The following is a 56,978-nucleotide window of genomic DNA, read 5'->3' on the forward strand; positions in this document are numbered from 1 at the left end:
AGCTGAGGCAAACTACTATCGGCAACTTGAAACACCGGTCGCCGAACCCGCATTAACTTAAACCAACCAGCCTCCACGATTCCCGGGGCGGTTCAGTGAAAACAAAAAGTTGGAGGTTTTTAAGGGGCTTTCTCTTCCCAACGGGCCCCCAAGCGGACGTAGGTACTCCTGGGTGACATCGTCTTGATGGCAGGAAGTTTTTCGCATTGACCGTCCTGCTGATTGGCGTTACCCCCCCCCCTTTTCTGCTATCGTAATCCGGTAGTCTGAACCATTGATCCAAGACGCGCTGTAACGGGGGCTAACATGGGCTATAGGAACAAGACCTACGTCATCTTCGACGGAGACAACGACATGTGGGCCTATGCCTACATGCTCGGATGGAAAAGCAATGACAAAATCGACTTTGATTTCCATGATGCGCACGGCACAAATGAAATCAATGATACCGATTCTGAATCAACAGTTAAACGAAAGCTAAAGGCAAGACTGGCCAACACAAAGCAAGCAATTGTTTTGATCGGGGAAAAGACTAAAAATCTATATCGATACGTTAGATGGGAAATCGAAGTCTGCAAAGAGCTGGGTATCCCCATCGTTGCAGTTAATCTTAATAATTCTCGAGCAATGGACTCCGCCCTATGTCCGCCAATTCTGAAAGGCATGCCGGCCGTACACGTGGCATTTAAAATGAAAATAATAAAACATGGCTTAGATAAATTTTGCGACAACTTCGGTTCATATAAAAACGGTAGCGACTACTTTTACAAAGACGAAGTTTATACTAATCTCGGGATATAACCTTGGAAGACGAAGATTTTCCCGCTTTATTTAGATCGGCTGACAGGGAGTCAAGGGATGCTCAAAGGCGCTTCTTCGGTGCTTTGGCCTTCAATATCCTATGTCTAATCCTAGCTTCCGTGGCATCTACTTTTGACGCCCATTCCGGTTGGTGGTCGATCGGCCAGGCCGTTATTCTAATAGGCAGTTTAGTCTCGGCAATCTATTTAGCGACCGCGCGCCCTGAGCGAAGTTGGTATAACGGGCGTGCAGTAGCGGAATCTGTACGAACTATCACGTGGCGCTTTTTGACTAGAGCAGAGCCATTTGATCAAAACGAAGGGTTTGAACAAACGTTTATAGTCAGACTGAGGAACATTTTTGAGCAAAATAGAAGTTTTGCCAAAAATTTGACGCATTTTTCGAGCGATGCCCAAATTACCTCCACGATGCTTCGTATCCGGGGGGAAAGTCTTGCGGAAAGAATTAAAGTTTACAGAGAGGGACGTGTAACTGAACAGCAGGTCTGGTATGCGAAGAAAGCAAAATCCAACAAAACCAAAGCAAAACGATACTTCATCGGTCTTTGCTGCCTAAATGCAGCGGCGCTTTTTAGCTCATTGCTAAAGATAAAATTCCCTGATCTCGAGTATTGGCCGACTGATATCTTGGTGACTTGCGCAGCTGCGGGGATTTCTTGGATACAGGCAAAGCGCTTTCAAGAACTTGCCGCATCGTACGCATTAACAGCCTATGAAATAGGTTTCATTAAAGAGCAACTTTCCCGCATAACTGCGGAGAGGGCATTTTCAATTTTTGTTGGTGACTCAGAGAACGCGTTTTCGCGGGAACATACTCAATGGGTCGCTCGGAAAGACGACTGATTGCCCCCTAAATTATTTGATAATACATAATGGCGACCAAACGGACACCTGCGAAAAAAAGGACGCTGGCCACCCCAGCTAACTCATTGCTCGAAAATGAAGATTTGCCAGTTCTTTCAGCGCAAAAACCCCTTGTTTTCATCAGCCATGACAGTCGTGATGCAGACCTTGCGGAGGCGTTCGCGAATCTCCTTGTTGACGTCAGTGGCGGCACCCTAAAATCGTTCAGATCTTCCGATAAAAAGGGCAGCACGGGAATTGAATTCGGAACTGAATGGTATAACGCGATCATGTCCCGCTTGAACGAAGCAACCGACGTCGTCGCATTACTAACTCAACGCAGCCTAGATCGTCCATGGATTCTCTACGAGGCTGGAGTCGCTAAGGGTCGCTTGGGCACGAACGTCTTTGGCGTAGCGCTGGGAGTACCGCTGGAGAGGGTAAGTACGGGTCCCTTCGGTCAATTTCAGAATTGCGGTGACGACGAGGATTCGCTTACAACCCTATTGATGCAACTCTTAGGGCGGAATCCCGATGCCTCGCCGAGAGAGCAAGCCGTACGCCTTCAAGTCGGTGCGTTCCTGAAGAAAACGGCGGAGAAGAGATCGCCTGGTGCCGGACCAGACGTACAGCCCGCGACGGACGAAACGAACGTCGCAAAGTTGTTTGAAGAAGTAAAAGCAATGTTTCGGGAATTACCAGCCCGTGTAGATGAACGTGTTCAATCATTCAATAGGAAAGGACTTCCGCGGCGATTGCGACGATTCAGTCCATCGACGCTCGAAGATCTAATTTATCACCCTGCCTTTGATAAAACGAAATATGGACCTGCATCGGCGTGGTTTATTACAATTTCACTCTTTCGCGAAGAGTTGCCTTGGCTTTACGAGGCCGGAATTGAATTTTATAGAAGCTTAAGAAACGGAAGTAGACGAAGCATTGAAGACTCTCGAGATGAGATTCTATCAATAATTGAATTTTCGATGCACACTCCGATTTTTGAAGTACTAGGTTCACGGGAAAGCGAAGAAATGCATTATATCGCACACAAACTTCCCGATATAATTCATCGGCTTAGTGAGAAAGCAATGATCTTTGCGTCAAATCGTCGGCCCAAAGGAGTATTGAGGCAAGGTGTTTATAAAAGCACATCGAAATAATGTTGCCAATATTTACTTTCCAAAAAACGGAGCCAATCTTCGGTCGTGGATTGCTTCAAAGTCGGCGTCCGTAACGCCTTCGTGATGCGACGATATAAGCTTTGACGCCGACTGCGAGGCCAAACATTCCCTTCGTATAAGAGCGAATGATCGCGTATTCACTTCCAAAATCGTCTTGTGATGCATCGGTCACCGGACGCGCTCGTCGGTCACCGGATTGTCTATGGCCCCGCGGCCACTGTCAGCAGCGCCTGGACGTTCACGCATGACGGGATAACCAGCCATGTGCCGTTAGAACCGAATATTTCGTTCAGCGACAACGAGGGCGCGGTCGCCGCCGCGAAGGCTGGCCTGGGTATAACTTCGATAGGGTACTGGGCCTGCCGGCGGGAACTCGAGGAAGGATCGCTCGTGCCGATCCTTACCGGCTGGTCGATGGTCGGCACTCAGGTGCATGCCTATTTCCCCCTCGGTCGCGCGACCCGGACGGCGGCCCGCGCCTTTATCAATTTCTTGCTGGACGAGTTTGGCAAAAGCATCGACGTGACACGCGCTGGATGATGCCGCGGCATCTCAGGGATGCGTGTCACTCCTGTCGACATGCGAACGCTCGCCGCAAGGCACTGCGGCCTTGAAACGTCTAAACGTCAATGCTTCCCGATGGTGACGGGATAATAACTATTTCCCAAGACCGAGCAGGAATTCGCGATCGGGTTCCGGCATTGAATCGAGCCATTCCGATTCGGCTCCAGGTTCGGGCAAAACCTGGCCGTACTCGACCATATGGGACGGCGGTAGCTCAGAGAGATACACCCAGATCGAGCGCCTTTCAGCGCCCGTCGCGTTTGCGACAAGCGTCACGATAGCGTCGAGTAGCCCCCTCTTCTGATGCGCGCTTCTGCCGGCGCGGATCTGTCCCTGGACGAATAACTGATCCGACGCGAGCGGTGCTCCGCCGAGAAAGTGATCGCCAGGCGGAATGGCCTGAAAAATCACCTGCGCGAAGAAACCTTGCGCGCCGGTCGCCTCGCTATGTGAGCGCGTGATGGCTCGCGCGATCTCCTGCTTCTGCGAACCGGTAAGCCGCCCGGCCGCCGCCGTCACGGTATAAGTTGGCATGCTGCCCTCCTGTCGCCAATGCACCCTACGTTGCGGATTTGCAAATATCGAGGTGCGTTCATCCCGCCATTCGTAGGAGCATCGCGTGCGCCTTCGATCGATCGAGTTCCCTCTCCGTGCCGACACTACAACAACCGCTGCTGCATTGCCAATCACGTTGACGATCGATCTCCTTCGCAATAACGATCGGCAGGCTTACCGGGCGGTCGCGACGTTTTTCGACGTGTAGCGTGACGCAGCCGTGGCATTGGCGAACCGGGGAGCGAGCGCGCGACGGTCGGCTTCCCACTTCGTCCAGTCGTCGCCATCCTGCAGCGTCGGGATGGTCACGAGTTCGCCCTGATCGAGGCCGACGAGCGCGGCGTCCACCAGATCGTCCGCTGTCATCGTGCTCGCGGCTTCCTTTTGCTTCGCATAGCCGGCTACGTCCCAGAACTCGGTGGCCGTTGCTGCCGGCAGCACGGTTTGCACGCGCACGCCCTTGCCTGCGAGGTCGCGCTGAAGCGCATGGCCGAAGCTCAGCACGTACGATTTCGAGGCGCTGTAGACACCGTTCAGCAACTCGACTGCAATACCGACCACCGAGCTGATGTTGATGATCGTGCCCGAGCCCCTGGCGACGAACGCAGGCGCAACCGCGTACGTGAGACGCGTCAGTGCCGTGATGTTCAGGTTGATCATCGACTCCATGGAGTCGATGTCACCGTCGAGAACCGATGCAACCGAGCCAACGCCCGCGTTATTCACCAGCATCGTGATGCGCGGGTCTTCGCGCAGCAGGGTTTCGATTGTTGCGAGCGCGGCCTTGTCGCTGAGATCGGCAGCGACTGTTTCGATCGAGCGGCCCGTCTCCTGCGTGAGGCGCTCTGCGAGCGCGGTCAGCCGGGTCTGGTTGCGTGCCACCAGAATGAGGTCGAAGCCGCGTTTGGCGAGACGGTCGGCGTAGATGGCGCCAATACCAGCCGATGCGCCGGTGATCAGGGCGAAACCTTTCGAAGAGGAAGTCATTTTCAGTCCTTGCAGTGGGGGGGGTGAACCAACCGGGCGTCGGTTCATGGAGCGAATTCTGAGCGCAGACGCCCTCGACCTCAATGTCATATATGCAATGATTTATGACATGACGTGGCCAGCGCAGGTGTCCTTTTTGTGCTAGCTTCAACGAATCAAGCCACAGCTCGTGAGGCCTCCATGCATACCGTCGGACTCGTCGTCTATCCCAACTTCCAGTCGCTCGCGCTCGCAGTGGCGAGCGTGTTCGAATACGCCAATCTGCTGCGCGGCGAAGCAGCTTATGAATTCAGCATCGTGTCCGAGCACGGTGGACCTATCGCTTCGTCCCAGGGGTTTTCGGTTCATAGCGAACCACTTGCCAAAGCGGGCTACGACACCCTGATCGTGGCGGGCGACAACGAATGCCGCCTCCCTTCGGCTGCGCTGGTGGATTACCTTCGGCAAGCGCCGCGCCGATCACGGCGAATTGCGTCGATTTGTACGGGGGCGTTTGTTCTGGCTGCCGCAGGTCTGCTGGAAGGAAAGCGGGCAACGACACACTGGTTTCACGCGCGCGACTTCCAGAAGCAGTATCCGGACGTACAGCTCGAAGAAGATCGCATCTTCGTCGTGGATGGCCAGGTCTGGACGTCGGCCGGCATGAGCGCCGGCGTGGATCTCGCGCTTGCAATCGTCGAAAACGACTTTGGCCTGGACACTTCGCGTAGGGTCGCGCGCAAGCTCGTGCTTTATCAGCGTCGCGGTGGCGGCCAGTCGCAGTTTTCGGCGCTGCTGGAGATGGGCGCGCGCTCGGACCGCGTTCAGATGGCGCTCACGTTCGCGAACGAAAATCTGGCGAGCGATTTGTCGGTCGAGCGGCTGGCCGAAGCGGCACGGCTCAGTCCGCGCCAGTTCAGCCGTGTGTTCCGTGAGGAAACGGGTCAATCGCCCGCGAAGGCAGTCGAACGGCTTCGCGTTGAAGCCGCTCGTTTGATGATGGAGACGACTCGCCACCCAATCGAGATCGTCGCGCGAGAGACAGGCTTTGGTGACCGGGAGCGGATGCGTCAAGCGTTCCTGCGTGCATTCGGTCAGCCACCGCAAACCATTCAGAGGGCGTCGGGTGTCATGCCCCTTGCACTTTAAGCGCAGTTCGCCTTACTGCTCGCCCGGCGTCCATTCCGGGCTATAACCGCCCAACGCCGGGTGATACATCTCATCCCCGGAATGCTGGGTGAATTCGACGTTGAGGCGGTCTTCACGCAGGCCGAGAATCTCGACGCAGTGCTCGCACAGCGCTTTGGCCACGTCCATACGCAGCTCGGGCGCCCTGCCTTTTCTGATGTCCAGCATCATGACCGCGACCGGGATGGGCGCTTCGCCGGCTTCGGGAATCCGCCAGACACCGCCCTCTCCCAATTCTCGAATCGCGACGCTGATACGCCTGATGTCGACCGACATCATCCGCGCGTAGGTCTCGCTCATCTTCAGCGCGAGGCGCCGCTTGTCTTCCACTGAATAGTGGTCGTTGACGTCCAGTTGCAGGTAGGGCATGGTCGTTGCACTCCTTAAAAGCCCCAATTCTTCACCCGGCGCCGGGCTTTTCCAATGTCAGATGCGCAAGGTTTCCAGACACGCGGAGGATCGCGTTACCCGCTGAGAATCAACTTTGCCGACGGTGCAATCGCCGAGATTTGAAACCGGCCCCGCCGTTGCTGACGTAGAGCCGGGCCCTGTGTTGCCAGAGGCTGGCTGCTTTGGGTCAGCGGCGGTTCACGGCACGCCCGTCAGCCAGCCTTCCCGTTCCTATGCATCGCTTTGCGGGCTTTGGCGCGGTAAGCGCCATGCGCGTCACCAACGAGATCTTCATCTTGCTCTCCTGTTTCGCGATGATTCGGCGTGTAGCCTCTGACCTGTTTCAGGGAAGCTGCTCATACGGCCAGGCCTGATCGCCCGCGGCTTACTGGATGGGCGGCACCACGCCCAGTTTTTCGGCCAGCATGCGCTCATACACGCCGAAGTGCAGGTCGACTTCCTCCTGGCTTACTGTCGTCACGATGATGTTCACCTGATCCGGCGGCAGGCCGAGCACGACCGCAATCGCCGCTTCCAGTTGCGGCGCACAAACGCGGTCTTCGGTCAGTGTCGTGCCGACGGCGATATCGTAGGTCTGTTCGTGCTGGAAGACGATCTCGACCAGCCGCGCGCGGGCGCTCATGTTGTTGTCGATCGCGAGTTGCACGACCTGCGCCACGCTACGCATCAATTCCGTCGGAAAGCCTCTAGCCGAGCGTAGCCGCACGCGGTGTCTGCCAAGCGTGAGCCAGTCCGAATCGAATTCCATGGTGTCCTCCGGTTCCGTTGCAATGCACCGCGATAATAGGTTCTGGCAGGCGATTTTCAAGACCGGAATTTCGCCACCGCCTCTTGAAATTTTCACCGTAGGTTCTATCTTTATTTTCGCTCAGGCAGATGCACCGGTCACATCCGGTGCGCTGCGTGTTTCGATTTGTTTGCCAGCGGCCTGGCAGGCGAACTGGAGCGCGTAGGCCCGTTCGCCTCCTCGCTGCATCCACGGAGGATACGATGAGTGATCTCTTTTCCGGAACCGATCTGTTCAGTGAGTTTGACCGTCTGCAGCGGCAAATGGACAGCCTGTTCGGCGGCTTTCCGTCCAGCATCCGCTCGGGCCGCTTCGGGGCCTTTCCGCAAGTGAACATCGGTATGACCGACGACTCCATCGAAATCGTCGCGTTCGCGCCCGGTCTCAAGCTGGCCGAACTCGACGTGTCGATCGACAAGGGCCTGCTGACCATCAGCGGTGAGCGCAAGGCCGCCCAGACAAGCAGCGATGACATCGCCCGGGACGACACCCGCACCTATGCACAGGAGCGGTTCAGCGGCAGTTTCCGGCGCGTGATCGAGCTGCCGCAGAATGCGGACCCCGACAAGGTGCAGGCGCGCTACACCGGCGGTTGCCTGTCGATCAGCGTGGGCAAGCGTGAAGCGTCGAAGCCGCGAGCCATTGCCGTCCAGTGATGCCAGCCATTCAAGGAGCAAACCATGAACGATAGGACACAGGTCGCTGAGCGCGACCAGAAAGCGGTAGCACGGCGCGAGGGTGAGCAGCCGGCACGGCGGACGACGCTCGCACCCGCCGTCGACGTTTTCGAGGACAGCCAGGGCATCACGCTGTGGGCGGACCTGCCAGGCGTCACCAAGGACAAACTCGACGTGAAGGTCCACGACGGCAATCTTTATATCGAGGCCGAAGCAGTTGTGCCGACGCCCCCCGGTCTGCGGCTGCGGCACGCCGAAATCCGGGAACCGCATTTCGCGCGCGCGTTCTCGCTGAGCCCGGACTTCGACACATCGAAAATCGACGCAAACCTGCAGGACGGCGTGCTGAAGCTGACCATTCCGCGCCGCGACGAAGCACGCCCGCGGCGGATCGAGGTGCAGACGAACTGAGCCCGGCAGAGCCGCAACGACGACAGGGCAACAACCGGTGGCGGCCGCGCGGTCGCCATCGCCCGTTCGCGGAGGCGTGGATGCAGAGCGTTATCAGGGAGGAAGGGTGATGCGGATAAACGCTCAGCACGTGGGCCTTGCCGGTGGGGCAGTTCGCAAGCGGCCCGGCCCTCGCTGCCAGGGGATATTCCGGCGTGGTCACGAGCGGGCGCGATGGCCGCCTGCTTGCCGACCGGCATCTGCCGCGTCACAGCCGCGCGATAGACGCAGCGCGACGCCCCGCAGCATGCCATCAGTCTGACGGCAGACGCTGAGTCGAGGGGCGTCGGCAGAAACGTGGCAGCGTGAACGCAATGATGCACATCCGGTTCTCCTGCCAGACCATCGAGGAGCATACGATGAACACCGACCTGAAAAAGTGGAACCCTTTCAAATTTCTCCGTGGTTCAGGACGCAAGGCCGAAGCGGACAATGAGCAACGCCCGACCGACAGCGACCCGTCACGTGGTCCGTGGCCCGACATTTCGCGACTTTTTCCCCGTGATCCGTGGCGTGCGATGGAAGATTTCTTTCATGATCCGTTCGCCGCGCGCGGCGCGTTTGAACGATGGTTTGGCGACTTCAGTTCATCGCGCTTCCAGCCGCGCATCGACGTTGTCGACGAGGGAAAGATACTTCGTGTGACCGTCGAACTACCCGGCATGGAACGGGAGGACTTGACCGTGAGCGCCGAGGACGGAGCGTTGGTGTTGCGTGGCGAAAAGAAGCAGGACGTGCACAGCGAGGAGGACGGTTGCTATCGGCTCGAGCGCGCGTATGGAGCCTTCACGCGCACGATCCCGATGCCGGAAAATGCCGATCCCGACCACGCTCTCGCAAAGTTCGACAAGGGCGTCCTGACGTTGACGGTGCCGAAACAGGAGCAGCAGCGATCCGCGAGCCGCACGATCGATATTGGCTAACGTCGGCTGGCGACCTGGCGACCTGGCGAATTGTTGATTGCGAATTGAATCGACGGGAGTAGCCCGGGGTGGTGCGCTCATGTCACCGAGCGTTGCCGGGGGCGGCTTATGGTGATGCCATTGGCCGAAGCGATGCCCGGCAGCGGTAACAGTCGGCAGGTGAGCCATTTCGGCGTCGAACCGATCGGCTCGGCCTCGTCACTCGCGTGCTCATGTCCTTGCGGACAGCCGGGACAAAGCCTCGTACAATTCTCTATACTCCAGACCGCCCGCCTCCCCCGGCTCTTGCTCGACTAGCGCCACGCTGCAGGAGCAAGTTTTCCGCGCGCCGACACGGCTATTCACCCGTCGCGGCGGGGCAGCAATTCAATCTCACTGCTTTTTTACGCGCCCAAGGCCATGGCGAGCAATCGCAAATTCGCGCAGACCGAAGAACTGTCCAGACGCCCTGCGAGACCAGCAGACTATGCCGCCGAAAACGGCGCGCTGTTGCGGCTCGCCCGCGCGCAGTCGAAACCGCGCGCGCGACTTTTGCAGGAGATCGCAGACGCCGCGTTGATGCTTTGCGATGCCGGCAGCTCGGGTATTAGTCTTATGGAAGGATTGGGTTCGCAAAGGCAGTTTCGCTGGCTCGCGGTCGCCGGGCTTTGTGCCGGGCTGGAGGGCCGGACAACGGCCTGGGCGGACTGCCCCTGCCGGCTGGTGCTCGAATCCGGCGCTTCGCAACTATTCGTGCGGCCCCAGGGCCAATTCCCGAGCTTGCGGTTTCCCGGGGTGGACATCGCGGAAGGACTCGTCGTCCCGATCCCAACCGACACGGGTTTCGTTGGCGCGATATGGGTGATGTCGCATGCCTCCACGCGTCAATTCGATCTGGAAGACGTTCGTCTTCTGACCGACCTGGCCGTCTCCGCCGGCGCGGCGCTGACCACGGTGGATGCACGGGAAACCAGCGAAGAGAGCGAACGCAGACATAGCGAGTTCATCGCCATGCTGGGGCATGAACTGCGCAATCCGATGGCCCCGATCGACAGCGCAATCGGCGCCGCCCGGCAACTGTGCCCGGACAACGAACGGGCAGTCGACGTCCTGACGATTGCCCAGCGGCAGATGCGGCATTTGCGAACGCTGGTGGACGACCTCCTCGACGCGGCGAGGTTGAGGCACGGCAAGCTCGCCATCCGGCACACCGATACGTCGCTCAACGAGATCGCGTTCGATGCCGTGACGGCGGTGAAACATCATATTCAATCGCGGCGGCATGCACTCCGATTGACCGGCCTCGAGACACCGGTACTGGTCCGGGCCGACCATGTCAGGCTCAGCCAGGTGCTGGGCAATCTGTTGTCCAATGCCGCAAAGTACACCCCCATCGGCGGAACGATCGACCTGGCAGTGCAAATTGCCGCCGAAAACGGGGACCCGCAGCAGCACGGTGTGGTCGTTATCGATGTCAGCGACAACGGCATTGGTATCGACAGTGCGGTTCAGCCGCATGTGTTCGAACTTTTCGCCCAGTCCGCACGCGGCAACGCGCGCGCCGAGGGTGGATTGGGTATCGGCCTCGCCGTCGCAAAGCGGATGGTCGAGCTTCACGGTGGCACCATCTCACTTCAAAGCGAGGGCAACGGGACAGGCACCACAGTTACCTTGCGTCTGCCGATCTTGCGTTCTTCCGACGCCCCATCGGCAACGCTCAAGGCACCCCAGACCATCAGTCTGGCGCCGGTGCGTGTGCTGCTTGTCGACGACAACGCGGACGCGTTGCAGTCGCTAGGCATGCTGCTGGAACTCGAAGGGCATCAGGTGACCCTCTGCGGTAGCGGACGTGAAGCAATCCAGTTGATGCAGGAGACGCTGCCCGAGGTCGCTATCGTCGACGTGGGCATGCCCGATATGGACGGCTTCGATGTTGCGCGTGCCGTCAGAGCCGACAGCAGGCTGAATGACATCATGCTGCTGGCGCTCACGGGCTACGCCGCGGAGTCCGATAAGTCGCGGGCATTGGCTGCCGGGTTCGACTTCCACCTGACCAAGCCGCTCTCGTTGGAAAAGTTGCAGCAGCTTCTATCGAACCGTGCCGAAGGCAAGCCTCTGGGCCTTGTCTGATCCGCCGCGCAAGGTTTTCGTCAGGTCCAGCCCGTCTCTCCGAAACCGCCCCCCCGGCAACAGGTCGCCACTCGACTCGCCGTGCGGGTACGACACTTGCGTCGCGTCATTTATCTTCACGATTTTCATTGTCCGGTCACGTCACCCGGCCCGTCGATCCGTTCGCGCCTTTCCAACCAGAGCGTCTGATAGCGTCATGGCCACTCCTCCCGACAGCGTCACGCCTCCCGGCATTCGCGAACCCTGCATGAAACGCCGGTTTGCACGAGTCCTGGGACGGTGCAGGTCAGTGCAGCATCTGATCCGACGTAGGCTCGTGCATCGGCAGACGTTGGCGTTCGTTGCGTGGGTTTCTGTCGGCACGGGGGCCGTATTTCTTTTGCTCTCGCTGCGGACCGTTGCTTTGGGCGCATTTCTACTGGGCGCGTCTTGCGCCTTTGCGGCGCGGCGACCGCCGCCCTGACGTTGGCGGTCTCGCTCCTGAGCACCTATGCGCTTGTCTGACGCGATTGACGCAACCGGCTCACAGCGAGGGGGCGAATAACGCGGGCCGGCTCCGGGCCGGCAGCGGGTGCCGGCAATACCAGGCAGCGCGTGGCCGATTGGCCGTCAGACAAACACGTTGATAATCCCGCCGATCAAACCCACCACAGGTGCGACCGCGGCAACGGCCGCAGCAACGTGGATCACGTCGCCGGCAATCCGGTCCACCGTCTGCACGAAATTCGAATTCGACGACAGCGCCCGCTGGTTCGACGACGTCCATTGATTGGATGCTGCGACTGCGGAGCTTGCAAGGGAACCGATATTCACGCACACCTCCAGTGAGATCAAACAAGGGAGAACATGTTGGCGGCCCGCATGACGACCTTCTGCGCTTACCGACCCGTAACACCCATTACTTTAACCAAGCGTTGCTTGCCACCCTTGCCGGCCCATTCAGGCGGGACATCACTGCGGCACAGCACTCGAATCGCAGCCCGTGCGGCCCCGATTCATCAGACGCTGGAATCATATGAAACATTTTCCTTTCCGGCAAGTAAGCGATCGCGATAGATCTGGTAAGAAAATGGAAGGTCTTTGGATAGAAATACGGCTGCATGCACGAGCTTTTCTCGTGGCCACGAGAATCATTACGGATTCCAGATAATTCAGGTTTGGCCAAACGACCTCACGTGTGTGCGCAGGCAGCGCAGCACCACCAATCGAAAAACGGCATCTGACGGGGGGTAATCAGGCTGCGTGAATAAGGGGTCCATTTTTGTGCTTTCCAGCGCGCGCCACATAGCGACTCGGGCAACAGATCCGGCTGCCTGGCGAGTTGACGGATCGCCGGCCGTTGCTCGAGCTTCGCCGCTTTTTTGCAGCGAAGCTCGACAGCTCGACAGCTCGGTTACGGCGAAACCGTGAATGCCGGATTCGGACTGACCGACAGACTATTCACCTTGCAGTTGCCGGACAGCGGCTGGTTGCTCGCGCTCAGCGTATTGGTCGCGTTGTTCCATGCGCCATTGATCGTGGAAGGACCGCAGTTCGCGCCGAGCACGCTGAAGCCGACGTTCGCCACGCTGCCGGTCGTCGTGCTGCTGGCCACGAGCTTCCACGGCAGTCCGATGATCTGCGGCACGCCGCACAGGCCACCGCCCGTGATCGCAACCGAGTTGATCTGTGCATACGTGCCATCGGTGCTCACCACGCCGCTGAGCGTGATGCCGCAGCTGACGTTAGGCGCGATCGGCGTGCTGACGTTGATCGTGCCCGGCGCACTGAAGGAGGCGCCCGCCGGTCCGATCGTCGCTGCTGCGGCGATCGGGGCGACGGCGGCGAATGCGATAGCGATGGCGCTGCTGCATGCGAAAGTTTTGATCAGCTTCATGATTGACCTTCCCAGAAAAAAGGCTAAGGAAATTGCTGGAGTTGGGCAGCCGGCGGAAGTGTGCGTGGCTCTGCCGCCTGGCCGTGTGAAGCACCTGTCTACTGCGATCCGCTCGGCTAACACGCATCGTCATGCCTGCCGCCGTCGGCGTCGTTCGTCATCCTGATCGCCTTGGTGTGGTGTCTTCAGGAAAGCCGAACCTCATGCGATTACTGTTTCGATTGCTACGTGGGTTGCTATTGCACGGAGGCGCAGATAATGACGGCCGGTAAGGCGTCACGCGCTTGTGTCAAAAATCCCATTGCTTTGTCTCCGTCGGTATTTTCAATTCGGCGCGCACGATAATCGTCCAGCATAGGTATGCTGGTTTGATACGGACGTAATAGGTCGCGACATTAAAATGCCTCGCCTGGCACCATCCGGCTCAATTGGCCGGCGATCTATTCAGTCGGAATATGCGCGCCGCATTTAAAATCAGGCTGATTTTCTCAATCGGCGTGGTGTCTCGCGGGATGCCTGTGCCATCGCACTCCTCGTTGGGTTGGGATGCTGCAGTGCACCGCAGTCATTGGCCGGATGTTTCAAATAATTATGTGGGCAAACAGTAGTCTGGACGGCGCGCCGTGTATATAGAACTTTTGATCCAAACCGATGGTTTCGGCCGATCCTCGTATTTATGTCGCTTTGCGGAGGTTTTTAAACGGTCGAATGAATCGCCGATCCGGGTTCGGCGGCGTTTAATAGTTTCAGGCCGATGCATTTAGCGTATTCTCGCCGTCAGGCCAACCGATTGAGAAAAACGCCGTGGTCCGATTCAATACGTCGGCAATCGGCCGTTAATGGGGAAACGCGCACTATGTCATTCCGGAACGCGAGAAAACCTGCCGCCATGCGGCTATGGCTTTTCGCCGGCTGCGGGGTATTGGGCTTCAGCACGATTGCGCTGACTGCGATCTCGATGGGGCAATGGCCGACGCGAGCGGGGCCGGCCGCGCAGGTCGCGGTTCAAGCCGGACCGCAAGCCGGAACCGCGCCCGCCGTTCAGTTCACGAATCGCCACGACCCGACGGCCGCTTCACCTGCAGCGCCGACCTCCTCCCCCCACGTCGGCGTCGACGTGCTATCGCGCCTCGAAACGGCGGGACGCGACAGGTCGCCGATCCAGCCGGAAATCAATCTCACCAACACACTCGACGAAGCATTGCAGCGCGCGCTGTCGTTCCCCGATTTCGGCGCGCTCGCGGGACGCACCGATCCGGAGGGTCTCTTCGAAGCCGCCGCGTGGGCCGACGCGTGCGAGCGCGGCGCCCTCGCCGCTCAGGACATGACGTTGCGATGCCAGGAACCCGATCGGCACGGCGCGCACTACGCGGACGATCTGTTGAAGCAGGCCGCCGACGCGGGCCAACCAGGCGCTGTTCTGACCTTGGCGGCCCGACACCCTGAACAGTGGATGGAGATTCCGTTACGCAGCGGTGGCATGCTCGGCGACCGCGTGTTCGCGCTCGCCGCGCTCGGCCGCTCCGCCGCGCTCGTGCTGCTCAGTCAACTGTGCGCCGTACCGGACGCCTGCGTCGATGAACAGTTGACGCGCAACGTGCTGGCGTTGCTGCAATTGAGCATCTACAAAACGGGCACCTCGGCAGCGGCGGACTATCTGACAGGCGCCGAACCCGAGCGACGTGAAGCGATCGAGCGAACCGCCCGGCTCCGCACCGCGCTAAATTGGCCGCCTTGAAGAATCGACCTGACTAGCGACCTCACTATCGACCTGACTACCGACGGCCTGAGTGCCGGCATCGGCACACCCGCTCGTCAGGGCCCAGCCGGAAACGGGCGCCGAACTGCCGCGAACGGGCGCCCCCCGGCGTCGCGAAGCGCACCTACTGCTGAACGCCCCATCGACGCACCGTGACGCGTTCCAGCGTATCGAACACCAGATGCTCGACCAGCAGGCCGATCACGATCACGGCCGCCAGACCCGCGAACACCCGGTCCGTGTAGAGCTCGTTGCGGTTCTGGAAGATGTACCAGCCGAGCCCACCGCTGCCGGAACTCGCACCGAATACCAGTTCCGCCGCGATCAAGGTGCGCCACGCGAACGCCCAACCCACCCGCAAACCCGCCAGAATCGCCGGCAACGCGGCGGGCACGAGAATCAGCAGTACATGACGCAGGCTGGTCAGGCCGTAGTTACGGCCGGTCATTCTGAGCGTCTGCGGTACGGACTGGAAACCGGAATACGTATTGAGCGCCAGCGGCCACAGCACCGAATGCACCAGCACGAACAGCAAACTGCCGGTACCGAGCCCGAACCACAGCAAGGCGAGCGGCAACAAGGCGATGGAGGGCAACGGGTTGAACATCGCCGTCAGCATGGACAACAGATCGCGCCCCACGCGCGTCGATACGGCCAGCGACGTCAGCACGAACGCCAATGCCGCGCCGAGCAGATAACCGCGCAACAGCACCGACATCGACACGGCGGTTTTCTGCAGCAACTCGCCGGACCAGACGCCTTGCACGAACGCGCTGAGCGTCGCGCCGAACGTCGGCAACAGCAGATCGTTGTCGACCAGTCGCGCGGCGATTTCCCACCCCGCGATCAGCACCAGCGCAATGAGGGTTTTGCGCAGCCAGCTTTGCGCGAAAACACGCTTGCCCAACGGCAGCGGCGCTTCGAGTGCGAGTTCGCCGAGTGGTTCGAGGGGACGCTCATATTCTTCGCGCACCGGCGGCGGCAAGATGGCGGGTGAACTCATTGCCCCTCCTCCGGTTGCGCGAACAACAATCGATGAATCCGCGCCACGCAATGCTGAAAATCGCTGCGCCCGAAGCTGTCCTGCGAAAACTGATGGCTGTTGAGCTCCGCGCGCACCCGGCCAGGATGCGGCGACAGCAGCAGGATCCGGTTGCCGACCACCAGCGCTTCTTCGATTGAATGCGTGACGAACAGCAGGGTGAAATTCACCTCTTCCCACAGCCGCAACAGTTCCTCCTGCATCTTGCGGCGCGTGAGGGCATCGAGCGCGGCGAACGGTTCGTCCATCAACAGCACGCGCGGTTGCATCGCGAGCGCGCGCGCAATCGCCACGCGCTGCTTCATGCCGCCCGACAAGGTGTGCGGGTAGGCGTCGGCGAACGACGCGAGGCCCACTTTCTCCAGATAATGCAGCGCGCGTTCGCTGGCTTCCGCGCGCGACAGTTTCTTCGCGACACGCAGCGGAAACGCGACGTTCTGCAGCACCGTTTTCCACGGCGGCAACTGATCGAACTCCTGGAACACGACGATGCGATCCGCGCCGGGACCGCGCACGATTTGGCCGTCGAGCGAAATGCTGCCCGAGCTGGGTTCGATGAAACCCGCCACCGCCTTCAGCAACGTCGACTTGCCGCAACCGGACGGCCCGAGCAGCACGAAGCGATCGCCGCCGTAGACGTCGAAACTGACGTCGTGCGTCGCGCGCACGATGCGCTCGCGCGTGCGGTATTCGAGGTTGACGTTCTCGACCACAAGCAGCTTCGAGCTCGTCGACACGCCAGGCGATTCGCTGTCGGATGCAGCGGTGTGCCCGGCGTGCCCGGGAAACAGAAGCGTGGGGTTCGCCACCATCAGATCACTCCCGTCAAGCGTTGCGTGCGGGGCGCCGCAGCGCGCCCCGACCTGGTCGCGGTAGGCGCCATCGTCAACTCCCCGCCGCGGTGGCCGGATCGTCGAAGAAATAATCCTTCCACGACGCCGGTTGATTCCTGATCGCCCCCACCCGGTACATGAATTGCGCGAGCCCGAAGGTATTTTGCGGCGCGATCCTGAACTGCACCTGCGGATTCTTGATGATCTCCAGCAGCAGTTTGCGGTCGATCTTTGACTGATTCACACGAATGTAGATATCCGCCGCAGCGTCGGGATTCGCCGTGACGAAGCGGGCGGCGTCGGCCAGTGCATCGACGAAGGCGCGATACGTTTTCGGATTGCCGGCGCGGAATTTCTCGGTCGCGTACAGCACGGTGGCCGAACTCGGGCCACCCAGCACGTCGTACGAATTCAGCACGATGTGCGCTTTCGGATTACCGGCCAATTCCTGTTCCTGAAACGGCGGATTGCCGAAGTGCGCATTGATTTCGGTGCCGCCGGCAATGATCGCCGCCGCCGCGTCCGGATGCGGCAGCGCCTGGGTGAATTTGTCGAGGCGGTTGTAATCCTTGTCGCCCCAACGTTTGGCCGCCGCATATTGCAGCACGCGCGATTGCACCGAGACGTTCACCGCGGGCAACGCGATCCGGTCCTTCTCCGTGAAATCGGCAATCGTCTTCACGTTCGGATCGTTGCTGACGAGGTAGTACGGCAGATTGCCGAGCGACGCCACGCCCTTCACGTTCTGCTTGCCGCGCGTGCGGTCCCAGATGGTCAGCAACGGGCCGACCCCGGCACCGGCAATATCCACCGCACCGGAGAGCAGCGCGTCGTTGACGGCGGCGCCGCCCGACAGCTTCAGCCAGTCCACCTTGATATCGAGCCCCTGCTTGTGCCCTTCCTTCTCGATGAACTGCTGGTCGCGCGCGACGTTCAGCAGCAGGTAGACGATCCCGAACTGCTCGGCGATACGGATCTGCCCTTCGGCGTGCGCGGGCGCGTTCGCGCCGACAGCGGCGAACCCGATCGAGAGCGTCAACAGGGTCGCGGTAAAACGACGGACAAAAAACGGCCGTGCGGCGGTCGGGTGGAACCTGGCAAGCATTGGAACTCCGGTGAGCGAAAGGAAAACATACGCGCGACGTCCGTTCAGAACGGCACGTCGCCTTCGATCGTCGTGCGATACAGCTTGCGGCGCAGATGATCGGGCGTGCCGCCCGCGAGATGCATCAGCGAGCGGTTGTCCCAGAACACCATGTCGTGCTCGGACCACTCGTGCCGATACACATGTTCAGGCCGCACGCTATGAGCGAAAATTTCCGCGAGCAAGGCGCGGCTCTCGTCTTCCGGCAAGCCGATCACGCGGGTCGTGAAATGCTCGCTGACGAACAACGCCTTGCGCCCGGTTTCCGGATGCGTACGCACGATCGGCTGCACTACCGGCTTCACCTGCGCGATCTGCTCGGCCGACAGATTCGGCCGCCACGGGCTGCGTTGTTGCAGTTCGGCGTATTTCGCCAGATACTTGTGCTCCGCCGTGCGCCCTTGCACGGCGCTGCGCAAATGCGCCGGCAAGGTATCCCAGGCGACGTGCATGTTGGCGAACAGCGTGTCGCCGCCTTCGGCCGGCAATTCCTGCGCGTGCAGCATCGAGCCGAGACTCGGCTTTTCCTTGTACGACAGGTCGGAATGCCAGAAATGGCCGGCATCGCCGAGACCGATCGGCTGACCGTTCTCGACCACGTTCGACACCACCAGAATCTCCGGATACCCCGGCAACTGAAATTGATGCAGCACGTGAATCTGCAACGGCCCGAAGCGGCGGCTGAACGCGATCTGCTGCGCCGGCGTGATGCGTTGATCGCGAAACACCAGCACGTGGTGATCGAGATGCGCGCGGTGAATCCGCGCGAATTCGTGCTGGCTCAACGGCTCGTTGAGATCGAGTCCGAGTACTTCGGCGCCCACGGCGCCCTCGAATGCGCGAATCTCGATGCGCCCGGCGCGGCCGGGCGCGTTGTTGACGGCATCGGCGGCATCGGTGTTATCGGTGTGGCTGGCGGCGTGTTCAGAGGTAATCGTCACGGCAAACTCGTTGTCAAAGCGGATCGGCAAACGCCTTCGAAGGCGTAGTCGAACGAATTTACCGGTCCCGCCGCGCGCCGACAACGAAGCAAATCGGATACGGTTATCTGCTTAAGTGCTAAACCTGATGCTGTAACGCGATGTGGGCCACGCGCGCTCATGATGAAGGGTGTCGGAAGTCCGGCTGCGGTTCACCGACGCATCGGCGCATCGGCGCATCGACGAACGGCAACCCGGCAAAGCTCATAACGTGATGAGCGTTGCCACACCGCCGCCGTCACACGGCAAGACCTTCGCCTCGGCTCGCGCTACGCGACGGCCAGCGGTTCACGCCGTGTCGGCGCCGCAGCCGCGGCGGGTTGCGACAGATTCTTCGGATCGAAAACGCGCTCGTGCAGCCGCGTGAACGAGCGGAAATTCCACAGGCTACGCGCCACGAACACGCGCTGCACCCAGCGATACGCACGATCGTTGTCATCGTATTGCGGCGCGAAGCGGTCGCGCGAATGCAAGGTGAAGCTGTTATTGATCAACACCAGTTTGCCCGGCGTGATCTGCACGCCGAACGAGACCTGACGAATCGCCTGATACAGATTGTCGAGCGCGAGTTTGGCGCGCGCGTTCGCGGCCAGCACCATGTCGGGATAAAACGCCACCGTCACGCGCGGCGACTCCACCGGCCCCGAGAGCACCGCGCTCAGATCGGTGTTGTCGCGGGGCGTGGGCGTCGCGCCTCGCCAGCGGTACGGCACGCGAATGATGTAATGCCGCCCGTACAGATAGTCGATGTCTTCATCCGACAGCAGGCCCAGCGCGCGGCGTGCATCCGCGAGTCGCGTGTGCGGACCGCCCTGCGGCTCGCTGCGAATGCCGAGCAGCAACAGCGCGAACGGCGACGTATCGCCCTCGGGCATATGCGCCTGCGCCGCGTTCTCGATATGAAAATCCAGTTCGACTTCGGAGCCCAGACCGGTGTAGTCACGAGCGGTCTCTTTGTGCGGCGTGAGATTGTTCACCAGTTCGCGTCCTTCATGGGCGATCGAATACGGCTCCCCAGCCAACGCGCCCAGCGCGACCAGCACGTTTTCGCTCAGCACACCGCCTTTGAAACTGCGGCCGGTTTCGGCGAAATGCGGACTGCCGCTCACGTCGGCGTCGATCGGTAGATTATCGATTTCGAGCGAACCGCTGGCGCTCGCCGCCGGCAATTTGGTTCTTTCGATCGCAGCGAGTACCCGTTCGGGCAAGCCGGCATACGCCAGCCGCCGCAAGGCGCCGATATAGTCCGCGCCACCGGCGGGGTCGTATGGCAGTGTGGCGAGCGCACTGCGGATCTGACTCGATTCAGCCGGCGTCAGGACGATTCGTTCATCTGCGGAGTAAGTCATGAAAATCTCTCGGAAGGTTGTCGACGGAGAAGTGACGTTGTTTTGCGTGCATCGCACAGCAAACCGGACCCGATGCAGGGCATAGACTAGGTGGCCGACCGGACAAATCAAAACGATAAAAATGCAAATCAAAACAAAATAATTGAATATACGTGTCCGCGTTTTCACGCTATTCGCTGTAGCGTGAAAAGCGCGTAATCGAACGTCAATGCGTATTGATTGAGATAAATAAATCGACCGGAGAGTCGATAAAAAAACGTGCTTATCAAATCACTTCTTATCGTTTGTACTCGCCAACGTTCGTCGCTAGTCTGCGTCATCGATATCGATAACGGGAGCATGTATGACGCCTGTCGCCGGCAAGCGCCTTGGAAACGATTTACTCGCCGACCCGCCGCTGATCGCGGCCTTTACAGCTCCGCGTATTTTCCCAACGGTGGCCGCCGCGAGTATCGGCTTTTCGATCGTTCAACTGGATGTGACGGTCGTTAATGTTGCGATTCCCGCGCTGGGTCATTCGTTCGGCTCGACGGTGCATGGGCTGCAATGGGTCGTGGATGCGTACACGTTGTCGTTTGCGTCGTTGCTGCTGAGCTCGGGGTCGCTGGCGGACCGGCTGGGCAGCAAGCGCCTGTTCGGCTATGGGCTGGGACTGTTCCTGCTCGCGTCGCTCGGCTGTGCGCTAGCGCCCGACCTCGTGACGCTGATCGTGGCGCGCGTGCTTCAGGGCGCGGCCGCCGCGCTGATCCTGCCGACCTCGCTGTCGTTGATCACGCACGCCTGTGCCGGGCACGCGGCGAGCCGCGTCAAGGCGGTGAGCTGGTGGAGCGCGACGGGCGGCCTGATCAGCGCGGCCGGTCCGACGCTCGGCGGGCTGCTGATCGATCACTTCGGCTGGCGCTCGATCTTCCTGATCAATCTGCCGATCTGCCTCCTGACGCTGTGGCTCACCTATCGCTTCGTGCGCGAGTCGGCGCGCAGCGCCAACCGGCAGTTCGATCCGGCCGGGCAACTCGTCGCGATTCTGACGTTGGGCGTGCTGACGGCGTCGATTATCGGCAGCGGCGCGTACGGTTGGCGTAATCCGTGGATCGTGAGTGGACTCGTTTTGTCGGCGTTGCTAGGCACCGCATTCGTCGCGATCGAACGCCGCCATGCGGCGCCGATGCTACCGCTCGGGTTCTTTCGACGCCCCGGTTTTTCCGGCGCGGTTGCGGTCGGCGCATTGTCGAATCTGGCCTTCTATGGGCTGATCTTTTCGTTGAGCCTGTATTTCCAGCGCAGCCGCGGCTACTCCGCGACCCAGGCCGGCATGGCGCTTTTCCCGCTGACCATCATCATGCTGGCCAATATCGCCAGTGCGCGGCTGTCGGTGCGCTTCGGGTTCCGCAATACGATCGTGACAGGACTGGTTGCGTCCGCATCGGGTTACCTCTCGTTAGGCTTGCTGCTCGGCCAGGCCAGTTATATCGCGCTGGTGCCGGGTCTGGCGCTAATGGCGATTGGCGGCGGCATCGCGATTCCCGCTCTGACCGCGTTCCTGCTCGGGCATGTCGAGGCTGCGCAGTCCGGCATTGCGTCGGCGATTCTGAATACCGGGCGGCAGGTCGGCGCCGCCATTGGCGTCGCGTTGCTCGGCGCGCTCGTCAGCGGCAATGCGCAGGCGATTGGCGACGGCGCATCGCAGGCCTTTCTCTGGTCCAGCGCGCTGCTGGTGGTGTGCATCCTCCTGACGCTTCGGCAGAAATGAACGCACCGATCCAACTTTCTCAAGTGACGCCCGCACAATCCGGCGACGACGCGGTTCCGACAGCCCATGCGTTGCTGCTGGTCGGCACGCTGCGAACCGGCACCAGCCTCGCCTTCGTCGACGCCGCATTGGCGCGAGGTCTCGACGTGACGCTGATCGCCGCGCCCGACGACGTGCCCGTCGGGCTGTTCCCGCCGCAGGTCCGGATCGTGCCGTTAGCGCCGGAATACGAGCCGGTGCGGGCATGGATCGATGCCAACTACCCGCAGGCCCGGCCGCGCATCGTCACGACCAATGAACGGTACGCACGTCTGGCGAGCCGCTTGAGCGAGTCGCTGGGGCTGCCCGGTCCGGATGCCGGCAAGGTCGCGCACTACATCGCCAAGTCGAATCAGAAGCGGCTCTTTGAATCGGCGGGGATTCGCACGCCGTTGTCGCAAACATGGCGGTTGAGCGAACTGCAACAGCGCGTGCGCGACGGCACGTTGCCGTTTCCGCTGGTGGCGAAGCCGGTCGAAGGCTTGTCCAGTTTCGGCGTCGCGCTGTGCGCCGATGCAAGGGCGCTGCACGATCACGTCGATTCGTTTGCGCGCGAGCCGGGCGACGACCCGGCGATTCTGGTCGAGCAGTTCGTGACGGGCCCGGAATATTGCGTGGAGTTTTTCGACGGCGTGTACGTCGGCGCCATGTTGAAGCGCAAGGCGAAAGGCACGCGCTTTATCGAACGCGGCTATTCGTCGGATCTCGAACTCGACGATGCGGCGCTCGCCGCCCTGATCGAGGCGAGCCGGCGCGCCGTGGCGGCTTCCGGGCTGACATGGGGGCCCGTCCATCTCGATTGCATCGTGCATGAGGGTGAGCCCTACATCGTCGAGTTGAACGCGCGGATCGCGGGCAGCTTCATCTGCACGATCGTCAAGGACGCGTATGGCTTCGACATTATCGGCGCCCTGCTCGACAAGCTGGACCGTCGTGACGTCCAGCTGCCCGAACTATTCCGCCCACGGCACCACGCCCACGTCGAATTCCTGCTCGACGGCGATCCGCCGCAATGGGACTTTTCCCGCCAAGGCCGCCTGCACGACGAGAACCTGACCGTGACCTATGGGCCGCAGGTGATTCCCATCCGCGAGCGCCGCGGCTTTGTCTACACCCACCACCACACTCCAGCGAGGCAACCATGACGTACGGTTTCATCGATACCGTGTTGATCGTCGACGGCGCATCGACCGCCGCTTACCTTGCACCGGCATTGCGTGCCTACGGCATTCGCTGCGTGCATGTGATCAGCAGCCCCGATCTGCCCGAGCTCTATCGCAACCAGTTCGTGCCGACGGACTACATCCGCGAAATCCACCACGATGGCGACGTCGAGCGCACGGTCGAGCAACTGCGCGACCTGAAAATCGGCGCCGTGCTGCACGGACTCGATGCCGCGCTCGAACTGGCCGATACGCTCGCCGAGCGGCTGGGCGTCGACCACCGCAACCCGCTCGCCTCCTCGGCGGCTCGCCGCGACAAGGTCCTGATGAATGAACAGGTGACGCGTGCGGGACTGCGCGCGCCCGCCCAATTCAGCTCGCGCTCCGCCGATGACGTGGTCGCCTGGGTCCGGGCGCTCGGCCAATTGCCGGTGGTGATCAAACCGTCGCGCAGCGCCGGCGTGACCGGCGTGAAAATCTGCCGCAGCCTCGGTCAGGTCGAAGCCGCCGCGCGCGACGTACTGGCGACGCAATCGATCTACGGTCAGCCCAATGAAGACGTGATCGCGCAAACCTATTCCGAAGGCCAGGAGTACATCGTCGACTCGGTGTCGTTCGGCGGCCGTCACAAGGTGGTCAGCTTGTGGGAAGTGCATCGCGACCGCTCGCATGCGCCGCGGCTCGACAAGATGCTGGTGGTGGATCACACCGAGGCGCGCTTCGGTGCGCTGCTCGACTACGCGACCCAGGTGCTCGACGCGCTGGAAGTGCGCTACGGACCGACGCATCTGGAGATCATCGACACCGCCGAGGGCCCCACGCTCGTCGAATTGAACGCGCGGCTGCATGGCAGCCTCGATCCGCGCCTGACCACGGCGGTGAGCGGTGAAAATCATGTGTCCGCCACGGTGGCGACCTTGCTGAATCCCGAGCGTTTCGCCGATTCGCTGAACCAGCCGGTAGTGTTCAACGGTTTTTGCGGTCACGTCCTGCTCCTTTCCTCGCGCGTGGGACGCCTGAACAAGCCGTTCGCGTGGCCAGCCATCGAAGCCTTGCCGTCGTTCGTCGGTCTGAAACAGTGGGTCAAACCGGGCGATGCGCTCAGCGTCACCACCGATCTGAAAACGGCGCTCGGCACCGTCGGCCTCTACAACACGACGTTCGAAGCCTTGCTCGCGGATTGCCATCGTATCCGGGAAATCGAAGAGCGTTTCTTTCAGGAACCGGAAGCGGTGATCCAGCCATGAAAAACCACCCTCAGGGACGTGAGTCCGGCGCTAACCACAGCGATGAAACGAAGCCACGGGCAGCGCGCCGCGCCTTCGTGCTCGGCAGCCTCGGCGGACTCGGCGCGGGGGCGCTCGCCTTGAGTCCGCTGCAACGCGCCATGGCAGCAGGCGCCGACCTGTCCGGCATCACCCTGACGATCGGCTCGACCAGCAAGGTCGGCTTGCATCGCGAACTGGTCGCCTCGGGCGAGGACCGTGGCGCGCCCTACCAGATCAAATGGGCCGACTTCGATTCGACGCTGGTTCTGCTGGAAGCGCTGCGCAGCGGTCGCGTGGATATTGCCCAGGGCGGCGAGACGGGCGTGCTGTTCGCACTCGGCAACGGCTCGCGCATCAGCGTGCTGGCCGCCTGGCAGGAAACCCGTTCGGGCGGCAGCGCGATTCTCGTCAGGAAGGATTCGCCGGTGCGCACGGTAGCCGATCTGCGCAACCGCAAGATTGCCCTGCCGTTCTACTCGAAACAGCACTACCAGTTGGCCCGCGCGCTCGAACAGGCCGGCATTCCGTTCGACCGCAACAACGTGCTGTCGCTGAACACCACCGACGGCCTCTCCGCGCTGGTGAACCGTCAGGTGGATGCGTTCGTGGTGTGGGACCCGAATACGGCCATCGCGCAGACGCAATACGATGCGCGCATTCTGGTGCCGCTGAAAAACGTGATCGAAGTGCCCGGGCTCGTGTACGCACCGACCTCGGCGCTCGACGATCCATTGCGCCGGTTGGCGCTGGAAGACGCGACGCGCCGGATCATCCGAGCGAAACACCGCGTGTTGCAGGACCCGGCCAGATGGGCGAGCGACATTGCCGAACTCTCGCATATTCCGCTCGCGGCCGCGCAACTGCAGGTCAGCCGTACTTATGCACGCTACGAACCGGCGGGCTCGCCGCAAAACATCGAAAGCTGGCAAAAGGAGATTGCATACTTTTACCAGACGGGTCAGATTCGCCAGCAATACCAGATCGCCGATCACATCGCGCCGGGTTTCGGCGCGATCGTCGCGGATGAAAACGCGCGGCTCGGCAAGCAGGCGTGACGATGCGCGACACGACTCTGCCCGGCCGCGCGAATGGCCCCGCGCCCAACCTCCAGCGCATCGTTCCCGTTGCACCGCGCCGTGGCATCGCGATGCCGCACGGGCTGCAAAAACTGGCCGGCCTGCTGTTTCTGATCGTGCTGTGGGTGATAGCGACCTCACGCGGCTGGATCGCGTTCGAACTGCTGCCCGCGCCGTGGGACATCTGGCACGCACTCGTCGAACTGATCGTGAAGGGCGAACTGGGGACTGCGATGGCGTTGTCGTTGCGGCGGGTCGCGATCGGCTTTGCGATCGGTTTCAGCACCGGTGTGCTACTCGCCGTGCCGTCCGGCTTGCTACGCGCAGGCGAGGCGTTGATCGACGCGCCCGTGCAGATGATCCGCACCATGCCATGGGCGGGGCTCGTGCCGCTGCTGCTGATCTGGTTCGGTATCGACGAAGAGCCGAAGATCGCGCTGGTCGCGCTCGCGGTGGTGTTTCCGGTCTACTTCAATCTGTTCGCCGGGATTCGCAACGTGGATCAGGGCCTGGTCGAGGCCGCGCAGACGCTCGGCTTCAGCCGCGCCGAGCTGATTCTTCATGTGGTGCTGCCCGGTGCGCTGCCCACGGCGCTGGTAGGTCTGCGCTATGCGCTCGGTTCGGCGTGGCTCGCGCTGGTGTTCGCCGAGCAGGTGAACAGCCAGGGCGGGCTGGGCTACCTGGTCACGTTTGCCCGCGAAGTCTATCGCACCGACATTATCGTCGTGTGCCTCATCATCTATGCGCTTCTTGGCCTCGCTGCGGATCTGGGCGTGCGCGCATTCGAAAAGGGATTACTGTCATGGCGTCCGGCATTTCGCGCTCGTTGAGCCACCCCGTCGTCGCGGCGGAAACACTCGCCGTACGGGTCCGCGACCTCACCAAACGATTCGGCGAGCGCCGCGTGATCGACGGTTTGTCGCTGGAGATTCGCCGCGGCGAATTCGTCGCGTTGGCGGGACCGAGCGGGTGCGGCAAGAGCACGCTGTTGCGCGTGCTGGCCGGGCTCGATCGCGAGATCGACGGCGACGTGCGGGTGTCGGCGAAACGCGGCGTCGCGTTTCAGGCGCCGCGGCTGCTGCCGTGGCGGCGCGTATGGAAGAACATCGTGCTGGGTTTGCCCGGCGATCGCAGCCGCGCGCGAGCCGACGCCGCTCTCGCCGAGGTCGGTCTCGCGCATCGCGGCGACGCGTGGCCGAAGGATCTGTCCGGCGGCGAAGCACAGCGCGCGGCGCTGGCGCGCGTGCTCGCCCGCAACCCCGATCTGCTGCTGCTCGACGAACCGTTCGCGGCACTCGACGCGCTCACGCGGCTCACCGTGCAAACACTGGTCTCGCAGCTATGGGAGCGCCACCGTCAGGCGATTCTGCTCATCACGCACGATATCGGCGAGGCGCTGCTGCTGGCCGATCGTGTGCTGGTGATGAAGGAAGGCCGGATCGCGTTCGAGCTGATCGTGGATTCGCCGAGGCCGCGCGATATCGACAGCGAGTATTTCGCGCAAGCGAAGCATGTGTTGCTGGCGCAACTGGGTATCGCGCAGCTTGGCAATACGGATGCCGATGCGGGTGTCGATGCGGATGCCGCTGAAGAGCCGCCCGTTCGCGCGGCGGCCTGACCAGATGCGCGCGCTCCTCGCCCTCATTGGTTCGCTGTCCCGTCAGGGCCCGAGCGTACTGGCCGGCGGCGTGGCGGTCGGTTTGCTGGTGCCGTCGCTGGCCCAGGCGGCTCGTCCGCTGATGCCCTTGACGGTGTTCATCTTCGTGCTCGGTACGCTGCTGCGCGTCGACCCCGCCACGGTCGTCAAGGTGGCACGACGGCCCGCGGTTTCTGTGGTGCTGCCGCTACTGGCGATGATCGTGGTGCCGCTGCTGGTTGGTTACGCGGGTTTTGCGCTGGCGCTGCCGGCCGCCTGGACGCTTGCGCTGGTGCTGGCCTACAGCGCCCCGCCTTCGAGCGGCACCTCGGCGGTGGCGCGCATGCTCGGGCTGGACGCACCCGTCGCGCTGGTGGCGACGCTCGCGGCAATGGTGCTCGCCCCGCTCACCGCGCCGTTGCTCGCCGGCTGGTTCAGCCACGTCACGCACGGCGCGCCGGCCGGGATCGGCGCAATCGGCGCGGGCGGCCTCGCCCTGCGGCTTGCGTTGCTGATCGGCAGCGCGGAAGGCGTCGCGATTGTCGTGCGTAAAGTGGCGGGTCAACGCCTCGCGCGACATGCGAACGCGATCGATGTCACCGTCGTGATCGCGCTGCTGATCTTTGCACTCGGCACGATGGCCGGCATGCAGCGGCTTTTACTCGACGAACCTCGCGCCGCGTTGCTGGCCATTTCGCTCGCCTTCGCGGCGAATCTCGCGGTGCAGACGCTGGCCTTTCTGAGCTGGCCCGGCAGCGTGCGCGAACGTTTCAACACCGCGCTGCTGATGGGCAATCGCAACGTCGGGCTGCTGTGGGCCGCGCTCGGTCTCGCCGCCACGCCGTCGATGATCCTGTTCTTTTCCTGCGCGCAGTTGCCGATTTACACGCTGCCGCGCCTCATCGAATACCTGCTGCCGCGCGTGGAGGCGCTGTGCGGTAACTGGCGTGGGCGACGTGCCAGCGAGCGGACCTAACATTCGGCACGGGAATAGTCAGCGCGGGAAATCTTCTTCGATTGCGCTCACGCGAGCCTGGGCACTGGCCACCGGAATCGCGATCGAGCGGGGCAGCCGCTACGCCATTCAGCGCGTCAATTAAAAAGCAGAATTCGTTGTTTGGCGTAACGAACGCTGCATGCTCTACTGCTTGCAACCCAACCCCGTTGCGGCGCCGCGGCGGTTTTCAGCCGGCCAAGGAAACACACTGTGCCCCAGTCCCTCCTCAAGGATCCACGCCACGTCGCGGCACCCGACGCCGACGGCGACGACGCGCGCGACGCCTCTGCGTTCGTTCCCGTGCATGCGCCCACCGAGTTCAACGACAGCCCGGTGTCCCGCGCTTTCGAACAGCCCTTGTTGCTAGGCCTGTTCCTGCCGATTCAGGCGGGCGGCTGGAGTGCGTCCACGCTGCCCCGCACGACCGACTGGGGTTTCGACTACAACCTCGAACTGGTGCAGCGGGCGGAAGCATTCGGCTTCGATCTGGTGTTCGCGCTGTCGCAATGGCTACCCAAAGGCGGCTACGGCGGCGTGTTCAACGGCGACGCGCTGGACTCTTTCATGTCGCTGGCGGCCATGACCGCGCGCACCGAACGCATCATTCTCGTCGCCACGAGTCATGTGCTGTACGGACCGTGGCATCCGTTGCATTTCGCCAAATTCACCGCGACGCTCGATCACATTTCGAAGGGCCGTTGGGGCATCAATGTGGTGACCGGGCATCGTGCGATCGAACACGAGATGTTCGGCTGGCATCGGATCGAACATGACCGCCGCTATGAACTGGCCGGCGAGTTTCTCGACGCCGTGCAGCAGTTGTGGGCGCAAACGGAGAATTTCTCGTTCGCGCCGGCACTGTCGAGCTGGAAACTGGACAAGGCTTTCGTCTCGCCCAAGCCGCGCTACGGCCGGCCGCTGCTCGTCAATGCAACAGGTTCCGACGCCGGTATCGCCTTCGCCGCGCGCCATTCGGACGTGGTCTTCATTACGAGTCCGGCGGGCCCGGAAATCGAAGCCGCGCTCGCGGCGCTGCCCGCGCATACCGCGCGTGTGAAAGCCGCCGCGGCGGCGCACGGACGGAAGATCCGCACCCTGCTCAACCCGATGGTGATCTGTCGCGAGACCGAGACCGAAGCGCGCGCGTATCACGACGCTATCGTCGCGCACGGCGACGAAGGCAGCTTCCATCGTTTCGACAGCGACGCGCATGCGTGGCGCGGCGGCGCCGGGCAACGCAGTGCGGCGGCCGCGCGCGCGGTGGGCGGCAACGTGGCCATGACCGGTTCGCCACGGCAGATCGCCGACTACATCGTGCGTTTGCATCGGGCCGGCGTCGATGGCGTTCAACTGAGTTTCTTCGACTTCAAACCCGACCTCGAATTTTTCGGCGAACGGGTCTTGCCGCTATTGCGCGAGGCCGGCTTGCGGTATTGAGCGGCCATCCATTTTTTGGCCGGCTGGCGCGCCGCGGCGCAACGGAGCCGGACTCCAACGACCTTGAACGGCGGTAACCATGGGTTTCGATCGACGCGATTTTCTGCACACGTCGCTGGCGTTTCTGTCCGCCGGCGCAACAGCGGCATGGCCGGCTTTCGCGCAAGCGGCCACCGCTTCTCCCGCTCAGGCCGTGACGCCGGTGAACGGCGGCACGCTGACCTACGCGGTGCCACAGGACCCGCCTTCGCTGGTGTCGCTGCTCGATACCAACACGGTAATCCGCAACATCAGCGCCAAGATCACCGAGGGGCTGCTACGCTACGACGCGCAGTTTCGCCCGCAACCGTTGCTCGCCATCGAATGGAGCATCAGCGCGGATAACCTGCGCTATACGTTCAAGCTACGGCCCAACGTCAAATGGCACGACGGCGAGAGCTTCACCTCCGCCGACGTGCGCTATTCGATCCTCACGCAAAAGCGGCTCGGTCCGCGTGGGCGGATCACGCTCGCCAACGTCGAACGGGTCGACACGCCCGATCCGCTGACGGCCGTGATCGTGCTGGCCAAGCCGACACCGTATCTGATCAAGGCGCTGTCGTCGGCGGAATTGCCGATCGTGCCGCAGCACCGTTACGGCGACGGCGATCCGCTCGCGAGTCCGAACCTGAGCGCGCCGATCGGCACCGGTCCGTTCATCTTCGACAAATGGGTGCGCGGCAGCTACCTGGTGCTGCGCAAGAATCCGAACTACTGGCGTCCCGGCGCGCCGCATCTCGACCGCGTGGTCTATCGGGTCGTGCCGGATCAGGCCGCGATTTCGGTCGCACTCGAAACCGGCGAAGTGGATGCGGCGAGTGGCGTGAGTCTCGCCGATCTGGGCCGGCTCGCGACGCTACCGCAACTGAAAATCGACGACACCTACGATGCGTATCTGAACAACGCGGCCTTCCTCGAATTCAACGTCGAGAACCCGATACTGGGCAAGCCGGAAGTGCGTCACGCGATCGCCCGCGCGATCGATCGCAACTTTCTCAAAGACAACGTGTTCTACAAGCGCTCAAGCGTGGTGGACTCGCCGGTGCCGTCGGTGTTGTCGAGCTACTACGACGACAGCACGTTTCACTACCCTTACGACCTCGCCGAAGCGAACCGGCAACTCGACGCCGCAGGCTATCCGAAACAGGCCGACGGCCAGCGCTTCGCGCTCAGGCTGAACTACATCACCGGGGGCGACTTCCGGCGCGCGGCTGACTATCTGCGCGGCGCGCTGTCGCGGGTCGGCATCAAGGCAACGATTCTGGACGGCGACCTGCCGACCTATTTGCGGCGCGCCTATACGGCCCGCGAATTCGATCTGAACCTGAACGGCCTGGGCCGTCTGTACGACCCGACGGTGGGCGTGCAGCGGATCTACTGGTCGGACGGCGTCAAGCATCCGCTGATCTGGATCAACGCGTCGCACTACCAGAACCCGCAAGTCGACGACCTGTTTCGCGAGGCCGCCGTGGAGACGGACGAAACCCGCCGCTCGGGCGCGTTCCGCCAGATCCAGCAGATTGTGGGTCGCGACCTGCCGGTGCTGCCGCTCGTGACCGTGCCTGCGGTGCAGGTGTTTCATGCGCGGGTGCACAACCTGAACAACAGCATCGATCTGGCGGCGGGCGACTTCTCCGAAACGTGGATCGAACCGAAAACCTGACACGCCAGGCGCGTTGCCGCTCGTGCCGCGAACGGGTCTCTAAGCCGCTTGCGCCGTGAAGCGCTTGCCCGGAATCGCGTCGAGCAGCGTGCGCGTGTACTCGTGCAGCGGCGCGCGCCAGATCTCGCGATGATGACCGCTCTCGACGATTCGGCCCGCCTGCATCACATGCACGCGGTCCGCAATATACCGGACCACCGCAAGATCGTGCGAGATGAACAGATACGCGAGCCCGAGGTCTTGCTTCAACTCGACCAGCAGATTCAATATTTGCGCCTGAATCGACACATCGAGCGCCGACACGGGCTCGTCGCAGATGAGCAGATCCGGCTGCACCACCAGCGCCCGCGCAATCCCGATGCGTTGCCGCTGGCCACCCGAAAACTCGTGCGGATAACGGCCGAGCGCAGAGCCGGGCAGCCCGACGCGATCGAGTATCGCGGCAATGCGCGTGCGGCGTTGCGTGGCGTCGCTCACGCCGTCGACCACCAGCACGGTATTCAGAATCTCCGCCACGGTGCGGCGCGGATTGAGCGACGCGTACGGGTCCTGGAACACCATCTGGACATGCCGGCGCAGCGGCCGCAAATCGCGCTCGCGCAGCGGCACGAGATCGGTGCCACGCAAGCGGATCTCGCCGCCGGCGGTCGGCACCAGCCGCAGGATCGCTTTCGACAAGCTGGACTTGCCGCAGCCGGATTCGCCGACCAGACCCACCGTCTCGCCGCGTGCAATCTGCAGGGACACGCCATCCACCGCGCGCAGCGTGGTTTTGCCATGGCGATGCGCGTAGTCGATCCGCACGTCGTGCAGCGCGAGCAGCGGTGTGTCGTGCAGCGCGGCAGCCGTTGCGCGCGCATCGGTTTGCGCGACGTACTGGCCGGTGCGGGCCGAACGCGGCACGACCGCGAAGCTCGGGCGGCCATCATCGCCGATACCATGCCGGATTTCCGGCAGTTTCCAGCCGCGATAATGCAAATCGTCGGCGAGATTCAGCGAGGCGCCCAGCAGGCCGCGCGTATAGGCATGCTGCGGTTGCGTGAACAGTTGCGCGACCGGCGCTTCCTCGATTTTCTCTCCGGCGAGCATCACCGCAACCCGATCAGCGTGCTTCGCGACGATGCCGAGGTCGTGCGTGATCAGTAGCAAGGACATCGACAACTCGCGCCGCAGGCCGTCGAGCAGGTCGAGAATGCGCGCCTGAATCGTCACGTCGAGCGCGGTGGTCGGCTCGTCGGCGATCAACAGGCGCGGCCGGCATGCCACGGCCATCGCGATCATCACGCGCTGACGTTGGCCGCCGGAGAGTTCATGCGGAAAGTCGAACACGCGCCGCTGCGGCTCGGGAATCCGCACCAGCTCGAGCAATTCGATCGCGCGCTTCCAGGCGGCCGCTTTGGACAGCTGTTCGTGCTGGCGCAGCGTCTCGACAATCTGCGTGCCGATCGACAACACCGGATTGAGCGACGTCATCGGTTCCTGAAAGATCATCGAAATCTGCTGGCCGCGCACCGCGCGCATTTCGCGCGCCGGCAAGTCGAGCAAGTCGCGGCCGTCGAAACGCAGGCTGCCGCTGACACGCCCGGGCGTGGGCACGAGCCGCATCAGGGACAGCGCGGTGGCGGATTTGCCGCAACCCGATTCGCCGACCAGTGCGAGCGTTTCGCCTTGCGCGATATCGAAGCTCAGGCCGCGCACCGCTTCGTGCGCGCCGAAGCTCACGCGCAGATCGCGTACTTCAAGCAGATTGGCTGCTGGGTTCATGGGTGCATCCTTTGGGACTTCGTGGTCACGCGCGTTCGCGCAGGCGCGGATTGAGGGCGTCGTTGAGGCCGTCGCCGAGCAGGTTCAGCGCCAGCACCGCCAGGACGATCGCACCGCCCGGCACGGCGGTCAGATACCACGCCGTGCGCAGCGAATCGCGCCCGGCGCCGATCATGCCGCCCCAACTCACCACGTTCGGGTCGCCCATGCCGAGAAACGACAAGGCGGACTCGATCAGAATGGCGCTGGCCACCATCACCGAGGCGGTGACGATCACCGGCGGCAACGCGTTCGGCAAGATTTCGCCGAAGATGATGCGGGCGTTGCTGAAGCCCTGGCTGCGCGCGGCGAGCACGAAATCGGCCTGGCGCAGCGTGCGGAATTCGGCGCGCACGATTCGCGCGACCGTCGGCCATGACGCGATGCCAATGGCGAGCGCGATCACCGTGACACTGGGCCGGCCGATTGCGACGATCACGATCACCAGCAGAAACGACGGCACGGTCTGAAAGAGTTCGGTCACGCGCACCAGCAGATCGTCGACGATGCCGCCGAAAAAGCCACCCGTCGCGCCGACCAGCGTGCCGATCACGAGGCCGATGGCCGCTGCCGTCGCGCCGATCAGCAACGACACCCGGGTGCCGTGCGCAATGCCCGCCGCGACGTCGCGGCCGAGCGAATCGGTGCCGAGCCGATACTGCGGATCGGTGCCCGGCCATTCGAACGGCGCGCCGACCATATCGAGCGGATCGCCGGGAAACAGATGTCCCGCGCCGAGTGCGAGCACGAGGAACGCGGCGAGTAAGAGCAGGCCTGCCAGCGCGGACGGATTGCGCAGCAGAGCGCGTGAGACGCCTCGGTCGGGGGCGCTTGAGCCTACCGCCGTGCGAGGCGGCGCCGGCGCAGCTCCGCGCCGGCCGAACAGTGCGCCGGCCAGTTGACGACGCCACGGCGAAACGTACGGTTCGACCGGTTCGGCCGCAACGGCTTTTACATTCGAGGAAACATTCGAGGAATCGGATGCCATGTCATCTCCCTGAACTTGAACTTTCAGCCTCGCGCTTTGGACGCTGAAGAAAAAAGGCGCTTCGAGCGACGTGCGTTCACGCCACGCGCGGATCGAGCCACGCCTGCAATAGATCGACCAGCACGTTCGCGACGATCACCAGTAGCGACGACAGCAGCAGCACGCCGAGCAGCACGCTGAAGTCGCGCGCCATGACCGCGTCGAGCGCGAGGCGCCCGAGACCCGGCCAGCTGAATACCGTCTCGGTGACCGCCGCGCCGCCCAGCAGCGTGCCGAAATGAATGCCGACCAGCGTGGTGAGCGGCATCAACGCGTTGCGCAGTACGTGACGCAGGGTGACGCGCCAGGGATGAAGCCCCTTCGCATGAGCGGTCCGCACGAAATCCTGGCGCTGTACTTCAAGCATCGCGGCGCGCGTGAGCCGCGCGTAGATCGCGATGAAGAACGTGGATAGCGTCGCGGCGGGCAGCAGCACATGCTTTGCCGCATCGATGAAATACGCGAAACCATGCAGCGGTACGCCCAATGTCAGGTTGCCGCCGCTCGGCAGCCAGCCGAGATGCACCGAAAACAGCACGATCGCGAGCAGCCCGATCCAGAATCCCGGCGTCGAGTAAAACAGCAACGCCAGCACCGACAGCACGCGGTCGGGCCATTTGCCGGCCCAATGCGCCATCACCGCGCCGAGCGCCACGCCAACCACGATCGCGAATGAAAGCGCCACGCCCATCAGCAGCAGCGTGTTCGGCAAGCGCGACAGGATCAGTTCCATCACCGGCATGTCGTAACGCGGCGAATAACCGAGGCTGAAATGCGACAGATGCGCGAGGTACGACCACAACTGATGCAGGACCGGCTGATCCAGACCGAACTTCGCCCGCAACACCTGCATGGTTTCCACGGTCGCCGAACCGGACTCGCCCGCCAATACGTCGGCGGCATCGCCCGGCATTAGCTTCAGCAGAAAGAAGTTAAGCACGACGATGCCGATCACGGTCGGCAACGCCTGCCACGCGGTGCGTTTTACTATCGCGCCGAAACGCGCACGTCGACTCATTGCCGGGCCTTTATCGGTACGTTGTCGTCAGGTGCTCAGAAACACATCCGCCAGATTGCCTTCGAGGCCCTGCGCGGAAACCGTGTGGTTGTGTACGCGCCGGTTGGCGAGCGTGACCATGCGTGGCGCGACCAGGTTCAGAATCGGCAGATCGCGGTAAACGATCTGCTGGAACTGCTGATACAGCGCCACGCGTTTGCCTTCGTCGGTTTCCACCGAGGCGGTTTCCAGCAGGCGATCCACTTCCGCATTGCTGTAGTGCGGCGCGTTCGAGAACGGCACGCCGGGGCGAATGTTCTTCGACCAGTAGAGCCGCTGCACGCCCACGCTCGGATCGAATAGCGTATTGACGCCGATGCTGGTGAAGTCGAACTGGCGGTCGGCGTACACGCGCTTCAGAAACGCGGGCAAATCCTGCGAACGCACGGTCACGTCGATCCCCACGCGCGCCAGCGCGGACTTCACGTAGTCGGCCTGGCGGCGGTACAGGTCGCCGTAGGGCAGAAAGTCATGCGTCAGGCCGAAGCGAACGCCGCCGTCCTTGCGCGGATAGCCCGCCGCGTCGAGCAGCGCGTCCGCGGCGGCCGTGTCGAACGCATAGGGGCCAAGTTTTGCGTCGTGATACGGCGAACCCGGCGTGATCGGCGTGGGCGAGAGATCGGCATAGCCGTAGGCGACCGTGCGCTGCACGACTTGCGGATTGATGGCGTGAGCAATCGCCTGGCGCACGCGCAAGTCCTTCAGGATCGGATGGTCGAGATTGAAATCGATCTCGGCCAGCGGTTCGAGAAACTTGTAGCCACGCGTTTCGAGCGCGAGTTGCGGCAATTGCGTGAGACGCGGCAGATCGGTGAGCGGCACCGGGTTCTCGCCGCCCAGATCGAGCGCGCCGGTCTCGAATGCCGCCGAGCGCGCGGCCGCGTCCGGAATGACCTTGAAGACGAGCCCGTCGATATACGGTTTGCCCGCGTCCCAGTAGTCCGGATTGCGTTCGTAGACGATATTGGCGCCACGCGTCCACGATTTGAAACGGAACGGGCCGGTGCCGATCGGCGCGTTGTTGTGCGGATTCGTCAGCGGATCGCCGGATGCGTAAAGGTGCTTCGGCACGATCGGCGATTCGCCCGCCGACAGCGCTTTCAGCAGATAAGGCGCCGGCTTCGACAGTTCGATGACTGCGGTGCGGGCGTCCGGCGTGGCGATGCGCGTCACGTTGGCGAACGTGCTGCGCCCGCGCGGATGCACGGCCTTGAGCAGATCGATCGAAAACGCCACGTCCGCCGACGTGAACGGCTGACCGTCGTGCCATTTGACGTTCTGCCGCAGCGTGAAGCTGTATTTCAGGCCGTCGGGACTGACGTTCCACGCCGTGGCCAATTGCGGCTTCGGCCGCAGATCGAAGTCGTATGCGAGCAAACCTTCCAGCACTTTCGAACTGGCCACGAGCGCGGGCCCCGTCGTCTGGAAGATCGACACGAGCACCGGCGGCTCGGGATTGATCAGCATGTTCAGCGTGCCGCCCCGTTTCGGTGCGGCGGCTTCGCCTTGAGCGCGCGCCAATACCGGCACGCCGGCTGCTGCCAGTGCCGCGCCCGAGGAAATCAGAAAACTACGTCGATTCAGTCCTGCCATGTGATCCTGGTCCTTTCGCCAACACGGCAGACAGCCACCGTGAAATGTCGTGTTCGTCTCGTCGGCCGTGCTACTGCCGCAGCGCTCACGATAAAGCCGCTACCGCGCCAAAAGAACCAATCGTTGCGCATATGCTAAGCAGCGGGTGAAGGAAAGGACCCCGTTGGTCGGGTTGCGCGAGCATGAATTAACTAAGGATCGCCAATCTATTCGACGACCCGGACGCTATCGCTCGAAGTTCGCCACTAGCGCGCCCTACTCGCCTGATTTGCCGATATCCATATCGATTATGGTTGTTTGTTCAATCAGTTCGGCTTGCTTAAGGTGACTTGCCACCTTGCTTCTCGCACCGGCAAATCATCCACGACTTCAATAAAACTGATTTGAACAACCATGAAAAAAATCCTCTTCGCCTTTGGCGTGTCGTCTCTTCTGGCCGGCACGGCCAGTGCTCAAAGCAGCGTCACGCTGTACGGCATCGTGACCGGCAACGTCACGTATTCGAACAATGCGCAAACCGCGGCGACATCGGCCTCGGGCAAACCTAAAGGCGGCGCCCAGGTCGCCCAGCTGGATGGCGGTTCGTCGGGGCTTTCGTCGAGCCGATGGGGTCTCACGGGCGCCGAAGATCTCGGCGGCGGACTGAAGGCGATCTTCAAGCTCGAAAGCGGCTTCAGCGTGAATAGCGGCGCGCTCGGACAAGGCGGCACCGAGTTCGGCCGTCAGGCATGGGTCGGATTCTCGGCCGACAAGTACGGCACGTTCACGCTGGGACGTCAGGCGGATACGTCGGTGGAATTCATCTCGCCGCTGCTGGCCGGCTGGTACTGGGGAAACCTGGCGATCCACCCCGCCGACTACGACAACCTGAACTTCACGCACCGGATCAACAACACGGTCAAGTACCTGTCGGATTCGTTTGGCGGGTTCCGCTTTGGCGCGTTGTATAGCCTGGGTGGCGTGGCCGGGAATGTCACGCAGAATCAGTTCTGGTCGACGGGTTTGAGTTATACCGGCGGCGGATTTGCATTCGCGGCGTCGATCATCAACGCGCGCAATCCGAATTCGTCGCTCTACGGCACGAACGCCAATGCGAGCGCGACCGGCAACAATCTCGGTTCCGCCGGCTCGGCCACCGCGGCGGAGTCCAATCCGGCTATCGCGGGTTTCGCTTCGGCGCATACGCAACAGACGGTGTCGGTCGCGACCACGTACACGGCGGGCGGCGCTATCTTCGGCGCAGCCTATTCGAACACGCAATTCCGCGGACTCGGCTCGAACGCGTCGCTGAATACGCTCAATTACAGCGGCTCGACGACCCTCAGCACGGTTAGTGCGAGCCTGCGCTATCAGGCGACGCCGTACCTGCGCTTCGGCACGTCGTTCGATTACACGCAAGGCGGCAGCGTAGGCAGCAAGGGCAACGCGAAGTACGAGCAATTCAATCTGGGGAGCGCGTATTCGCTCTCGAAGGCGACCGAGTTGTATCTGACGGGCGCGTTCCAGCATGCGAGCGGTACGGATTCGCTGGGGCGTCCCGCCGTCGCGGCGATCGGCTACCTGACACCTTCAGCGACGGACAAGCAGGTGGCGGTATCGGCGGGGCTTAAGCATCTGTTCTGATGCACAGATATGACAGGGCCGGTTGCATCGACGGCCCTGGCTTACCTTGCCGCGCAACCGTGGAACATGCCGTATTCCACCGGTCCCGCGCACTCATTTCATCAATGCACTTTCGGAAAGCCGTGACGCTGCGCAAGCAGGTCGAGAATGCGACGCGTGTCGGTCACGAAACGTTTGTCGCCCAGCACCTGCGCGTCGGCGGGCGCCGGTTGGTCGTCGCCGAAAATCAACGCCGGCAAGCCCTGGTGTTCTTCGTCGAGCGCCTCGATGGCAACCGCGCGCGGACGCGCGAACGGCAAGCGCTGGATATCGAGTTGCGTCGTGCGGCTCGGATCGCTCGCCAGCAATCCTTCGATCGGCGCACCATGTGGGCAAATGAAACGCTCGCCCGGATGCTTCGGATCGGTAAAGCCCGGTTCCAGTAACAACAGCAGATCTCGACTCATGGTTGTCCCGTCGTGGAAGGTAAGTGAAAGAGAGGCCGCGCTGCGTCAGAACAGACGGATGAGACGGGTCCGTGCAGCGGATCAGTATAGGCAGGCAGTACGCGGCGCAAAACCAGCAATTTGAGCTATGGATATTCGCGCGCCGGGATTGACGTGATGCGGCGACAGGCTGGGCGACGCGGGAGCGTCGCCCATTGACTAAGGTGTATTGCGCGGGTTCAGCGGGCCAGTTCGGCTTCGATCGCCGCGACGAGGCGCGGGTCGTCGGCGGTGACGTCGGGAGAGAATCGCCCCACTACGCGGCCGTCGCGACTCACCAGGAATTTTTCGAAATTCCACAGCACGTCCGGCGCCGCGTTGGGTTCGATGCCGTAGCCCTTGAGCCGTTCGCGGAACGGGCCTTCGCCAGTGGCATTGGGCTGCGTGGAAGTCAGCGTGCGGTACAACGGATGCTGGTCGGCGCCGACCACCGAGATCTTCGAGAACAGTGGGAATTTCACGTCGTAGGTACTGGTGCAGAAGGTCTGGATTTCCGCGTCGCTGCCCGGCTCCTGGCCTTTGAAGTTGTTCGCCGGAAAACCCAGCACCTCGAGACCGTCGCCGCGCTTATCTTCGTAGAGCTTTTCCAGGCCTTCGTATTGCGGGGTCAGCCCGCATTTCGAGGCCACGTTCACGACCAGCAGCACCTTGCCTTGAAACGGCTTCAGTGTTTGCGGCGTGCCTTCGATCGACGTGACGGGTACATCGTATAAGGCTTGACTCATGGATCACCTTCGGTTGGTTGAGGGATAGCACACGATACGCCGCTTCTGGATTTTCGGCAGCGCACGGCCGCGCTTCAATAACCTTATTCCTATTGATTGGTTCGCCCGGTTTCGCCGAAACGCTATTGTCGAACGCAAGCTCGCGTCTCGCCCACTCCACCCAAACACAATGAGAGTTCAGTCATGAAACCGCAACGTCCGTCACGCTTCACCGGTCAGCTTCTGCTCGGCGCGATCGCTTCGATCGCCATGGGCTTCAGTACGCTTGCCTTAGCCGGCGTCGCGCTGGATCTGAGTCCGCAGCAGCCGGACCGGATTCGCGTGCAAACCGACCCGGCGGCCGTGAAAGCCGTGTCAGGGCAATTTCGCTTCGTCAAGGACGGCACGCTGACGATCGGCATTCATCCGACCGTCCCGCCCATCAGCACCTATGCGACCGATGCGAAAACCGTAGTCGGTTTCGATGCCGACCTCGCGCAAGTGGTCGCGGATAGTCTGGGCAGAAAACTGGAACTGGTGCCGGTGGCGTGGGCCGACTGGCCGCTCGCGCTGGAGTCCGGCAAGGTGGACGCGGTGTTGTCGAATGTCACGGTGACCGAGGAGCGCAAGCTCAAATTCGATTTTTCCAGCTACCGTCAGGACCAGGTGGGCTTTTACGTGAAGTCCGACAGCCGGATCACGTCGCTGAAGGAACCGAAAGACGTGGCGGGCCTGCGAATCGTCACGGACTCCGGCACCAATCAGGAAAAGATCCTGCTGGCGTGGGACAAGGAGAATGTTGCGCACGGCCTGAAGCCGGTTGCGGTCCAGTACTACGACGACGTTGCCGTGAGAAACCTCGCGCTTCAATCCGGCCGCGCCGACGCCGTGTTCAGCGTCAATGCGACCCAGGCTTATCAGGCCGCGCAGCAAGGCAAGACGAAACTGGTCGGCACGGTCAACGGCGGCTGGCCGCGCACTGCCGAACTCGCCATCGCGACGCGCAAAGGCAGCGGCCTGGCCGATGCGCTCACCGCCTCGCTGAACGATCTGATTGCGTCGGGTACCTACAAGCGCGTGCTGGACCGATGGAATCTCGGCTCAGAGGCGATCGTCCGGTCGGCCACCAACCCGCCGGGTTTGCCGAAGCTCTGAACACGTTCCGCGAGCAGGTGCTCAACGCGCGGCGCCGAGTTTTCGGGCTCGATGTCGCAGGTAGACATTGTTGAAGATCAACGCGAGTCCCGTCGTACAGGCTCCGGCAATTTGCGCGCGCGCCGGCACGACCCCGGTCAGCGACGACAGCACGAACGTCGTGACCGGCAGCACGTCCATGAAGAGCACGCCGTTGAGCGGTGTCAGAATCCGGTTGCCCATATTCCAGAACAGAATCGCAACGAAGCCCGCAACCGGACCCATATACAGCAGGTGCGGCGCGATGGCCCACAGTTGCCCGCCCGTCGGCACGGGCACGACACGCAATGCGAACAGCAAGGCATTGAGCCCGAGGATCGTCGTCAAACCAAGCCATAAGGTCACGGTGGTGTACTTGAGCGCCGACCAGCTTTTGAAACGCGACGCGCTGAACGTGTAGATCACCCAGCAGAGCGCGCCGATCAGAATCAGGCCGTTCGCCGAATAGTGCTGCGGTTCGTGCAGCGCCGTCACGATATCGCCCTTCGTGACCACCAGCGAGACGCCGACGAACGACATCAGAATGAAGAGCAACGTCACCACGGGCGGCATGCTTTTGCGGACCAGCGAATTCAGCAGCAAGCCCATCATCGGCTGGGTCGCCATCATGATCGACGCGGTCAGCGCACCTTGCGGGCCGGCCAGTTGCTGACCGAGAAACACGAACGAGCCGAAGCCGCAAAATCCCACCGAACCGAGCAGCCACGCCAGTGCAAGCGACTCGCCGTTCGGCCGCCATGCGCCCTTGCCTTCTCTCGCGACCCATAGCGCGAAAAACGCCACACCCGCGATCAGATAGCGCAGCGACGTAAAGGTGAACGGATCGACATGCGTCAACGCGTCCGTCATCACGGGAAACATCATGCCCATCAATACGGTAGCCGCGACGCAGAGCAGTACGCCTTTGCCGTACGCGCCGTGAACCGGCAGATGGGCGGCAGTCGCGGCGCCGGCACGACCGGCGGTGATGGTCGATAATCCAGTCGGCTCATTCATGAATGATCGTTCCAGAAATGGAGAAAAAAATTCAGAGCAGCGCGCGCATCGTCATTTCAACGACCGGCACGAGATCTCTCTCGTGGAAATTCGCTTTGCCCAGCACGCGAAAACCTTGAATCACGCACAACAGGAAGGTGCTGACGGCCTGTTCGTCGAGCGTGCAACTGAACTCTCCGGCTTGCTGGCCGCGCGCCACCGCAGCGGCAAGGTGCGCCGCGATCCGCCGCAGGGTGGTTTCGATATGCGGACGTAGCGCTTCATCCGCAGGCAGCAGTTCGATGACGGCGTTCGTGATGAAACAGCCGTGCCGCTGCGACAGTTTCGCGGACACCCTGGTGTAGTGAAGCAAGGCCTGACGCAACGCCTCTTGCGGCGACTCTGCCGCTTCCAGCCGCTCTTTCACGCGCGCGACCGCCCCATCCGCATATTGACCGAACGCCGCGACGAGCAACCCATGCTTGTCCCCGAACGCGCTGTAAAGACTCGCGCGGAACAGCCCCGTGGATTTGCACAACGTCTCGATCGACGTAGCGTGATAGCCCTGCTCCCAGAAGACCCGGCCGGCCGCTCGCGTGACTTCGTCGATATCGAATTCGCGCGGGCGTCCACGCTCGGCGGAAGCGGACGAAGAAGGCATGGGCGAGGTAGGTCGTGGCATGGTGTCTGGATATTAAGACTGATCGTTCCACAAAGCAAGCAGGCTTTGAGAACACGCATCGCCGCTCTTTCCATTCCCCTCCATAACGTAAATACGAAACCCCGATAACGATTGGACGAATGGTTATTGGCTCGCGCGACGGCCCATTCCTATACTCGATTCCGGTCAGCACTCACCCACTGCGAGTGCCAGAAAACCTCAACCCCGGAAATCGATCCATGAGCCTACGTCCATTGCATGACCGTCTGATCGTCAAGCGTCTCGATCAGGAAACCAAGACCGCGTCGGGAATCGTGATTCCCGAAAGCGCTGCGGAAAAGCCCGATCAGGGCGAAGTGATCGCCATCGGTCCGGGCAAGCGCGATAACGACGGCAAGCGCATCGAGCCTGACCTGAAGGTCGGCGAGCGCGTGCTGTTCGGCAAATACGCGGGACAGTCCGTCAAGGTGGACGGCACCGAGTTGCTGGTGCTGCGTGAAGAAGACGTGGTCGCCGTCGTCACTCAATAAGGAGCTTCGAACATGGCAGCAAAAGAAATTATTTTTAGCGATGTGGCGCGTTCGAAACTGGTCGAAGGCGTGAACATTCTCGCCAACGCGGTCAAGGTGACGCTCGGGCCGAAGGGGCGCAACGTTGTGCTGGAGCGTAGCTTCGGCTCGCCGGTCGTAACCAAGGACGGCGTTTCGGTCGCCAGGGAAATCGAGTTGCAGGACCGCGTGCAGAACATCGGCGCGCAACTGGTGAAGGAAGTCGCCTCGCGCACCAGCGACGCCGCCGGCGACGGCACCACCACCGCGACCGTGCTCGCCCAGGCGATCGTGCGTGAAGGACAGAAGTACGTCGCGGCCGGCCTGAATCCGCTCGATCTGAAGCGCGGCATCGACAAGGCGGTCGTAGCCGCCATCGACGAATTGAAGAAGATCAGCAAGCCGACCACCACCAGCAAGGAAATCGCCCAGGTCGCGACGATCTCGGCGAACGGCGAGGAGTCGATCGGTCAGCGGATCGCGGAAGCGATCGACCGGGTCGGCAAGGAAGGCGTGATCACGGTGGAAGACGGCAAGTCGCTCGACGACGAACTGGACGTGGTGGAAGGCCTGCAATTCGATCGGGGCTACCTGTCGCCGTATTTCATCAATGATCAGGACAAGCAGGTCGCGGTGCTCGACAATCCGTACATCCTGCTGCACGACAAGAAGGTCTCGAACATTCGCGATCTGCTGCCGGTGCTGGAACAGGTCGCCAAAGCGGGCCGCCCGCTGCTGATCATCGCGGAAGACGTGGAAGGCGAAGCGCTCGCCACGCTGGTCGTGAACAATTTGCGCGGCATTCTCAAGACCGTGGCCGTCAAGGCGCCGGGCTTCGGCGACCGCCGCAAGGCGCTGCTGGAAGACATCGCGATTCTGACCGGCGGCCAGGTGATTGCCGAGGAAACCGGCCTGTCGCTGGAAAAAGCCACGCTCGCCGAACTGGGTCAGGCAAAACGCATTGAGGTCGGCAAGGAAAACACCACGGTGATCGACGGCGCCGGCGACGGTAAGAACATCGAGGCGCGAGTGAAGCAGATTCGCACGCAGATCGAAGAGGCCAGCTCGGACTACGACCGCGAGAAACTGCAGGAACGGGTAGCGAAACTGGCGGGCGGCGTGGCCGTGATCAAGGTGGGCGGCGCCACGGAGATCGAGGTCAAGGAGAAGAAAGACCGCGTCGACGACGCGCTGCACGCCACGCGCGCGGCCGTTGAGGAAGGCATCGTGCCGGGCGGCGGCGTCGCGTTGATCCGCGTGAAAAAAGCGATCAGCGGCCTCAAAGGCGCGAACGCGGATCAGGACGCCGGTATCAAGATCGTGCTGCGTGCGCTGGAAGAACCGCTGCGTCAGATCGTGACGAATGCGGGCGAGGAAGCCAGCGTGGTGGTCGCAAGAGTCGCGGAAGGCAGCGGCAATTTCGGCTACAACGCACAAACCGGCGAGTACGGCGATCTGGTCGAATCCGGCGTGCTCGATCCGACCAAGGTCACTCGCACGGCGCTGCAAAACGCGGCTTCCGTCGCCTCGTTGCTGCTGACGACCGACGCGACCGTGCACGAAGCGCCCAAAGCGGCGGCGCCTGCCGCGCCGGCAGGTGGACCGGGTGCGGGTGGGCCGGGCTTCGATTTCTAAAGGCTGGGGGTTACAACCGGCGCAAGTGCTATGCGTAGGCCACGACCGTGCCGCGCGGCGCGTGCGCCGGTCTTCCTAGCTCACGTCATGCCTGAGTCCGGTGTGCTCGTAACTCTCACCGAAACACCCGCGCCACCTCAAGGAGCAAACGATGAGCGAGAACAAACGGCAGATCAAGCTAGGCGCGTTTCTGATGGAGACCGGCCACCATATCGCCGCATGGCGACACCCCGACGCTCAGGCAGACGGGGGGCTTAACTTCGAACACTATGCGCAAGTCGCGCGCATTGCCGAACAGGCCAAATTCGACGCGATCTTTTTCGCCGACAGCGTCAGCGTGCGCGATACCAATCTCGCTTCGCTATCGCGCACCGCGCGCGCGGATCACTTCGAACCGCTGACATTGCTGTCCGCGCTGTCGGTAGTCACGCGCAATATCGGCCTGATCGCGACGGTGTCGACCACCTTCAACGAGCCCTACAACCTCGCGCGCAAGTTTGCGTCGCTCGATCATCTGAGCGGCGGACGCTCGGGCTGGAATCTCGTGACGTCGAGCACGGAATCGGAGGCGCTGAACTTCAGCTTCGAGCAGCATCCCGAGCATGCGGTGCGTTATGAGCGCGCGAAAGAGTTCTACGACGTGGTCGCGGGTCTGTGGGATAGCTGGGAAGACGATGCTTTCTCGCGCGACAAGCAGAGCGGCGTCTATTTCGATCCGGACAAACTGCACGTGCTCAACCATCGCGGCAAGCATTTCAAGGTGCGTGGCCCGTTGAACGTTGCGCGCTCGCCGCAGGGCTGGCCAGTGGTCGTGCAGGCGGGTGCATCGGATGCCGGGAAGGAACTTGCCGCTCAAACTGCCGAAGTGATTTTCGTGGCGCATCAAACGCTGGAGGAAGCGCAGATCTTCTATCGGGACATCAAGAGCCGGCTCGCGCGCTACGGGCGGCAACCGGATCATCTGAAGATCATGCCCGGCATTTTTCCGGTGATCGGCAAAACCGAAGCCGAGGCGCGTGCGAAATTTGAATCGTTGCAGGAACTGATTCATCCCACGGTCGGGTTGGCGTTGCTGTCGGCTATGTCGGGTGGCGTGGACCTGTCCGGCTATCCGCTCGACGGGCCGGTTCCCGAACTACCGGAAACCAACGGCGGCAAAAGCCGTCAGCGTTTGCTGCTGGACCTGGCGCGGCGCGAGAACCTGACGATCCGCGAGCTGTATCTGCGGATTGCGGGCGCGCGTGGACATCAGCAGGTGGTCGGCACGCCAGAGAGCATTGCGGACCAATTGCAGCAATGGTTCGAGGAAGAAGGCGCGGATGGCTTCAACATCATGTCGCCGTGGCTGCCTGGTGGGCTGAGTGAATTTGCTGAACTGGTGGTGCCGGAGTTGCAGCGGCGGGGGCTGTTCAGGACCGCGTACGAGGGGCGAACGCTGCGGGAAAATCTGGGGCTGCCGCGGCCGGTGAATCGGTATGTTCGGATTGAACCGGAGCAACGCTCGCCGGTAGCGGCGCATTAGTCGTATCGCCTCGACGGCGCGACAAACGCCGTCCATCTCCCTGCCAAACTGTGATCGTCGCCATGCGACAAACGCGCTCACGTGCATTGACCTTTCTTCTCTAGCCACCCTTAGCCCCCTCAACGGATATCAGTGCGTCATCTCGATCCCCGTCATTGACAACGATTTTCATTACGGATAACTTACGAGACATAGCCGCGCGAAAACATTCTCTACTTCATTATCAATAGGAATCCGGATGATTGTTGAACTGAATCGGCAAGAAATCGAACAGGTCTCCGGCGCCGGCTTGGCCGGAGCAGTGGCCGGCACCGTCGGAGGAACAGTCGCAGGGCAAGCAATCGGCCCAGAAGTCGGAGCAGGATTTGGCGCGGCGGTTGGATCATTCCTCCCTGGCATCGGCACTTTGGGCGGCGCAATTATTGGAGCCGGCGTCGGTACCATGTATGGGGGCCTGGCGGGCGGAGCGGCGGGCGCTTACGTATTGGACAAACTTCAGGATCACGGGTGGGGATACTTCTTCTCCAATGGGGCACCGACGTTCAATGACCTTTTGCAGTTCACCGATCAGCTTCAATAAACCTCCTGACTAAAGCACGCCAAGTCTTGACAATAACTGGAATTGGCGTGTAAGTATTTCGATGCTATCCACCAGAAAATTTCTAGAACAATTCATTGCGTTTTCCGCTCTATTCATGGCGGTGATCATATCCATGTTTTTTTTACTGGTTAAAGATTACGCTGTAGAGTATGTCGCCGGAAGCGCTTCGTGTCTGATTGGAATTATGTTGATGAAGAAAATTGCATCAACGAAATGGCCCGGATTTCTTGATGTCCCGTGGTACAAAACCGCCCTGCCGATTTACGGTGCGATTTTCGGGCTGGCGCTGTCGCTATTGGGAGTTTTATCCAAAATTAATGGCGGCAGCGCCGCCATTGCATTTGCCTTACCCGCCTCGCTCGGAACTGCGTTGTACGATTACGCCAAAATTATTCATGAAGAAGGTGTTGGGAAATAGTAGGCGCAATTGATATCTCAATGAGCCCCCGCAGCCAACTTTTCCGCAATAAAGCAATCGAGGCCCAGCGCACGTCGATTCGGCACGTTCACCGAACTGCTGAACACACAAACCGCGCTTGCCGACGCGCAGAAACAGCGCGTTCTTGCCGCGTCGAAGTGGCGCACCGCGCGTCTCAGGCTTGCCGCGAGCCTCGGCAAACTCGGCTTGTAGATATCGAGGCCGCAAACGGTTCGCCTTACGTCTGCGCTGGCCGACCGTCTACATCTTGCCCATACCGTGACGCTCGGCCCCGCCATTCTCAGATGAATTGGAGCCGCTGTCCGCAACGGCGATCGACGAGATCGCCTCGAAAAGCGCGACCACAAACACCATCGCGCAGATCGCACCGGCCGCGGCAAACCGGAACGTAAGCGTCTGAAAATACGCATCGGGCACGCCGAAAACAAAGATCGATACCAGCGCGCCCAACTGGATGGCAACCGCCGACATCGATGCCGTCACCAGACAGGAGCGCAACCTGACGGTAGTGGAAAGCTTCATGTGATGCCGCCTGAAAAGCAAAACGCGACGAGCGTTGCGCGCGCAACCAACCGTCCCGAACGACGAAACCGTCCGGGGCAGCGCAGTGCGCAAAGCAACCGACGTTGCAGCGTATCAAGCGAACCTTAATGGAACCTGATGCGGCATCGATCTTCGCCGCATCGGGCCCGGCAATCAGAAGCGAAACGCCCTAAGCCCCACGCGGACGCTTCACGCGCGCCCGCAGCGCCTCGATTTCATCCAGCAGATCGAGCGCAAGCGCGATGCCGGGCGGGTTGATCTCCAGATCGTGCGCGAGGCGCTGCGCGGTCTGCACGCGCCTTAACGCGACGCCGCTGAAACGCCATTCCTCGGGCCGTTCGCCCGCGGGTTCGAACACGCCTTCGGAGACCCACAGCGTCATCTCTTCCGCCGACGCCCCGCTCACCCGGCACAACTCGACCAGCGTGAACTCGACGTTTTCATCGACGATCTGGCCTTCCATGTAAGTCGTCACGGTGGTCTCCTTCACGATGATGATCCATAAAAGTGCGCGCGCGGATCGAACTGGGAAGATCGACGCAGCGTCTCGTAAGCGGCCTTCGCGGCGTCGCTATCGGCGGGCGGCAGCACGAGATTCAGAACCACGTACAGATCGCCCGGCGGGTTGGCGGGAATCCCCTTGCCTCGCAGCCTGAGGCGCCGGCCACCGGCCGAGCCGGCCGGCACGGTCATCTCGACAGAGCCGTCGACGGTCGGCACCGTGACTTGCGCGCCGAGCGCCGCTTCCCACGGCGCGACCGGCAACTCGATCGACACGTCGCGGCCATCCACACGAAAACGCGGATGCTCGCGGAAGCCCACTTCGAGGTAAAGATCGCCAGCGTTTTCAGGCGTCGAGCCGGGACCGCCCTGACCCGCCAGCCGCAGATGCTGCCCCGCGCGAATCCCTTTGGGGATGGCAATGTCGAGCGTGCGCGTTTGCAGCGTGACATGGCCTTGCGCGTCGAGCACCGGCATCTGTAGGGAAATAGAGCGCTGCGCGCCGCGATAGGCGTCTTCGAGATCGATCAGCACCTTGGCGTGATGGTCTTCACCGCGCATGTCGAATGCCTGGCGCTGCGCCTGTGCCCCGTGTCGCCCCTGTGGGCCGTGCGCGCCGGCACCGCCGAACATCTGCTCGAAGAACGAATGAAAATCGGCTTGTGCGCCGGCTTCGTCGCCCGCACCGCTGCCGTTACCGCCGCCACGGAATTCAAAGCCTTCGTCCCAGTTCGGCGGCGGCTGAAACTCCTGACCATTGCGCCATTCGCTGCCCATGCGATCGTAGGCAGCGCGTTTTTCCGGGTCCTTGAGCACTTCGTAGGCTTCGCCCAGTTCCTTGAAGCGCTCTTCGGCGTCGGCCTCCTTGCTGACGTCCGGATGAAACTTGCGCGCGAGCTTGCGGTACGAGCGTTTGATGTCGTCCTGGGACGCGCTGCGCTCGAGAGCGAGCACCTCGTAATAGTCCTTGTATTTCATCCTGGCGGCAGCTCCTTGAGGTCAGGAAGCAGCGGCGCGGCGTCTGCGCACCGCACGGCAGTCACCGTTTTACTTTATACCAATCTGGGCCGCCCGCCAGTGGCGCGGCCCACACGCAAACCGCCCTGCCGGCGGCAAGCGGTCAGTCAAATGCCGGGCAGCACCGGATACGGCTCCGTATGGTCCTCGACCCGCTTCACGCCCGGAATACCTTCGGCTGCTACCCGCACCGCTTCGACCGCCTCCATTGAATGGAAAGCGCCCCACAGGTGAATCACGCCGTCCGTCACGACGACGTTGCGCCCCGCGAAGGCCCACGTATGGCCGGCCAGCTCGCCCAGCAGCATCGCGCGGATCTCGCGGTCGGAGAAGACTGTATCCGGCGCCGGTTCTTCGGGCAGGCTCGCCAGCGCCTGAACCAGGTTGGCGCGGCTGACAATGCCCGTCAGCTGGCCGCCTTTGGTAACCGGCACGCGTTTGATGCGCCGCGTTTCGAGCAGGTTGGCGATTTCACCGAGCGGCGTGTCTTCGTCGACGGAAACGACCGGGGTCGACATGATGTCCCGCACATGCAAGGCGTGCGACTTGACGTAGCCGCGCGCGTCGTCGTTGGTGGAGAACAGTTTGAGCCATGACGAGCGACGGCGCTGTTCGGTGCCGATCTCCACGCGGTGTATCAGGTCGCCTTCGCTGACCATGCCGATCAACCGGCCGGCTGCATCGACCACGGGCGCGCCGCTGATCTTGCGCTCCACGAAAATGCGCGCGACCTCGCGCACGGTCATATCGGGTTTGACGGCAATGACGCTGGTGGTCATCACATCGGCTGCGCGCATGATGAATCTCCCTGACGGTTGGGTTAGTGGCCGGCCGCACGGACACGCCTCCGTGCGAGCCATTGCCGCATGAAGTGCGGCACTCATGTGCTGCCTCCGTGGTACGCGATGAGCAATGAGTCTGCAGGACGTGGTGCCACGACGAACTGGCCGAACGCGGCCGCAAAACAGGCCGTGAAAACAGGCCGTGAAAACAGGCCTTAAAACCCGTTCGCCATCCAGCACTGCAAACCACGCCCGCGACACATCCGACTTTAAGCTCGCCCGCGCCCCGTCCATTGACGTGTATCAAGCGATCCCATGGCCTGCACAAGTCGCGCTTGCCGCGACCGTTGCTTGATCCAACGCAACCGCGCCGGCGCGGGCCGCGCGTATGTTGAGCCGACGTCCGCTGTCCGTATTGGGGGCATGGCGGCGCTTATCGAAAGGACCTCCCTCGTGCAAAAAAACAATCCGCTTCACGCTGCAACTCGCCACGCCGGCCCCACCCTCGACGGATCCGACCGACTCGCCGACGCGGCCGACGGCCAGTTCTATCTGGTCGGCGGCGGCATCGCCGCGATGGCGGCCGCGGCCTTCCTGATTCGCGACGGACGCGTGCGCGGCCGCGACATCACGATTCTGGAAGCGCTCGACAAACCCGGCGGCAGCCTCGACGGCGCGGGCACGGCGCAAAGCGGCTACGTGGTGCGCGGCGGGCGCATGCTCGAAAGCAAGTATCTGTGCACCTACGATCTGTTCTCGTCGATCCCCACGCTCGACGACAGCAAGAGCGTCACCCAGGAAATCTTCGACTGGAACGAGACGATCCGCACGTCGTCGACCTCGCGCCTCGTCAGGAACGGCCGGCGCGAAGCCGCCCCCGCGTACGGACTCGACGAAAAACATCTGCTCACGCTGGGCCGTCTGTCGATCGAGCCGGAAGGGATGCTCGCCGACAGCCGGATTGCCGACCACTTCGACGCCTCGTTCTTCGAGACCAATTTCTGGCTGATGTGGTGTACGACGTTCGCGTTCCAGCCGTGGCACAGCGCGGTCGAATTCCGCCGCTATCTGCTGCGTTTCGCGCATATGTCGGCGGGCTTCAACCAGTTGCACGGCATCATGCGCACGGTCTACAACCAGTACGATTCGATGGTGCTGCCGCTGCGCCGCTGGCTCGACGATCACGGCGTCGTCTTCGAAGCGGACACCTGCGTGACCGATCTGCGGGTCGACGAAACGGACCCGCTCAATCGCGTGCGCGGGCTGGTCTGCGAAACCGCGCAGCGGCGTTTCGAGTTGCCGGTCGGCCCTGCCGACAAGGTGATCGTCACACTCGGGTCGATGACCGCGGCGTCGAGTCTGGGCGGCATGGATCGCCCCGCGCCGCTGAACACGGTCGACAGCACCGGCGCCTGGCGTCTGTGGAAAAACATCGCCGCCGGCCGGCCCGAGTTCGGCCGCCCCGGCGTGTTCGCGGACCACACCGACGCATCGAAATGGCTCTCTTTCACCGTGACGCTGCGCGATCCGACGCTGTTCCGGCTGATCCGCGACCTGACCGGCAACGTGCCGGGCGAAGGCGGCCTGATCACGTTTCCGGAGTCGAGCTGGCTGGCGTCGATCGTGTTGCCGCATCAGCCGCATTTCATCGGCCAGCCTGCCGACGTGCAGGTGTTGTGGGGCTATGGCCTGCGCGTGGACGAACCCGGCGATTTTGTCGGCAAACCGATGCACGCCTGCACCGGCCGCGAAATCCTCACGGAGCTGCTCGGTCATCTGCGGATCGACGCCGAGGCGGCGCGTATTCTCGATCACGCCAATTGCATTCCGTGCATGATGCCGTTCATTACGAGCCAGTTCCTGCCGCGCAAACACGGCGACCGGCCGGCCGTGACGCCAGCCGGCTGGCGCAATCTCGCCTTCATCGGACAGTTCTGCGAGTTGCCCGACGATGTGGTGTTCACCGTGGAGTATTCGGTGCGCTCGGCGCAGAACGCCGCGTACGCGTTGCTCGATCTCGATCGTGCGGCGCCGGCGGTCTACAAGGGGCAGCACGACCCGCGGGTCGTGCGCCAGGCGTTTTCGTCGCTGCGGGATCGGACGTAACGGCGATGACCGCTCGCGCACGAATCGCAGCCTGCCCCACGCCAGCCACGCCAGCCACGCCAGCGCGGCGTTGATCTGCATCAACGCCGCGCCGCCTCGCGCTCATAGACTCATGGCACGCGCCAGTGCGTTGTCCGTTCACTTTCGGAGCATTGCCATGAGCTACAGAACCCTCGTCGTTCATCTCGATACGAGTCTGCGCGCGCATCCGCGTCTCGAACTCGCTATTGCCCTTGCCCGACAGTTCGGCGCGCATCTGACCGGCGTGTTTGCGCTGTACACCCCGAATCCGCGTTCGCTCGACGTGATGTCCGGCACGTCCGGCTACTTCGAGGCGCATATGCAGTTGCGCGCCGAGCGGCGCGGCGCGCTCGAACGGCTCTTTCATGCGGAGCTGAAGCGCGCTCAGGTGCCGGGCGAATGGGTCGCCACCGATCAGGCGGCCACATTCGCGGTGCCGCGACTGGGCCGTTGCGCGGACCTGATCATCGCCGGTCAGGACGATCCCGAGGATCCGGAAGCGTACGTCGGTGACAATTTCGCGGCCAATCTCGTGCTGTCCGCCGGTCGTCCGGTGCTGCTCGTGCCATACGCAGGCAGCGTCGAGCCGGCCGGGACACATGTGATGGTCGCTTGGGACGGCAGCCGCGAAGCCGCCCGCGCGGTTCACGACGCGCTGCCGTTCATACGCGCGGCCACGCGCATCACGGTCGTGGCGGTGAACGCCGCGCACCGCGACACGACGACGCGGATTCCGGCAGCCGACATTGCGATGGCGATTGCTCGCCATGGCGTCCACGTCGAGACCCGCGACATCACGGTCGACCCGGAGGCGTCGATCGGCGATACGCTGTTGTCGGAGGCGGCCGGACTCGGCGCGGACCTGCTGGTGATGGGCGGCTATGGCCATACGCGCTGGCTGGAACTGGTGCTGGGCGGTGCGACCCGTACCGTGATGCAGTCGATGACCTTGCCGGTGCTGCTGTCGCATTGACGAGCCGACGAGCTGCATCGCCATACCGGCCGCACTGGTACGAATCGCGCAAATCGCGGAAAATGCGCGGAGCGGTGTTGGCGCGCGGCTTTCGTGAGTTGACGCCGCGCGGTCGACGCCGATTTGTTTGCCGAATACGGGTCCCCGATTACCAACTGCGCTCGTGTGTCGTCTGTTGCGATACCGCGCCGTTTCTGATCCGCCCCGCGCCGATATCGGCGGCGTTGCAGATCGTTCTTCACTCCAGGAGGCGTCCATGCCCTGTCGCGGTAAAGCGCCCCTTACTCCCGAATCGCTGTCACCCAAACCCGCACCGCCGCGCGCATCCACCACCCGGCAGTTGCGACGTCCCGCCTTGATCGCGGCGACGACGCTCGCGGTCGCGCTCGCCATTGCCTTCACCGCGTGGCAGTGGGCCGTTTCGAGTTTTGCCGGCGACACCCCCGCGGCCGCTCACACCCTGCTGGCGGCGTATGTCGTCGCGGCCTGTCTGCTCTGCGCCCTCGCGTTCGTGCTCGCCCTGCAGCACGGCGGCTCCAGCGCGAGGAACGAAGCGCTCGACCAGTCGAGCGTGAATGAAGCGCGCCTGATGGGCATCATCCGTTCGTCGATGGAAGCGATCATTACCGTCGACGAACGACAGAACATCGTCATCTTCAATCCGATGGCCGAACATGTTTTCGGTTGCGGCGCGCACGAGGCGATCGGCGCATCGCTCGCGCGCTTCATCCCCGAGCGGTTTCGCGCGGGACATGACCGGCATGTCGCGCAGTTCGGCGTCACCGGCGTCTCCGAGCGGCAGATGGGCAAGCAGCAACGCGTGCTGTTCGGCCTGAGAAGCAACGGCGAGGAGTTTCCGATCGAGGCGTCGATTTCGCAGGTGCGCGACGGCGACAGCAAGCTCTACACGGTGATGCTGCGCGATATCACCGAGCGCTTCCAGGCGGAAAGCGCGCAACGCAAATCGCGCGAGGAACTGCGTGAACTGTCGGCCAATCTGCAGAAGGTGCGCGAGGAAGAGAAGACCCGCATCGCCCGTGAATTGCATGACGATCTCGGCCAGCAATTGACCGCGCTGAAAATGGACCTGTCGTCGGTCGAGCTGGCGCTCGACACCCGCGCCGACCCCGAGGTGTTGCAGCAGCTCGGCGGCATGCGCCGGCTGATCGACGCAACCGTCGCTTCGGTGCGGCGTATCGCCGCCGACCTGCGGCCGGTCATGCTCGACGACCTCGGCCTGATTCCGGCGATCGAATGGCTCGCCAACGACTTCACGAACCGCTACGGCATCGACGTGGACCGCGACATCGAGGTCGGCGACGCTAACTTCACACCGGCCGGCGCGACCACGCTGTTCCGTATCGTGCAGGAGGCGCTGACCAACGTCGCGCGGCACGCGGAGGCCACGCTGGTCACGCTCACCGTGCGGCTGGACGCGGACACCTGTATCGTGCGGATCGCGGACAACGGCCACGGCGCGAACGATTCCACCGCGCGCGCCGAAAAATCCTTCGGCTTGCTCGGCATCCGCGAACGCGCGCACATGCTGGGCGGCGCCGTCGACATCCACACCGCCGGCGGCAAGGGTTTCGCGCTGACGGTACGGTTCCCGGCCACGGCCGTGCAACAGCAGGAGATGCAAACATGATCCGGGTGCTGATCGCCGACGACCACGCGCTGGTGCGCGACGGTCTGCGGCATATTCTGCGCAACGCCAACGGCTTCGAAGTGGTCGGCGAGGCCAACGACGGCACAAGTGCGATCGCGCTGGTCCGCTCGCAGGCCGCCGAGGTGCTGGTGCTCGATCTGTCGATGCCCGGGCGCAACGGCGTGGAGCTGATCAAACAGATCAAGGAGGAAATGCCGGCGCTGCGAATACTCGTCCTGACCATGCATGCCGAACAGCAGTACGCGGTGCGCGCATTCAAGGCCGGCGCGTCGGGTTATCTGACGAAGGAAAGCGCCAGCGCCGAACTGGTCGCGGCGGTCTCCAAGGTCGCGTCCGGCGGCGTCTACGTCAGCCTCGCCATGGCCGAACGTTTTGCGCAGAGCCTCAACGAGCCGGCCGACACCTTGCCGCATCAACGGCTGTCGGATCGCGAGTTCGACGTGTTCCGCCGCATTGCCGCCGGCCAGACGCTGAGCGAGATTGCCGGCGAACTGTGCGTCAGCAGCAAGACGGTCAGCACGTACAAGACACGCATCTTCGAGAAAATGCAGATGCCGCACGAAGCCGCACTGGTGCGCTACGCGCTGCGCCACAAACTGCTCGGCGACGACGACGAGATTTGACACGCACCTCTGGCGTAACACCCTTGCTGTTCTTCTGAATTCAGCATTCAAGCTGTTCGTGTAGGAAATCCCCTACACGACTTCCTCCTCGCCTACCTGAAGTTCGTTCAGCGCCGATTCCTTTTTGAGATAGCGCGCCCGATACTTCCAGCCATGAAATCAAGCCCGTCACAACACGCGTTGCGCGTGTTCCTCGTCGAGGATGCACTGGCCATCCGGGCGCGCATGGCGGCCCGTCTGGGTGCGATCGAAGGTGTCGAAATCGTCGGTGAAGCCGAGGAACCGGAAGCCGCGTTCGCGGCGATCGGCGCGTGTGCTGCCGACATCGTGGTGCTCGATCTGCGCCTCGCGGGCGGCACCGGTCTGGCGTTGTTGCAGCGCCTCGCGCAGCGCAACTCGCCGGTCGTCACGATGGTGCTGACGAACCATTCCGGCGCATGGTTCCGGCAAGCCTGCCTGACGAACGGTGCGCGCTACTTCTTCGACAAGACGAGCGAATTCGATCTTGCCTGTCACACCATCCAGCGACTTGCCCACGCGCATTGCGCACGGGATCTCTATCATCTGGGAGCACACCATGTCTGATGTTGCCGACTACCTTGGAACCCGGCCGCCGGCGCCGACTGCCGCTGTCGTGCCGACTGTGCCGCTCGTGCCGATTTCGTCGCGCTCGCCGCTCGCGGACGCGGCCTCGTCGCCGCAAGGGAAACCGGCTGGTCTCGCCGCGCCCGACGCGAAACGCGCCGGCGTGCCGTGTTCGAGTTGCGCGATGCAGTCCTTCTGTATGCCTGAGGGCTTGACGCGCGCCGAGGCGGAGCGCATCGAAGCGTTGATCTGTCCGTCGCGCACCATCCGGAACGGCGAGACCCTGTTCCGCACCGGCGATTCGTTCCAGAGCCTCTACGCGGTTCGCGCGGGCTCGTTCAAGACCGTCGTGATGCATCGCGACGGCCGCGAGCAGGTCACGGGCTTTCATCAGGCCGGCGACATGCTTGGCCTCGACGGCGTCTGCTCGGGCCACCATAGTTGCGACGCGGTCGCGATCGAAGACAGCCAGGTCTGCATCATCCCGTTCCATCTGCTCGAGGCCATGTGCCGCGACGTCAAGGTCGTGCAGCAGCACGTGCATCGCATGATGGGCGGCGAGATCGTTCGCGAGGCAACGCTCATGATGTTGCTCGGCACGATGTCCGCCGAGCAACGCGTCGCGACGTTCCTGCTCAACCTGTCGGGCAAGCTGAGCAAACGCGGCTATTCGCCGGCCGAATTCCATCTGCGCATGACGCGCGAGGAGATCGGCAGCTACCTCGGTATGAAGCTCGAAACCGTCAGCCGGATGCTGTCGAAGTT

55 protein-coding genes (1 of these 55 running past the window's edge) are annotated in these 56,978 nt (G+C 62.3%); 32 read left to right on the forward strand and 23 right to left on the reverse strand.

From position 1 onward, the window contains the following. Positions 1-306 precede the first annotated feature (306 nt). The 4 genes from BX591_RS29835 (at position 307) to BX591_RS29850 (ending at position 3,385) form a co-directional block, all read left to right on the forward strand. Entirely contained in the window at positions 307-801 is a 495-nt protein-coding gene (locus BX591_RS29835; protein WP_111934912.1) for a TIR domain-containing protein, read from the forward strand. A gap of 2 nt (positions 802-803) precedes the next feature. After that, positions 804-1,664, forward strand: a complete 861-nt coding sequence (locus BX591_RS29840; protein WP_167444642.1) for a DUF4231 domain-containing protein — start codon at positions 804-806, stop codon at positions 1,662-1,664. 29 nt (positions 1,665-1,693) lie between these two features. Then, on the forward strand, positions 1,694-2,824 hold the full coding sequence (locus BX591_RS29845; protein WP_111934914.1) for a TIR domain-containing protein: 1,131 nt from the start codon (positions 1,694-1,696) through the stop codon (positions 2,822-2,824). A gap of 180 nt (positions 2,825-3,004) precedes the next feature. Then, positions 3,005-3,385, forward strand: a complete 381-nt coding sequence (locus tag BX591_RS29850; RefSeq protein ID WP_244147166.1) for a LysR substrate-binding domain-containing protein — start codon at positions 3,005-3,007, stop codon at positions 3,383-3,385. Positions 3,386-3,502: 117 nt separating this feature from the next. Here BX591_RS29850 and BX591_RS29855 read toward each other — a convergent pair whose 3' ends face one another. Both BX591_RS29855 and BX591_RS29860 read right to left on the reverse strand, forming a co-directional pair. Next, positions 3,503-3,943: a tautomerase family protein gene (locus BX591_RS29855; RefSeq protein ID WP_111934915.1), complete on the reverse strand. Its 441-nt coding sequence runs from the start codon at positions 3,941-3,943 to the stop codon at positions 3,503-3,505. Positions 3,944-4,138: 195 nt separating this feature from the next. After that, on the reverse strand, positions 4,139-4,951 hold the full coding sequence (locus tag BX591_RS29860) for an SDR family NAD(P)-dependent oxidoreductase (RefSeq protein WP_111934916.1): 813 nt from the start codon (positions 4,949-4,951) through the stop codon (positions 4,139-4,141). A 180-nt stretch (positions 4,952-5,131) separates the two neighbouring features. Between BX591_RS29860 and BX591_RS29865 the strand changes: the two genes are divergently transcribed. Next, entirely contained in the window at positions 5,132-6,079 is a 948-nt protein-coding gene (locus BX591_RS29865; protein ID WP_111934917.1) for a GlxA family transcriptional regulator, read from the forward strand. Positions 6,080-6,091: 12 nt separating this feature from the next. On the opposite strand, the gene BX591_RS29870 is transcribed toward BX591_RS29865, so the two are convergent. Both BX591_RS29870 and BX591_RS29875 read right to left on the reverse strand, forming a co-directional pair. Continuing rightward, a complete protein-coding gene (locus tag BX591_RS29870; RefSeq protein WP_111934918.1) occupies positions 6,092-6,487 on the reverse strand; it encodes a tautomerase family protein in 396 nt (131 codons plus the stop codon). A 406-nt stretch (positions 6,488-6,893) separates the two neighbouring features. Beyond that, positions 6,894-7,277, reverse strand: coding sequence for a hypothetical protein (locus tag BX591_RS29875; RefSeq protein ID WP_111934919.1), 384 nt, complete (start codon positions 7,275-7,277; stop codon positions 6,894-6,896). Positions 7,278-7,519: 242 nt separating this feature from the next. Between BX591_RS29875 and BX591_RS29880 the strand changes: the two genes are divergently transcribed. From BX591_RS29880 to BX591_RS29895, 4 genes are all read left to right on the forward strand, one after another. After that, positions 7,520-7,972 (forward strand): Hsp20/alpha crystallin family protein, encoded by a 453-nt coding sequence (locus BX591_RS29880; protein WP_111934920.1) that lies wholly within the window; start codon positions 7,520-7,522, stop codon positions 7,970-7,972. 24 nt (positions 7,973-7,996) lie between these two features. Next, entirely contained in the window at positions 7,997-8,404 is a 408-nt protein-coding gene (locus tag BX591_RS29885) for an Hsp20/alpha crystallin family protein (RefSeq protein WP_111934921.1), read from the forward strand. A gap of 398 nt (positions 8,405-8,802) precedes the next feature. Next, positions 8,803-9,366 carry an Hsp20/alpha crystallin family protein gene (locus BX591_RS29890; protein WP_111934985.1) on the forward strand — a complete coding sequence of 188 codons (564 nt, stop codon included), beginning with the start codon at positions 8,803-8,805 and terminating at the stop codon, positions 9,364-9,366. A gap of 399 nt (positions 9,367-9,765) precedes the next feature. After that, the gene (locus BX591_RS29895) at positions 9,766-11,475 is read left to right on the forward strand and encodes a hybrid sensor histidine kinase/response regulator (protein WP_111934922.1); all 1,710 of its coding nucleotides are present in this window, start codon (positions 9,766-9,768) and stop codon (positions 11,473-11,475) included. A gap of 609 nt (positions 11,476-12,084) precedes the next feature. On the opposite strand, the gene BX591_RS29900 is transcribed toward BX591_RS29895, so the two are convergent. After that, positions 12,085-12,288: a hypothetical protein gene (locus tag BX591_RS29900; protein ID WP_111934923.1), complete on the reverse strand. Its 204-nt coding sequence runs from the start codon at positions 12,286-12,288 to the stop codon at positions 12,085-12,087. Positions 12,289-12,868: 580 nt separating this feature from the next. Continuing rightward, on the reverse strand, positions 12,869-13,351 hold the full coding sequence (praA, locus tag BX591_RS29905) for an alkane oxidation protein activator PraA (protein WP_111934924.1): 483 nt from the start codon (positions 13,349-13,351) through the stop codon (positions 12,869-12,871). An 889-nt stretch (positions 13,352-14,240) separates the two neighbouring features. Here praA and BX591_RS29910 point away from each other — a divergent pair. Then, on the forward strand, positions 14,241-15,089 hold the full coding sequence (locus tag BX591_RS29910; protein ID WP_111934925.1) for a hypothetical protein: 849 nt from the start codon (positions 14,241-14,243) through the stop codon (positions 15,087-15,089). Positions 15,090-15,234: 145 nt separating this feature from the next. Here BX591_RS29910 and BX591_RS29915 read toward each other — a convergent pair whose 3' ends face one another. From BX591_RS29915 to BX591_RS29935, 5 genes are all read right to left on the reverse strand, one after another. Next, on the reverse strand, positions 15,235-16,113 hold the full coding sequence (locus BX591_RS29915) for an ABC transporter permease (RefSeq protein ID WP_111934926.1): 879 nt from the start codon (positions 16,111-16,113) through the stop codon (positions 15,235-15,237). After that, positions 16,110-16,964 carry an ABC transporter ATP-binding protein gene (locus BX591_RS29920; RefSeq protein ID WP_111934927.1) on the reverse strand — a complete coding sequence of 285 codons (855 nt, stop codon included), beginning with the start codon at positions 16,962-16,964 and terminating at the stop codon, positions 16,110-16,112. Before BX591_RS29920 ends, BX591_RS29915 begins: the two co-directional genes overlap by 4 nt. A gap of 73 nt (positions 16,965-17,037) precedes the next feature. Further along, positions 17,038-18,090, reverse strand: a complete 1,053-nt coding sequence (locus BX591_RS29925; protein WP_111934928.1) for an ABC transporter substrate-binding protein — start codon at positions 18,088-18,090, stop codon at positions 17,038-17,040. A 44-nt stretch (positions 18,091-18,134) separates the two neighbouring features. Further along, complete coding sequence (locus BX591_RS29930) at positions 18,135-18,980, reverse strand: TauD/TfdA dioxygenase family protein (RefSeq protein ID WP_111934986.1); 846 nt, start codon at positions 18,978-18,980, stop codon at positions 18,135-18,137. A gap of 398 nt (positions 18,981-19,378) precedes the next feature. After that, on the reverse strand, positions 19,379-20,458 hold the full coding sequence (locus BX591_RS29935; RefSeq protein WP_111934929.1) for a TauD/TfdA family dioxygenase: 1,080 nt from the start codon (positions 20,456-20,458) through the stop codon (positions 19,379-19,381). 343 nt (positions 20,459-20,801) lie between these two features. Here BX591_RS29935 and BX591_RS29940 point away from each other — a divergent pair, with 343 nt between their 5' ends. The 9 genes from BX591_RS29940 (at position 20,802) to BX591_RS29980 (ending at position 31,526) form a co-directional block, all read left to right on the forward strand. Next, positions 20,802-22,208 carry an MFS transporter gene (locus tag BX591_RS29940; protein WP_111934930.1) on the forward strand — a complete coding sequence of 469 codons (1,407 nt, stop codon included), beginning with the start codon at positions 20,802-20,804 and terminating at the stop codon, positions 22,206-22,208. After that, positions 22,205-23,392: an ATP-grasp domain-containing protein gene (locus BX591_RS29945; protein ID WP_111934931.1), complete on the forward strand. Its 1,188-nt coding sequence runs from the start codon at positions 22,205-22,207 to the stop codon at positions 23,390-23,392. The genes BX591_RS29940 and BX591_RS29945 overlap by 4 nt, the downstream gene beginning before the upstream one ends. Further along, entirely contained in the window at positions 23,389-24,657 is a 1,269-nt protein-coding gene (locus BX591_RS29950) for an ATP-grasp domain-containing protein (RefSeq protein WP_111934932.1), read from the forward strand. Before BX591_RS29945 ends, BX591_RS29950 begins: the two co-directional genes overlap by 4 nt. Beyond that, positions 24,654-25,733 carry an ABC transporter substrate-binding protein gene (locus BX591_RS29955; RefSeq protein ID WP_111934933.1) on the forward strand — a complete coding sequence of 360 codons (1,080 nt, stop codon included), beginning with the start codon at positions 24,654-24,656 and terminating at the stop codon, positions 25,731-25,733. The genes BX591_RS29950 and BX591_RS29955 overlap by 4 nt, the downstream gene beginning before the upstream one ends. Positions 25,734-25,735: 2 nt before the next feature. Then, positions 25,736-26,584, forward strand: a complete 849-nt coding sequence (locus BX591_RS29960; RefSeq protein ID WP_111934934.1) for an ABC transporter permease subunit — start codon at positions 25,736-25,738, stop codon at positions 26,582-26,584. Continuing rightward, positions 26,557-27,372: an ABC transporter ATP-binding protein gene (locus tag BX591_RS29965; protein WP_111934935.1), complete on the forward strand. Its 816-nt coding sequence runs from the start codon at positions 26,557-26,559 to the stop codon at positions 27,370-27,372. The genes BX591_RS29960 and BX591_RS29965 overlap by 28 nt, the downstream gene beginning before the upstream one ends. A gap of 4 nt (positions 27,373-27,376) precedes the next feature. After that, positions 27,377-28,366 carry a hypothetical protein gene (locus BX591_RS29970; protein ID WP_111934936.1) on the forward strand — a complete coding sequence of 330 codons (990 nt, stop codon included), beginning with the start codon at positions 27,377-27,379 and terminating at the stop codon, positions 28,364-28,366. A 231-nt stretch (positions 28,367-28,597) separates the two neighbouring features. Beyond that, positions 28,598-29,824, forward strand: a complete 1,227-nt coding sequence (locus BX591_RS29975; protein ID WP_111934937.1) for an LLM class flavin-dependent oxidoreductase — start codon at positions 28,598-28,600, stop codon at positions 29,822-29,824. A 79-nt stretch (positions 29,825-29,903) separates the two neighbouring features. Beyond that, a complete protein-coding gene (locus BX591_RS29980; RefSeq protein ID WP_111934938.1) occupies positions 29,904-31,526 on the forward strand; it encodes an ABC transporter substrate-binding protein in 1,623 nt (540 codons plus the stop codon). Between the two features lie 39 nt (positions 31,527-31,565). On the opposite strand, the gene BX591_RS29985 is transcribed toward BX591_RS29980, so the two are convergent. The 4 genes from BX591_RS29985 to BX591_RS30000 form a co-directional block, all read right to left on the reverse strand. Beyond that, positions 31,566-33,290 carry an ABC transporter ATP-binding protein gene (locus BX591_RS29985; protein ID WP_111934939.1) on the reverse strand — a complete coding sequence of 575 codons (1,725 nt, stop codon included), beginning with the start codon at positions 33,288-33,290 and terminating at the stop codon, positions 31,566-31,568. Between the two features lie 25 nt (positions 33,291-33,315). After that, on the reverse strand, positions 33,316-34,317 hold the full coding sequence (locus BX591_RS29990) for an ABC transporter permease (protein ID WP_111934940.1): 1,002 nt from the start codon (positions 34,315-34,317) through the stop codon (positions 33,316-33,318). A gap of 76 nt (positions 34,318-34,393) precedes the next feature. Beyond that, complete coding sequence (locus BX591_RS29995; RefSeq protein WP_111934941.1) at positions 34,394-35,374, reverse strand: ABC transporter permease; 981 nt, start codon at positions 35,372-35,374, stop codon at positions 34,394-34,396. Positions 35,375-35,401: 27 nt separating this feature from the next. Further along, complete coding sequence (locus BX591_RS30000; protein ID WP_111934942.1) at positions 35,402-37,006, reverse strand: ABC transporter substrate-binding protein; 1,605 nt, start codon at positions 37,004-37,006, stop codon at positions 35,402-35,404. 393 nt (positions 37,007-37,399) lie between these two features. Between BX591_RS30000 and BX591_RS30005 the strand changes: the two genes are divergently transcribed. Then, positions 37,400-38,629: a porin gene (locus BX591_RS30005; protein ID WP_111934943.1), complete on the forward strand. Its 1,230-nt coding sequence runs from the start codon at positions 37,400-37,402 to the stop codon at positions 38,627-38,629. A gap of 101 nt (positions 38,630-38,730) precedes the next feature. Here the strand turns inward: BX591_RS30005 and BX591_RS30010 are convergent, their stop codons facing one another. Beyond that, complete coding sequence (locus BX591_RS30010) at positions 38,731-39,075, reverse strand: DUF3088 domain-containing protein (protein ID WP_111934944.1); 345 nt, start codon at positions 39,073-39,075, stop codon at positions 38,731-38,733. 218 nt (positions 39,076-39,293) lie between these two features. After that, positions 39,294-39,839, reverse strand: coding sequence for a glutathione peroxidase (locus BX591_RS30015; RefSeq protein ID WP_111934945.1), 546 nt, complete (start codon positions 39,837-39,839; stop codon positions 39,294-39,296). Positions 39,840-40,088: 249 nt separating this feature from the next. On the opposite strand from BX591_RS30015, the gene BX591_RS30020 reads away from it, so the two are divergent. Then, positions 40,089-40,973 (forward strand): ABC transporter substrate-binding protein, encoded by an 885-nt coding sequence (locus tag BX591_RS30020; protein ID WP_244147168.1) that lies wholly within the window; start codon positions 40,089-40,091, stop codon positions 40,971-40,973. A 21-nt stretch (positions 40,974-40,994) separates the two neighbouring features. Here BX591_RS30020 and BX591_RS30025 read toward each other — a convergent pair whose 3' ends face one another. Then, entirely contained in the window at positions 40,995-42,008 is a 1,014-nt protein-coding gene (locus tag BX591_RS30025; RefSeq protein ID WP_111934947.1) for a DMT family transporter, read from the reverse strand. 31 nt (positions 42,009-42,039) lie between these two features. After that, entirely contained in the window at positions 42,040-42,648 is a 609-nt protein-coding gene (locus BX591_RS30030) for a TetR/AcrR family transcriptional regulator (RefSeq protein WP_244147164.1), read from the reverse strand. 239 nt (positions 42,649-42,887) lie between these two features. Between BX591_RS30030 and BX591_RS30035 the strand changes: the two genes are divergently transcribed. The 5 genes from BX591_RS30035 to BX591_RS30055 all read left to right on the forward strand — a co-directional run bounded on the left by BX591_RS30035 (position 42,888) and on the right by BX591_RS30055 (position 47,372). Continuing rightward, the gene (locus BX591_RS30035) at positions 42,888-43,178 is read left to right on the forward strand and encodes a co-chaperone GroES (protein WP_111934949.1); all 291 of its coding nucleotides are present in this window, start codon (positions 42,888-42,890) and stop codon (positions 43,176-43,178) included. A gap of 12 nt (positions 43,179-43,190) precedes the next feature. Further along, entirely contained in the window at positions 43,191-44,831 is a 1,641-nt protein-coding gene (groL, locus tag BX591_RS30040) for a chaperonin GroEL (RefSeq protein ID WP_111934950.1), read from the forward strand. A 151-nt stretch (positions 44,832-44,982) separates the two neighbouring features. Beyond that, a complete protein-coding gene (locus BX591_RS30045) occupies positions 44,983-46,353 on the forward strand; it encodes an LLM class flavin-dependent oxidoreductase (RefSeq protein ID WP_111934951.1) in 1,371 nt (456 codons plus the stop codon). Positions 46,354-46,591: 238 nt separating this feature from the next. Further along, complete coding sequence (locus BX591_RS30050; RefSeq protein WP_111934952.1) at positions 46,592-46,933, forward strand: hypothetical protein; 342 nt, start codon at positions 46,592-46,594, stop codon at positions 46,931-46,933. Between the two features lie 115 nt (positions 46,934-47,048). Further along, positions 47,049-47,372: a hypothetical protein gene (locus tag BX591_RS30055; protein ID WP_146749831.1), complete on the forward strand. Its 324-nt coding sequence runs from the start codon at positions 47,049-47,051 to the stop codon at positions 47,370-47,372. Between the two features lie 261 nt (positions 47,373-47,633). Here BX591_RS30055 and BX591_RS30060 read toward each other — a convergent pair whose 3' ends face one another. The 4 genes from BX591_RS30060 to BX591_RS30075 form a co-directional block, all read right to left on the reverse strand. Then, entirely contained in the window at positions 47,634-47,915 is a 282-nt protein-coding gene (locus tag BX591_RS30060) for a hypothetical protein (protein ID WP_146749832.1), read from the reverse strand. Positions 47,916-48,105: 190 nt separating this feature from the next. Continuing rightward, positions 48,106-48,435 carry a chaperone modulator CbpM gene (locus tag BX591_RS30065; protein WP_111934955.1) on the reverse strand — a complete coding sequence of 110 codons (330 nt, stop codon included), beginning with the start codon at positions 48,433-48,435 and terminating at the stop codon, positions 48,106-48,108. Continuing rightward, positions 48,423-49,415 carry a DnaJ C-terminal domain-containing protein gene (locus tag BX591_RS30070; RefSeq protein WP_111934956.1) on the reverse strand — a complete coding sequence of 331 codons (993 nt, stop codon included), beginning with the start codon at positions 49,413-49,415 and terminating at the stop codon, positions 48,423-48,425. The genes BX591_RS30065 and BX591_RS30070 overlap by 13 nt, the downstream gene beginning before the upstream one ends. A gap of 146 nt (positions 49,416-49,561) precedes the next feature. Further along, positions 49,562-50,251 (reverse strand): CBS domain-containing protein, encoded by a 690-nt coding sequence (locus tag BX591_RS30075; RefSeq protein WP_111934957.1) that lies wholly within the window; start codon positions 50,249-50,251, stop codon positions 49,562-49,564. Between the two features lie 300 nt (positions 50,252-50,551). Here BX591_RS30075 and BX591_RS30080 point away from each other — a divergent pair, with 300 nt between their 5' ends. The 6 genes from BX591_RS30080 to fnr form a co-directional block, all read left to right on the forward strand. Then, entirely contained in the window at positions 50,552-52,342 is a 1,791-nt protein-coding gene (locus tag BX591_RS30080; RefSeq protein ID WP_420849437.1) for an oleate hydratase, read from the forward strand. Between the two features lie 157 nt (positions 52,343-52,499). Continuing rightward, the gene (locus BX591_RS30085; protein ID WP_111934959.1) at positions 52,500-53,336 is read left to right on the forward strand and encodes a universal stress protein; all 837 of its coding nucleotides are present in this window, start codon (positions 52,500-52,502) and stop codon (positions 53,334-53,336) included. A gap of 256 nt (positions 53,337-53,592) precedes the next feature. Further along, positions 53,593-54,984, forward strand: a complete 1,392-nt coding sequence (locus BX591_RS30090; protein WP_111934960.1) for a PAS domain-containing sensor histidine kinase — start codon at positions 53,593-53,595, stop codon at positions 54,982-54,984. Continuing rightward, positions 54,981-55,628: a response regulator gene (locus BX591_RS30095; protein ID WP_111934961.1), complete on the forward strand. Its 648-nt coding sequence runs from the start codon at positions 54,981-54,983 to the stop codon at positions 55,626-55,628. The genes BX591_RS30090 and BX591_RS30095 overlap by 4 nt, the downstream gene beginning before the upstream one ends. A 153-nt stretch (positions 55,629-55,781) precedes the next feature. Beyond that, positions 55,782-56,213, forward strand: a complete 432-nt coding sequence (locus tag BX591_RS30100; protein WP_111934962.1) for a response regulator — start codon at positions 55,782-55,784, stop codon at positions 56,211-56,213. Then, positions 56,206-56,978: the 5' portion of a fumarate/nitrate reduction transcriptional regulator Fnr gene (gene fnr / locus BX591_RS30105; protein WP_111934963.1), read on the forward strand. Its footprint extends 76 nt past the window's final position; 773 of the gene's 849 nt are visible here — the first part of the coding sequence; its start codon is at positions 56,206-56,208; its stop codon lies beyond the right edge, outside the window. Before BX591_RS30100 ends, fnr begins: the two co-directional genes overlap by 8 nt.

Origin of the sequence: Paraburkholderia bryophila, from assembly GCF_003269035.1 — a bacterium.
GTDB lineage: Bacteria > Pseudomonadota > Gammaproteobacteria > Burkholderiales > Burkholderiaceae > Paraburkholderia > Paraburkholderia bryophila.

Coding starts and splice junctions, on each gene's coding strand:
- BX591_RS30100 (WP_111934962.1), top strand. CDS start 55,782: ATGAAATCAAGCCCGTCACAACACGCGTTGCGCGTGTTCCTCGTCGAG.
- BX591_RS29995 (WP_111934941.1), bottom strand. CDS start 35,374: ATGAGTCGACGTGCGCGTTTCGGCGCGATAGTAAAACGCACCGCGTGG.
- BX591_RS29960 (WP_111934934.1), top strand. CDS start 25,736: ATGCGCGACACGACTCTGCCCGGCCGCGCGAATGGCCCCGCGCCCAAC.
- BX591_RS30015 (WP_111934945.1), bottom strand. CDS start 39,839: ATGAGTCAAGCCTTATACGATGTACCCGTCACGTCGATCGAAGGCACG.
- BX591_RS29895 (WP_111934922.1), top strand. CDS start 9,766: ATGGCGAGCAATCGCAAATTCGCGCAGACCGAAGAACTGTCCAGACGC.
- BX591_RS29940 (WP_111934930.1), top strand. CDS start 20,802: ATGACGCCTGTCGCCGGCAAGCGCCTTGGAAACGATTTACTCGCCGAC.
- BX591_RS30025 (WP_111934947.1), bottom strand. CDS start 42,008: ATGAATGAGCCGACTGGATTATCGACCATCACCGCCGGTCGTGCCGGC.
- BX591_RS30070 (WP_111934956.1), bottom strand. CDS start 49,415: ATGAAATACAAGGACTATTACGAGGTGCTCGCTCTCGAGCGCAGCGCG.
- BX591_RS30010 (WP_111934944.1), bottom strand. CDS start 39,075: ATGAGTCGAGATCTGCTGTTGTTACTGGAACCGGGCTTTACCGATCCG.
- groL (WP_111934950.1), top strand. CDS start 43,191: ATGGCAGCAAAAGAAATTATTTTTAGCGATGTGGCGCGTTCGAAACTG.
- BX591_RS30080 (WP_420849437.1), top strand. CDS start 50,552: ATGGCCTGCACAAGTCGCGCTTGCCGCGACCGTTGCTTGATCCAACGC.
- BX591_RS30055 (WP_146749831.1), top strand. CDS start 47,049: ATGGCGGTGATCATATCCATGTTTTTTTTACTGGTTAAAGATTACGCT.
- BX591_RS30075 (WP_111934957.1), bottom strand. CDS start 50,251: ATGCGCGCAGCCGATGTGATGACCACCAGCGTCATTGCCGTCAAACCC.
- BX591_RS29935 (WP_111934929.1), bottom strand. CDS start 20,458: ATGACTTACTCCGCAGATGAACGAATCGTCCTGACGCCGGCTGAATCG.
- BX591_RS29835 (WP_111934912.1), top strand. CDS start 307: ATGGGCTATAGGAACAAGACCTACGTCATCTTCGACGGAGACAACGAC.
- BX591_RS29955 (WP_111934933.1), top strand. CDS start 24,654: ATGAAAAACCACCCTCAGGGACGTGAGTCCGGCGCTAACCACAGCGAT.
- BX591_RS30035 (WP_111934949.1), top strand. CDS start 42,888: ATGAGCCTACGTCCATTGCATGACCGTCTGATCGTCAAGCGTCTCGAT.
- BX591_RS30090 (WP_111934960.1), top strand. CDS start 53,593: ATGCCCTGTCGCGGTAAAGCGCCCCTTACTCCCGAATCGCTGTCACCC.
- BX591_RS30030 (WP_244147164.1), bottom strand. CDS start 42,648: ATGCCTTCTTCGTCCGCTTCCGCCGAGCGTGGACGCCCGCGCGAATTC.
- BX591_RS29985 (WP_111934939.1), bottom strand. CDS start 33,290: ATGAACCCAGCAGCCAATCTGCTTGAAGTACGCGATCTGCGCGTGAGC.
- BX591_RS30060 (WP_146749832.1), bottom strand. CDS start 47,915: ATGAAGCTTTCCACTACCGTCAGGTTGCGCTCCTGTCTGGTGACGGCA.
- BX591_RS29925 (WP_111934928.1), bottom strand. CDS start 18,090: ATGCTTGCCAGGTTCCACCCGACCGCCGCACGGCCGTTTTTTGTCCGT.
- BX591_RS29920 (WP_111934927.1), bottom strand. CDS start 16,964: ATGGTGGCGAACCCCACGCTTCTGTTTCCCGGGCACGCCGGGCACACC.
- BX591_RS29945 (WP_111934931.1), top strand. CDS start 22,205: ATGAACGCACCGATCCAACTTTCTCAAGTGACGCCCGCACAATCCGGC.
- BX591_RS29870 (WP_111934918.1), bottom strand. CDS start 6,487: ATGCCCTACCTGCAACTGGACGTCAACGACCACTATTCAGTGGAAGAC.
- BX591_RS29910 (WP_111934925.1), top strand. CDS start 14,241: ATGCGGCTATGGCTTTTCGCCGGCTGCGGGGTATTGGGCTTCAGCACG.
- BX591_RS29845 (WP_111934914.1), top strand. CDS start 1,694: ATGGCGACCAAACGGACACCTGCGAAAAAAAGGACGCTGGCCACCCCA.
- BX591_RS29950 (WP_111934932.1), top strand. CDS start 23,389: ATGACGTACGGTTTCATCGATACCGTGTTGATCGTCGACGGCGCATCG.
- BX591_RS29890 (WP_111934985.1), top strand. CDS start 8,803: ATGAACACCGACCTGAAAAAGTGGAACCCTTTCAAATTTCTCCGTGGT.
- BX591_RS30045 (WP_111934951.1), top strand. CDS start 44,983: ATGAGCGAGAACAAACGGCAGATCAAGCTAGGCGCGTTTCTGATGGAG.
- BX591_RS29855 (WP_111934915.1), bottom strand. CDS start 3,943: ATGCCAACTTATACCGTGACGGCGGCGGCCGGGCGGCTTACCGGTTCG.
- BX591_RS30085 (WP_111934959.1), top strand. CDS start 52,500: ATGAGCTACAGAACCCTCGTCGTTCATCTCGATACGAGTCTGCGCGCG.
- praA (WP_111934924.1), bottom strand. CDS start 13,351: ATGAAGCTGATCAAAACTTTCGCATGCAGCAGCGCCATCGCTATCGCA.
- BX591_RS30095 (WP_111934961.1), top strand. CDS start 54,981: ATGATCCGGGTGCTGATCGCCGACGACCACGCGCTGGTGCGCGACGGT.
- BX591_RS29875 (WP_111934919.1), bottom strand. CDS start 7,277: ATGGAATTCGATTCGGACTGGCTCACGCTTGGCAGACACCGCGTGCGG.
- BX591_RS29915 (WP_111934926.1), bottom strand. CDS start 16,113: ATGAGTTCACCCGCCATCTTGCCGCCGCCGGTGCGCGAAGAATATGAG.
- BX591_RS29965 (WP_111934935.1), top strand. CDS start 26,557: ATGGCGTCCGGCATTTCGCGCTCGTTGAGCCACCCCGTCGTCGCGGCG.
- BX591_RS29850 (WP_244147166.1), top strand. CDS start 3,005: ATGCATCGGTCACCGGACGCGCTCGTCGGTCACCGGATTGTCTATGGC.
- BX591_RS29865 (WP_111934917.1), top strand. CDS start 5,132: ATGCATACCGTCGGACTCGTCGTCTATCCCAACTTCCAGTCGCTCGCG.
- BX591_RS29990 (WP_111934940.1), bottom strand. CDS start 34,317: ATGGCATCCGATTCCTCGAATGTTTCCTCGAATGTAAAAGCCGTTGCG.
- BX591_RS30050 (WP_111934952.1), top strand. CDS start 46,592: ATGATTGTTGAACTGAATCGGCAAGAAATCGAACAGGTCTCCGGCGCC.
- BX591_RS29970 (WP_111934936.1), top strand. CDS start 27,377: ATGCGCGCGCTCCTCGCCCTCATTGGTTCGCTGTCCCGTCAGGGCCCG.
- BX591_RS29980 (WP_111934938.1), top strand. CDS start 29,904: ATGGGTTTCGATCGACGCGATTTTCTGCACACGTCGCTGGCGTTTCTG.
- BX591_RS29880 (WP_111934920.1), top strand. CDS start 7,520: ATGAGTGATCTCTTTTCCGGAACCGATCTGTTCAGTGAGTTTGACCGT.
- BX591_RS30000 (WP_111934942.1), bottom strand. CDS start 37,006: ATGGCAGGACTGAATCGACGTAGTTTTCTGATTTCCTCGGGCGCGGCA.
- BX591_RS30020 (WP_244147168.1), top strand. CDS start 40,089: ATGGGCTTCAGTACGCTTGCCTTAGCCGGCGTCGCGCTGGATCTGAGT.
- BX591_RS29860 (WP_111934916.1), bottom strand. CDS start 4,951: ATGACTTCCTCTTCGAAAGGTTTCGCCCTGATCACCGGCGCATCGGCT.
- BX591_RS30005 (WP_111934943.1), top strand. CDS start 37,400: ATGAAAAAAATCCTCTTCGCCTTTGGCGTGTCGTCTCTTCTGGCCGGC.
- BX591_RS29885 (WP_111934921.1), top strand. CDS start 7,997: ATGAACGATAGGACACAGGTCGCTGAGCGCGACCAGAAAGCGGTAGCA.